This window comes from Kovacikia sp. CALU 1929 (genome assembly GCF_056784235.1).
Window position 1 is genome coordinate 1 of sequence record NZ_JBXBCF010000035.1, and the last position, 48,238, is coordinate 48,238.

Annotated in this window: 44 protein-coding genes and 2 pseudogenes; 27 read left to right on the top strand and 19 right to left on the bottom strand. The window is 49.0% G+C overall.

Going from position 1 to position 48,238, the window contains the following annotated elements; translation table 11 throughout:
• Positions 1–80: 80 nt before the first annotated feature.
• A complete protein-coding gene (locus AC1S52_RS02635; protein ID WP_482027492.1) occupies positions 81–944 on the bottom strand; it encodes a hypothetical protein in 864 nt (287 codons plus the stop codon).
• Between the two features lie 77 nt (positions 945–1,021).
• On the opposite strand from AC1S52_RS02635, the gene AC1S52_RS02640 reads away from it, so the two are divergent.
• Positions 1,022–1,258, top strand: coding sequence for a hypothetical protein (locus AC1S52_RS02640; protein WP_482027493.1), 237 nt, complete (start codon positions 1,022–1,024; stop codon positions 1,256–1,258).
• A gap of 7 nt (positions 1,259–1,265) precedes the next feature.
• Here the strand turns inward: AC1S52_RS02640 and bchH are convergent, their stop codons facing one another.
• Genes bchH through AC1S52_RS02655 form a run of 3 tightly spaced genes read right to left on the bottom strand, consistent with a single transcriptional unit; the run spans position 1,266 to position 6,924 of the window.
• A complete protein-coding gene (gene bchH / locus AC1S52_RS02645; RefSeq protein WP_482027494.1) occupies positions 1,266–5,138 on the bottom strand; it encodes a magnesium chelatase subunit H in 3,873 nt (1,290 codons plus the stop codon).
• 48 nt (positions 5,139–5,186) lie between these two features.
• Positions 5,187–5,390, bottom strand: coding sequence for a DUF262 domain-containing protein (locus tag AC1S52_RS02650; protein ID WP_482027495.1), 204 nt, complete (start codon positions 5,388–5,390; stop codon positions 5,187–5,189).
• Positions 5,391–5,436: 46 nt separating this feature from the next.
• On the bottom strand, positions 5,437–6,924 hold the full coding sequence (locus AC1S52_RS02655) for a hypothetical protein (protein WP_482027496.1): 1,488 nt from the start codon (positions 6,922–6,924) through the stop codon (positions 5,437–5,439).
• A 254-nt stretch (positions 6,925–7,178) separates the two neighbouring features.
• Here AC1S52_RS02655 and ccmP point away from each other — a divergent pair, with 254 nt between their 5' ends.
• The 4 genes from ccmP (at position 7,179) to AC1S52_RS02675 (ending at position 9,180) form a co-directional block, all read left to right on the top strand.
• Positions 7,179–7,817: a beta-carboxysome protein CcmP gene (ccmP, locus tag AC1S52_RS02660; RefSeq protein ID WP_482027497.1), complete on the top strand. Its 639-nt coding sequence runs from the start codon at positions 7,179–7,181 to the stop codon at positions 7,815–7,817.
• Between the two features lie 4 nt (positions 7,818–7,821).
• Positions 7,822–8,697: a pentapeptide repeat-containing protein gene (locus AC1S52_RS02665; protein ID WP_482027498.1), complete on the top strand. Its 876-nt coding sequence runs from the start codon at positions 7,822–7,824 to the stop codon at positions 8,695–8,697.
• Positions 8,698–8,768: 71 nt separating this feature from the next.
• Entirely contained in the window at positions 8,769–8,927 is a 159-nt protein-coding gene (locus tag AC1S52_RS02670; protein ID WP_482027535.1) for a BrnT family toxin, read from the top strand.
• Positions 8,905–9,180, top strand: a complete 276-nt coding sequence (locus AC1S52_RS02675) for a hypothetical protein (RefSeq protein WP_482027499.1) — start codon at positions 8,905–8,907, stop codon at positions 9,178–9,180. Before AC1S52_RS02670 ends, AC1S52_RS02675 begins: the two co-directional genes overlap by 23 nt.
• 160 nt (positions 9,181–9,340) lie before the next feature.
• Here AC1S52_RS02675 and AC1S52_RS02680 read toward each other — a convergent pair whose 3' ends face one another.
• Entirely contained in the window at positions 9,341–9,679 is a 339-nt protein-coding gene (locus AC1S52_RS02680) for a hypothetical protein (RefSeq protein ID WP_482027500.1), read from the bottom strand.
• Between the two features lie 214 nt (positions 9,680–9,893).
• Between AC1S52_RS02680 and rnhA the strand changes: the two genes are divergently transcribed.
• The gene (rnhA, locus tag AC1S52_RS02685) at positions 9,894–10,574 is read left to right on the top strand and encodes a ribonuclease HI (protein WP_482027501.1); all 681 of its coding nucleotides are present in this window, start codon (positions 9,894–9,896) and stop codon (positions 10,572–10,574) included.
• A gap of 6 nt (positions 10,575–10,580) precedes the next feature.
• Here the strand turns inward: rnhA and AC1S52_RS02690 are convergent, their stop codons facing one another.
• Together AC1S52_RS02690 and AC1S52_RS02695 are read right to left on the bottom strand one after the other, a co-directional pair.
• The gene (locus tag AC1S52_RS02690; RefSeq protein WP_482027502.1) at positions 10,581–11,099 is read right to left on the bottom strand and encodes a DUF456 domain-containing protein; all 519 of its coding nucleotides are present in this window, start codon (positions 11,097–11,099) and stop codon (positions 10,581–10,583) included.
• Positions 11,100–11,258: 159 nt separating this feature from the next.
• Positions 11,259–11,909: a cofactor assembly of complex C subunit B gene (locus AC1S52_RS02695; RefSeq protein WP_482027503.1), complete on the bottom strand. Its 651-nt coding sequence runs from the start codon at positions 11,907–11,909 to the stop codon at positions 11,259–11,261.
• 315 nt (positions 11,910–12,224) lie between these two features.
• On the opposite strand from AC1S52_RS02695, the gene AC1S52_RS02700 reads away from it, so the two are divergent.
• Complete coding sequence (locus AC1S52_RS02700; protein WP_482027504.1) at positions 12,225–13,571, top strand: D-alanyl-D-alanine carboxypeptidase; 1,347 nt, start codon at positions 12,225–12,227, stop codon at positions 13,569–13,571.
• Positions 13,572–13,658: 87 nt separating this feature from the next.
• Here AC1S52_RS02700 and AC1S52_RS02705 read toward each other — a convergent pair whose 3' ends face one another.
• Positions 13,659–14,990: a DNA double-strand break repair nuclease NurA gene (locus tag AC1S52_RS02705; protein WP_482027505.1), complete on the bottom strand. Its 1,332-nt coding sequence runs from the start codon at positions 14,988–14,990 to the stop codon at positions 13,659–13,661.
• A 565-nt stretch (positions 14,991–15,555) separates the two neighbouring features.
• Here AC1S52_RS02705 and pilM point away from each other — a divergent pair.
• The 4 genes from pilM to AC1S52_RS02725 all read left to right on the top strand — a co-directional run bounded on the left by pilM (position 15,556) and on the right by AC1S52_RS02725 (position 20,817).
• Positions 15,556–16,674, top strand: a complete 1,119-nt coding sequence (gene pilM / locus AC1S52_RS02710; RefSeq protein ID WP_482027506.1) for a type IV pilus assembly protein PilM — start codon at positions 15,556–15,558, stop codon at positions 16,672–16,674.
• 1 nt (position 16,675) lies between these two features.
• The gene (locus tag AC1S52_RS02715; protein ID WP_482027507.1) at positions 16,676–17,518 is read left to right on the top strand and encodes a PilN domain-containing protein; all 843 of its coding nucleotides are present in this window, start codon (positions 16,676–16,678) and stop codon (positions 17,516–17,518) included.
• A complete protein-coding gene (locus tag AC1S52_RS02720; protein WP_482027508.1) occupies positions 17,515–18,381 on the top strand; it encodes a hypothetical protein in 867 nt (288 codons plus the stop codon). The genes AC1S52_RS02715 and AC1S52_RS02720 overlap by 4 nt, the downstream gene beginning before the upstream one ends.
• A 189-nt stretch (positions 18,382–18,570) precedes the next feature.
• Complete coding sequence (locus AC1S52_RS02725) at positions 18,571–20,817, top strand: secretin N-terminal domain-containing protein (RefSeq protein WP_482027509.1); 2,247 nt, start codon at positions 18,571–18,573, stop codon at positions 20,815–20,817.
• A gap of 334 nt (positions 20,818–21,151) precedes the next feature.
• Here the strand turns inward: AC1S52_RS02725 and AC1S52_RS02730 are convergent.
• Positions 21,152–21,629, bottom strand: a pseudogene (locus AC1S52_RS02730) (AAC(3)-I family aminoglycoside N-acetyltransferase).
• A 383-nt stretch (positions 21,630–22,012) separates the two neighbouring features.
• On the opposite strand from AC1S52_RS02730, the gene AC1S52_RS02735 reads away from it, so the two are divergent.
• Together AC1S52_RS02735 and AC1S52_RS02740 are read left to right on the top strand one after the other, a co-directional pair.
• Positions 22,013–22,243, top strand: a complete 231-nt coding sequence (locus tag AC1S52_RS02735) for a hypothetical protein (protein WP_482027510.1) — start codon at positions 22,013–22,015, stop codon at positions 22,241–22,243.
• Positions 22,240–23,373 carry an AI-2E family transporter gene (locus AC1S52_RS02740; protein ID WP_482027511.1) on the top strand — a complete coding sequence of 378 codons (1,134 nt, stop codon included), beginning with the start codon at positions 22,240–22,242 and terminating at the stop codon, positions 23,371–23,373. Before AC1S52_RS02735 ends, AC1S52_RS02740 begins: the two co-directional genes overlap by 4 nt.
• Positions 23,374–23,528: 155 nt before the next feature.
• Here the strand turns inward: AC1S52_RS02740 and AC1S52_RS02745 are convergent, their stop codons facing one another.
• From AC1S52_RS02745 to ilvB, 6 genes are all read right to left on the bottom strand, one after another.
• Positions 23,529–24,056, bottom strand: coding sequence for a pentapeptide repeat-containing protein (locus AC1S52_RS02745; protein ID WP_482027512.1), 528 nt, complete (start codon positions 24,054–24,056; stop codon positions 23,529–23,531).
• 13 nt (positions 24,057–24,069) lie between these two features.
• Positions 24,070–24,279, bottom strand: a complete 210-nt coding sequence (locus AC1S52_RS02750) for a hypothetical protein (protein WP_482027513.1) — start codon at positions 24,277–24,279, stop codon at positions 24,070–24,072.
• A gap of 861 nt (positions 24,280–25,140) precedes the next feature.
• Positions 25,141–25,893, bottom strand: a complete 753-nt coding sequence (locus AC1S52_RS02755) for a phycobilisome rod-core linker polypeptide (RefSeq protein WP_482027514.1) — start codon at positions 25,891–25,893, stop codon at positions 25,141–25,143.
• Between the two features lie 152 nt (positions 25,894–26,045).
• A complete protein-coding gene (locus AC1S52_RS02760; RefSeq protein ID WP_482027515.1) occupies positions 26,046–26,630 on the bottom strand; it encodes a hypothetical protein in 585 nt (194 codons plus the stop codon).
• A complete protein-coding gene (locus AC1S52_RS02765; protein WP_482027516.1) occupies positions 26,627–27,274 on the bottom strand; it encodes a phycobiliprotein lyase in 648 nt (215 codons plus the stop codon). Before AC1S52_RS02765 ends, AC1S52_RS02760 begins: the two co-directional genes overlap by 4 nt.
• Before the next feature lie 415 nt (positions 27,275–27,689).
• Complete coding sequence (gene ilvB, locus AC1S52_RS02770; RefSeq protein WP_482027517.1) at positions 27,690–29,525, bottom strand: biosynthetic-type acetolactate synthase large subunit; 1,836 nt, start codon at positions 29,523–29,525, stop codon at positions 27,690–27,692.
• Between the two features lie 528 nt (positions 29,526–30,053).
• Here ilvB and AC1S52_RS02775 point away from each other — a divergent pair.
• Together AC1S52_RS02775 and AC1S52_RS02780 are read left to right on the top strand one after the other, a co-directional pair.
• Positions 30,054–31,565 (top strand): glycosyl hydrolase family 57, encoded by a 1,512-nt coding sequence (locus tag AC1S52_RS02775; RefSeq protein WP_482027518.1) that lies wholly within the window; start codon positions 30,054–30,056, stop codon positions 31,563–31,565.
• Between the two features lie 360 nt (positions 31,566–31,925).
• Positions 31,926–33,119 (top strand): hypothetical protein, encoded by a 1,194-nt coding sequence (locus tag AC1S52_RS02780; protein WP_482027519.1) that lies wholly within the window; start codon positions 31,926–31,928, stop codon positions 33,117–33,119.
• Positions 33,120–33,125: 6 nt separating this feature from the next.
• Here AC1S52_RS02780 and AC1S52_RS02785 read toward each other — a convergent pair whose 3' ends face one another.
• Complete coding sequence (locus tag AC1S52_RS02785) at positions 33,126–34,307, bottom strand: homocysteine biosynthesis protein (protein ID WP_482027520.1); 1,182 nt, start codon at positions 34,305–34,307, stop codon at positions 33,126–33,128.
• 361 nt (positions 34,308–34,668) lie between these two features.
• On the opposite strand from AC1S52_RS02785, the gene AC1S52_RS02790 reads away from it, so the two are divergent.
• Together AC1S52_RS02790 and AC1S52_RS02795 are read left to right on the top strand one after the other, a co-directional pair.
• Positions 34,669–35,466, top strand: coding sequence for a 3'-5' exonuclease (locus AC1S52_RS02790; protein WP_482027521.1), 798 nt, complete (start codon positions 34,669–34,671; stop codon positions 35,464–35,466).
• A 56-nt stretch (positions 35,467–35,522) separates the two neighbouring features.
• Positions 35,523–35,903: a C6orf136 family protein gene (locus tag AC1S52_RS02795; protein ID WP_482027522.1), complete on the top strand. Its 381-nt coding sequence runs from the start codon at positions 35,523–35,525 to the stop codon at positions 35,901–35,903.
• Positions 35,904–36,064: 161 nt separating this feature from the next.
• Here AC1S52_RS02795 and AC1S52_RS02800 read toward each other — a convergent pair whose 3' ends face one another.
• Positions 36,065–36,580 carry a WD40 repeat domain-containing protein gene (locus tag AC1S52_RS02800; protein WP_482027523.1) on the bottom strand — a complete coding sequence of 172 codons (516 nt, stop codon included), beginning with the start codon at positions 36,578–36,580 and terminating at the stop codon, positions 36,065–36,067.
• Positions 36,553–38,223, bottom strand: a complete 1,671-nt coding sequence (locus tag AC1S52_RS02805; protein WP_482027524.1) for a helix-turn-helix domain-containing protein — start codon at positions 38,221–38,223, stop codon at positions 36,553–36,555. The genes AC1S52_RS02800 and AC1S52_RS02805 overlap by 28 nt, the downstream gene beginning before the upstream one ends.
• A gap of 443 nt (positions 38,224–38,666) precedes the next feature.
• Here AC1S52_RS02805 and AC1S52_RS02810 point away from each other — a divergent pair, with 443 nt between their 5' ends.
• From AC1S52_RS02810 to AC1S52_RS02855, 10 genes are all read left to right on the top strand, one after another.
• On the top strand, positions 38,667–39,500 hold the full coding sequence (locus tag AC1S52_RS02810; protein WP_482027525.1) for a peptidoglycan-binding protein: 834 nt from the start codon (positions 38,667–38,669) through the stop codon (positions 39,498–39,500).
• A 59-nt stretch (positions 39,501–39,559) separates the two neighbouring features.
• Entirely contained in the window at positions 39,560–40,426 is an 867-nt protein-coding gene (locus AC1S52_RS02815) for a peptidoglycan-binding protein (RefSeq protein WP_482027526.1), read from the top strand.
• A 36-nt stretch (positions 40,427–40,462) separates the two neighbouring features.
• Positions 40,463–41,281: a peptidoglycan recognition protein family protein gene (locus tag AC1S52_RS02820; protein WP_482027527.1), complete on the top strand. Its 819-nt coding sequence runs from the start codon at positions 40,463–40,465 to the stop codon at positions 41,279–41,281.
• Between the two features lie 246 nt (positions 41,282–41,527).
• On the top strand, positions 41,528–42,010 hold the full coding sequence (locus AC1S52_RS02825; protein WP_482027528.1) for a hypothetical protein: 483 nt from the start codon (positions 41,528–41,530) through the stop codon (positions 42,008–42,010).
• A gap of 166 nt (positions 42,011–42,176) precedes the next feature.
• Positions 42,177–42,620, top strand: a complete 444-nt coding sequence (locus tag AC1S52_RS02830) for a hypothetical protein (RefSeq protein WP_482027529.1) — start codon at positions 42,177–42,179, stop codon at positions 42,618–42,620.
• Positions 42,621–42,824: 204 nt separating this feature from the next.
• On the top strand, positions 42,825–43,877 hold the full coding sequence (locus tag AC1S52_RS02835) for a hypothetical protein (protein ID WP_482027530.1): 1,053 nt from the start codon (positions 42,825–42,827) through the stop codon (positions 43,875–43,877).
• A 205-nt stretch (positions 43,878–44,082) separates the two neighbouring features.
• Positions 44,083–44,898, top strand: coding sequence for a hypothetical protein (locus tag AC1S52_RS02840; RefSeq protein ID WP_482027531.1), 816 nt, complete (start codon positions 44,083–44,085; stop codon positions 44,896–44,898).
• Between the two features lie 40 nt (positions 44,899–44,938).
• Positions 44,939–45,319, top strand: a complete 381-nt coding sequence (locus AC1S52_RS02845; RefSeq protein WP_482027532.1) for a DUF1304 domain-containing protein — start codon at positions 44,939–44,941, stop codon at positions 45,317–45,319.
• A gap of 122 nt (positions 45,320–45,441) precedes the next feature.
• On the top strand, positions 45,442–46,557 hold the full coding sequence (locus AC1S52_RS02850) for a catalase family protein (protein ID WP_482027533.1): 1,116 nt from the start codon (positions 45,442–45,444) through the stop codon (positions 46,555–46,557).
• Between the two features lie 119 nt (positions 46,558–46,676).
• Positions 46,677–47,726 carry a hypothetical protein gene (locus tag AC1S52_RS02855; RefSeq protein WP_482027534.1) on the top strand — a complete coding sequence of 350 codons (1,050 nt, stop codon included), beginning with the start codon at positions 46,677–46,679 and terminating at the stop codon, positions 47,724–47,726.
• Between the two features lie 406 nt (positions 47,727–48,132).
• Here the strand turns inward: AC1S52_RS02855 and AC1S52_RS02860 are convergent.
• Positions 48,133–48,238, bottom strand: a pseudogene (locus AC1S52_RS02860) (IS1 family transposase); the annotation flags it as partial.

The window sequence follows — 48,238 nt, forward strand, 5'->3', positions numbered from 1 at the left end:
GGCGACAGTCGCTTGACTACCGATTTGACAATATTGGGAAACGACGATAGCATCAGACAGAATTTTTTATTTGATAGGGGTCAGAATACTATTTTCTGACCCCTTTTTTCTTGTCTTAAGCTTTCTTTCAACACTTCTGCATCCTTACGATTGCGATCGATCGCAATCAACTGAGTTAGTTTCTGCTGTTCAAGCCACTCACATTGACTATTTTCAAGGTCTTGTTTTTCTTTTAGTTTCTTTAAAATGGCATAGAGTGGACTAGAAATAGATGCGTCTGGAAAAGAATCAACGTTATATTTTGCTTTCAAATCTGAAAACTCAGCTATGACTTTCCTTTCATCCTCCTGTTGCCAATGAATTTTCAGTGTTTCCTCAAAATCCTGCGCCAAGAGCCAATCAGCCTCGAAGTCAGACAATGGCTCTTTCGCATCAAGCTTTTTCAGAATTGAGTAGAGAGGCTCTTCAGGGAAATGTTCTAGATACCTGGTTGCTTTATAGCTAGTTTTCAATTTTGAAAAATTCAGGATAGCTTGAATCAAGCTAGTTGTTTCTATAAGGTCGTAACTATTTAGCAAATCAAGTTCTGAGTCCGTGGGAAAATCTCCAGCCTCTAATTTCCAAAGTATTGAATAAACTGGGCTAGAAATTGAAAGCTCTAAGTTTCCTGGAATTTTGTATTTAGGTCGTAGGTTCAAAAATTCAACTTCTAGTCTTTTCAAATCCTCTGTCTGATATTGCTGTAAGGAAATGATTTCAATGGGTCTGAAAAGACGATGTCCTGCCAACCATTGAATCTCCAAGCTTGTGATTTGAATGCCCAGTTCAGCTTTTCTTAGTATTAGATATAAAAAAGCGTCAGACGCAGCACTTTTATGCTGACTTACCTGATATTTCTCTCTAAGAGCAGCAAAGTGCCTTTTCTGTAGCTCACTATTATCCATGTCTGCGTAATATTTCAGTCCAGATTATCTGAAATCCATCTTACCCACTTTGCAATCAAGCCAGTACAGCCTGCCAGTTGGGGAGTATTAAACCCTTTAACGGTGAAGCTCAACAGCGGCAGGCAATCTCAAATGCTCAACCGACACCTTTTGGAGTAGGGGATGTGTACCCGATCGCCCCAAAAGCCACCGTTCTGGAATGGTTGGATGGCTTGTATGAGGTGCAGGTTTACCAGGATGATGCAGTCATTGTCCCTTCCCTGGTTTCATCCGTAAGTTTGACTGCTGCTAAAGTGCTAACAGCAGAATGTTAAAAGTCAGTTAATTAACCCCTTCCAGTTCCAGGTCGGTTTCTTCGTAGAGTTGCTGGAGTTTTTTCAGGGTGTCTTCGTCTGGTTGCCAGAAATTGCGTCCGTGAGCTTCTAGCATTCTGCCAACGACGTTACGAAATGCCTCCGGGTTGGACTGGCGCAGTTTATTTGCCATCTCTGGGTCAAGGGCATAGGTGGCGGCTGCCTGATCATAGACCCAGGATTCCTGAAAGCCGGTTGTGCCACTCCAGCCAATTAGGGCGGTCATCCGTTGGGAAACTTCATAAGCTCCTCCCGATCCCTGGGCGACCATTGCCTCTGCCCACCTGGGATTCAGCAGTTTAGAACGGTATTCCAACCGCAGCAGTTCTTCCAGCTTACGGGGCGTGGTGTCTTTCGAGAAACTTTCGACAAAACTGGTTTGAACGGGCTTGGGATGATTGTTTTCTGTGAAGCGTTGCTGTTCGGCGGCTTGTTTTAACCCACCCGTATTGGCGTAGTATTCCTGGATATCGGTGAGTCCATATTCTACAGAGTCGATTTCTTGAATGATGCGATCGCAACTCCCCAACAAAGTCTTTAAAACTTCTGGGCGAGATTGTCCTTTGTCCTGTCTGCCATAGCTAAACCCATTGCGGCTTTGCCAGGTCTGCCCCAGTTCATCGCTCGACTCCCAGTTGGAGGCAACCACCTGGTCATTCACCAGAGAGCCAAAGTCTCCGGCAGGGTTGGAGAAGAGGCGGGCAGACACGTTTTCCACTCCCTGGGATTTAAGTGCCAGGGCATGTTTGCGAATAAAGTTCTGTTCCTCTGGTTCAGCCGCTTCAGCCGCACGGCAGAACAGGTCATCCAGCAATTCAATGATGTTCACAAAGCTATCCCGAAAAATACCGGAAAGGTTTGCCAGCACATCAATTCGGGGATGATCCAGATCTGCCAGGGGTTTTAACTCGTAACGCACAATCCGTCCGGTGCCTTCCTTGACGGGTTCTGCTCCCACCAGTTCCAGTAGAATGCCCAGGGACTCCCCCTTCGTCTTAATCGCATCCAGTCCCCAGAGCATGACTGCAACGGTTTCCGGGTATGCGCCCCCATGTTCTGTCTGATGCTGGGCGATGATCTTGCGGGCAATTTCCCGTCCCCGTTCGTAGGCAGCAGGGGAGGGCATCCGGTAAGGATCGAGGGCATGAATGTTTCGCCCCGTCGGCAGCACACCGGGACCATCGCGCAGGAGATCACCTCCGGGAGCCGGGGGGATGTATTCCCCATTCAAGCCTCGCAGCAGATTCGTGAGTTCGTCACTATTTTGCAGGAGCAGGTCGCGGATTTGGATGGCGCTATCGATTTTAGTGCGATCGCCCCCAGTTAAGCGATCCACATCTGGTATTGTTTCTCCACGGGCAATGGTGGCGAGCGCCGCTTCAGACAGATCCTCGCCAAAATAGGCTTGCAGATAGTGTTCTAGCTCTTCTGTCGTGGGGGGATTACCGAGGGTATGCAGTCCAGCAGAAAAGAGGCGATTTTCCAGGACTTGCAGATACTCATACAGTTTCACCAGATAGCGGTTGAAGGCATCGCTGCTAAACAGGCGAGCGTTTTCTGGAATCAGGGCAATCCCCAGCTTGCGGGCATCCTCAAACGGACAGTCTGCCTCCAAACCCGTATCTGCCAGCTTTTTGCAAATTGCTTCCTTGAGGACACTGTTTTTCTGCGGGTCTTCCCGATACTCCGCCATCAGATCTCTTAGCGTTACCAGTTCCTTATACAGTCCAGCCCGACCGTAGGGTGGGACATTGTGGGAAATCAACACCCCATAGCCTCTGCGCTTTGCCAGGATGGATTCCGAAGGGTTATTGGCAGCGTAGATGTAGAGATTGGGTAAGGCTCCCAGCAGAATGTCAGACCAGGAATAGCCTGTATTGCCGAGGGGAGAACCGGGCAACCATTCAACCGTGCCATGCATGCCAAAGTGAACCACCGCATGGGCACGAAATTCCTTCTGCAACCACTGGTAAAAGGCGGCGTACTGGGGATGGGGAGTCAGATCCCGTTCAAACATCAGTCGCATGGGGTCGCCGGAAATCCCCAGAGGCGGCTGTACCCCGATCCAGATGTTACCCAACTGCACCCCCCCCAATAAAAACTCATCCCCCAGGGTTTTGATGCCGGTATCGGTTAGGGACTTCCAGTTTTTCTCCACCCAGGAGGTGCGGAGGTAGCCGAGCCAGGATGCGAGGGAACGGGCGGGAACCGTGGTGGGGAGTGGGAAGTGGGTGCCGGAAGGGGAGTTGTTAGTTATTTGTTGGTTGTTAGTTGTTGGCTGCTGGGTCTCCTGCTGTACATCTGGCACTCCGTACCCTGTACCCCGTACCCCGTACCCTGTACCTTGCCCCATTGCTTCATCGGCATCTTTGACCCACTGGATCAGGGTTTCGCCGTCGTGAGGTAAATCTCCAACGGTGTAGCCCTGGGCTTGGAGGGCTTGGAGAAGATTGAGCAGAGATCGCGGCACATTCAATAATGCCGCTGTTCCAACTGCGCCATAGCCAGGGGGGAACCCGTAGAGGATGATGGCAATCCGGCGTTCCGCTGGGGGCGTGCGGCGAAGTTCAATCCACTGTTTCAACCGATCGGTGAGGCGTTGGACGCGATCGGGCACCAGGTAAATCTCTTCGCCAACCAGTCCGCCCAGGGGAATGGTATCAATTGCCCCATCCAGTTCCGGTAAGGCATAGAGAACCACACTCTGCAACCCCCCAATTCCCTGCCGTGTCCAGGAGTGAATATCCTGAATTAGCAAAGGAGCCGCCACCAGGTAGGGGACATTCTTAGCACCCAAAATGCGTTTGGCAACTTCCACCTGCCGTCCTGCCTCCATTGAACCCGCCGGACCCCCGACCAGCGGAAAGCCAATCGTGGAAACAACCGCATCCACTTGCACTGCTTCACTCGATAGGGACAGAGTTTCAACCGTTCCTTGCTGGCGCTGCTGCTGTTCGTAGTCAGTGGTGATCAGGTCACGCACTGCAACATGCCCTTCCACCCCATTAATGAAAATAGGCAATGGCACCAAACCCGCTGCCTCAAAAGCACGAATCAATTTTGGAATGTAGGGCTGTTTGGTAATGACGTGCTTACGGTAAAGGAGAAGGGCAACTGTGGGAGGAGAGGGGTTTGAAGCCTGTACCCCGTCTCCTGTCCCCTGTCCCCTACTCAAATACCATTCGAGATACTTCCTGGGAGATTCAAAATAGCCGCTGTAGTCAGGATGAAGTAGCCCAATGTTGGGAGTTTCAATCGGAGTGGGGATCTCACCAACTTTCAGATCGAGGTACTTGTCTGCTAATGTCCAAAACAGGGCTGCTACGTTTTCAGAACCACCTGCATTCCAGTAGCCGTAGATAATCAGCCAGTTGCGGAGATCCTGAACTTTTTGGACAGGAACGAATTTGAGCAGTTTGGGTCCGGTTTTGAGGAAGCTGATGTATCCAGCCAGTTTGTCCTCTTCCCGTCCGCTGCTGAATTTGCTGAGGATAAACTGAATCGGTTTGGGCATTCCCTTGGGCTTGTCGCCGATCGCAAATTTGCCCAGGCGAGTCAGGCTCATCAGTTCCAGGGCAGACTCAAACACCAGGCGGATGGGAATATCCTGCACCCGTTCCCGCAACCAGAGAACCTGATCGTAGTCAAACAGGAGGCTACCAAAGAACACCTGAGCACCCTGGAGTGCCGCTTCAACTGTGGTGGGCTGGGCGATGAGATCGCGATCGCTAAACACCCGTATATCTAGCTCTGGACAGCGTTTTTGCGCCAGTTGGGCTGCCTGCCGGTAAAGGTTGGCATTGAAGGACTCAAACCCGGCAATCAACACAATCCTTTGCATAGAGAAATCACTGAGAATGCCCAGCTAGAAATGTTTATCCTCTCTATCTTAAGAATAGACAGCCAACGCTCCCATATAATGGCTGGAATCCGGGTTAGAGCAAAGCAACAGGATGTCTTGCCACAGATCTTCCCAATTTTCTTCGCTCCACGAGTAGTCGCACTGAAAAGGTGGCACTCGATAAATCTTGCCATTACCGATTAAGTCCCCGAAGCTAGTAGTGCGCGTATCTAGCAGATTAATTCGAGCCATAAATATAAGATGAGTTAACTAGCCTTCGCCCCTAACCCACCCTGCATCAACTCTGACCTCTTTTCAAGAAACGGATCAACCAGTTCCAGACAATACCCATCCATTTTTCTAGCCAGAGTAAGAAACGGTCTACCCATCTGAGAACGAGTTCCAGCGGACTCAGGACATAATCTATTGAAATGACATCGGTTTCCAGATAATCTGGAACCGCATTTTCCAATGAGAATGGTGACGATGGGGAATTTACCAGAGATGGGCTGTCAGGTTGAACGGGGGAGACAACAGAAGTTAAAAAAGCTGATTGAATCAGTTCTGAGTCTGCTGAGACAGATGATTGGGACATCAGACTGTCAGCACTGCGAAGACTTAAACCTGAATAGCTTGCCCGTAGGGATTGAACTGTGGAGGTTAGTAAATTCCTGATTCTCTGAGCCGTGTTGGAAATGGATACAGCAGAGAAAGGATGAGAGGGCAGGGCAAGAGTTGGTACGGTACCTGATCGCTCTCCAGAAAAAACCGTCTTCAGCATCTGCGCCAGAGGATTTTGAGCCGGTAAAAGCGGTAAGGGGAGGGCAGGCAGATGAAAGCTTGCTGGTAGAGAAGTAAGTGGCTGTGTTCCTGCAATGGCTGGCAGGGAGGATTCCTGGAAAAGATTGGCTGCGATCGCCAGGGGACTGGTCTGCACCCATCCCATCAACCTGCGAAAAAGGCGAACAGGCAGCAGTAGATGGGGATTCTCAGATGCGAGACGGGAACGCAATGCCTGTTGGGTTGCCTGTCGCAACCGGAGATAACGCCCATAGTGGGCAGTTTCCCAGGAAATTCGCTGACGTAACTGGATTTGTTGCTCTGAGGTGAGAACATCGAGTACCTGATTTTGATTGGTGACCAGCACCAGGGTTTTGGTTTCCACCAGGCTGGCAATCCCCCGCACGAAACCCTTGGCAGAGCTAATCTGACCAGTCTGAGTTTGGGACAATTGCCCCGCAGCGGTGGTGACGAGTTCAGAAGAATCTCCTGTTAAACCGCTTACCTGCTCTGCTGACTGGGGTTTCCTGACCAGACCTTGCACCCAGGAGCGCAGGGTCGAAACCACCAGCCCCCTGAAGGAACGAAGCGTGAATTCAGGAGAGGATGGGTCTGATGGATGACTTTCTTCTGAGGGTGCCGCCTGCTCCAACAAAACTGGTAAATCCATCGGCAGCGAAAAGCTCTGGACCGTGAGCAAAGCCTGCTGAATTGGGGTATTCGCCGTCAGGGATGAGGCTGTGTCTGACGGTGCTCGTTTAATATCCTGGGCGATCGCCTTTAATTCCGGCAACCCCAACCCCACCGCCTGCCGTAACTGTGCCCCCGCCAACCCGGCTGTCTGAAACACCACATAAATCGGATACAGTACCAACTGCGCCGCCCAGTCCGTCGTGTTCTTCAACCGCCGTAGAGCAATATTGACCTGGTCAGCCCAGCGCCTTGCTTGCCGTACAGCACCACTGAGGACTCGACTTTGATACGGACCCGGTTGTGAAACAGACATGGCAGTTCGGGGGATAAAAGAGGATCTGGAATTATTTTACAGGGACTAGGGAATCGATGGTACGAGATAGGGTAAGGGGAGCAGCAGGGCAAAGGAGATGGGGAGAGCCAAGACTCAAGCAATAAGCATTTCTAACTTACACCTCACACCTCACACCTCACACCTCACACCTTCCCCATCTCTTCCCTCCGTTCCTAGCCACTGCCCCCTGTGAAAGCGTATACTGTTAAAGCTTTTCAGCAGAAACATTCATCTTGGGTATTGATCTTCGTAGTTACGTATACATCGATCGGCTTCAGCCACAACACGCTGCCTATCTGGGTACTGTGGCGATCGGTTTTTTGCCGTTACCGGGGGATGCTTCGCTTTGGGTAGAAGTTTCTCCTGGCATTGAGATTAACCGCATTACCGATGTTGCTTTGAAATCCGCCGTAGTGCGTCCAGGGGTTCTGGTGGTAGAGCGGCTTTATGGCTTGCTCGAAATTCATTCCAGCAATCAGGGTGAAACGCAGGCAGCCGGGAAGGCGATTTTGGCAGCTTTGGGAGTGCGGCGGCAGGACTGTCGTAAGCCGAGAGTCCTCTCCAGCCAGATTATCCGCAATATTGATCCCCACCACACCCAGATGATTAATCGTAATCGTCGGGGGCAGATGATTTTGTCAGGACAGAGTCTCTACGTGTTTGAAGTAGAGCCTGCTGCCTATGCTTCCCTGGCAGCCAACGAGGCAGAAAAAGCCGCTCTCATTAATATTCTCCAGGTTTCGGCAGTCGGTAGTTTTGGGCGGCTTTACCTGGGTGGGGAAGAACGGGATATCCTTGCTGCATCCAAAGCGGTACTGGAAACAATGGAGATGGCACCCGGTCGAGAACATACTGATCTCCGGAAGGAGTAGGGCAATGGCAAACCCAGAGCATCTTGCATGGCTTCAGCAGGGTGCCCTTCGTTGGAAAGAATGGCGCTCCTTAAATCTGCATACGACACCTGACCTGAGCGCAGCGGATCTCAGTCGATTTGACCTGACAGGTTTTGATTTAACCAATACCCATTTGCAAGGGACCAACCTTTGGGAAGCCAGACTGGATAGCGCAGACCTGACCGGGGCAATTCTTCACAAAGCCAATCTCAGTCATGCGTATTTATCCAACACAATTCTCAACCAGGCAGAACTTGCCCATGTAACGTTGACTTGGGCTGACCTGACCGAGGCGGAACTCTGTGATGCCAACTTGTTGGGAGCAGATCTACGCTGTGCCAATTTGCGTGGGACAAATCTTTGTCGTGCTAATTTAATTGGCACCGAATGTTTGGGGGTGAATTTGCAAGCGGCTAATCTATGTGGAGTGAATTTGCAGCGAACCAACCTGACTGGAGTGATGCTGATCGGTGCCAATTTGAACGATGCCAACCTCGATCGCGTCAACCTTACCCAGGCAGAACTCAGTCAGGCTCACCTTTATCGCACCAATTTGCGTGGTGCTAATTTGCAGGAAGCCATCCTTACCGGAGCTTACCTGTTAAATGCTGACCTGAGTCAAGCAGTCCTATCCCAGGCAACGCTGACCTGGACAAACCTCAGTCTGGCTAACCTTGCCCAGGCAGACTTAAGCGGCACCAACCTGCGCGGCGCAAAACTGAACCGGGCAAATCTTAGCCATGCCAATCTCAGCCATGCCAATTTGCGGGGGGCAGACCTGAGCAAAGCTAACCTGACTGGAGTTAATCTTTCCGGTGCAGAGTTGAGTGAGGCAAATTTAAGACACGCGATTGTCTGAGGCGCTGCTGGAAATAAACTGAGTCTGCTTCAATTCCTGGTAGGAAGAGGTTATTTGAGACACAGCGATTCATTATAGGCGAGCAGAGAGAAATTATTATCGGGCACTCTCAGAAAGGTCGGTTAATTTTGGTTTCTTTCACTGAACGTTATAACTCTATTCGTATCATCAGTGCCCGTTCAGTTAATCGAAATGAGCGTGAAGACTATGAACAAAACACCTTTCGGTGAATCTTTAAACTCTGATGATGAGATGTTATCTGAATACCACTTTGACTATCAGAAGGCAAAGCCCAATCGTTTTACCGCCCAAAGTGGAAAGAGGATGACTGTTGTTGTGCTAGATGAAGATGTTGCTCAAGTTTTCACGACATCAGAAGCCGTTAATAAAGCATTAAAGGCGTTGATTGAAGTTGTGCCACAAATTCCATTAGGGACAGATGATTCGCAAGGTAGTAATAGTTTTTACGAAGAACCTAAGTAACCTCAGAAAAACTAAATTCGTAAGCAGTAGGTGGGCACTGCCCACAAACCTTGATGCCTGAAAGAGGGTGGGCACTGCCCACCCTACTAAAAATTGCTGCTAGCTATACACAGTCGCGGCTTCATATCCTGCGTTTCCGTGTTTGTTCAAACCTCGCTATTTACCAGCGGTATTCATGGCGAGCGGGAATCCAATAACCCTCAACCCATCTGCGATTGCCGCGAACAGTTTCCCAACGACCGGGAACCCATCGCCTTTGAGTCCACCCACGCTGCTGCTGTTGCTTCTGGATTCCCGCTGCGGGGCGACGTGCCCCTGGGTAAACCGCTGGAGCGCGGTTTGTGGGTCTGGGTTGAATAACGCCTCTTTGATAGACTGTAGGACGGCTTCTCCCAGGACCAATTTGCAAGATGATATTAGCCGCCGATGCAGGTTTCGGTAGCAGAAACACAACGCCTAGCGGGAGTGCCATGATCGCTGCGATGAGTGCGCGTTTCATAAATCGCATCTCCATTGCTATGGTTTACATTTCTTAGACCATGAGGGTTGTCGAAGGGTTTAATCTCTCAGGATTCTCATACTTAAGTAGTAGTAAGGGGAGAGGGGAGAAGGAAAAGTTTTGAGTTGAGAGTTGAGAGTTGAAAGAGGTTAATGATGCGATGTTGGGGAACATTTGTTACCATGCCAGCACAAACAGGAATATGGAAGAAGCTTTGACATTAAAAGAGCAGGTAGAACAGGCAGAAAAGCGTTTGGCTGAGGCGCTCCAACAGTTGGAGCAGGAGCGTCAGCGTGCCAATGCAATGGAAGCAAAATTGCGGGAATTAAATGTTTCGCTTGATTTTTTACAGCCAGGGCAATCTGCGATCGCCGAAGTCGCTGACAACCTCAATCTCCCATCACCTCAAAACCCGTCCTCTCAGGAAACCGCAGGAATCCAACGTATCTACACGGATGGTGCTTGTTCCGGCAATCCTGGACCGGGCGGGTGGGGAGTGGTTATCTACTGCACCAATGGTTCCATCCATGAATTGGGTGGATATGATTCCAGAACCACCAACAACCGAATGGAGATGGAAGCGGCAATCAATGCGCTCAAGTTCTTCAACGAGTCTGAACAAACTGAGCCAATTGAGCTTTACACCGATAGTGAATACGTTTTGAAAGGAATTACGGAATGGATTAAAGGCTGGAAACGGAAAGGATGGAAGAATTCCAAAGGGAAACCTGTGGAAAATCAGGATCTCTGGCAGGTGTTAGATTTGCTCAACTCTCCAGCCATCAAATGGGTTTACGTGCGGGGACATTCAGGGAACGAAGGCAACGATCGCTGCGACGAAATCGCCCGTGCATTTTCCTTGAGAAAAACACCCCAACTCAGGCAGTGCCGTTAGTCCATCTCACGTTTGGTAGGGCCAGGTGGTTGCCAGGAAAACCACCACACTGGCGATCGCAAAAATTCCCTGAATCAAGTTCCCTACAATCGAACCTACCAGGATACCAACGGCAGCCTTTGCCGCTAGCCCCAAATCTCTGCGGTAGAGAAATTCTCCAATCAGTGCGCCCAGCAAGGGACCAAGAATGATGCCTAAAATTGGACCCCCAACGGGCAGGGCAGGTAATAGCCCAAACAACCCAACGACTAAACCAACCAGGGCACCGATCTGACCCCATTTACTGGCTCCCGCCTGCTTTGCCCCCAGGTAGGTCGCCAGAAAGTCGATTCCCACACTCACCAGCAGCAGCACAATCGAAACCGCCAGGGCAAGACTGACACTGGCAAATCCTTTTACCAGTCCCCAAACCACAATCGCCCCCACAATCACACTAATTCCAGGAATGGCTGGCACAACCGAACCAACCACGCCAAATACCATAACAGCAACGAGAACCCAGTAAAGCCAGAAGTAATCGGTCATAGGAGAAGGAGGAGAAGTGTGGGTAGGGGTGAAGGGGTGGATCGGAAAATAAGGAATATACGGAATCCTTTTTGCGTCTATCCCATCTTACTTCGCTCTTCTGTCTCTCTGCCCGCGTTCACTCATCCCCCCATCTCCCCATCCCCTTCCCTTATCCCCCTACTCCCCCATCTCCTGCCCCAAGGTGTTCTCCAGCTTGTCTGCGATCGCGGCAATCCAGTTTTCATCCTGGCGGGTATAGCTACGGGGAGCATTGGCTCCCAGGATTAATGCCCCCCGATTGCCAATGGGCTGGCAAATCAGTCCCTGGGTGTTTTCTGGCAAATAATTAAACTCCACCTTGCCTGGGTAAAGCTTCAATGCAACCAGGTAAACAGGCTTTTGCTTCTCCAAAACCCGCTGCAAAATCGGTCCTGGTGTTACGTCTCGCGTTTCAGGCAAAATACCGCGACGCAGTAATACTTTGCCGTCATACCAGACCAAGAGCGATCGCGTGACTGTAGTCGTCAACAGCAAGTGAGATGCCCAGGCAAGTTCTGTTTTCACAACATCGGATAATTCTGGCAGCAGTTCAAATCCCTCCTGCCCAATCAGTTCCACACTTTCCGGCAGGCGGGGTTGAACCTGTTGCCACAGCAAACCCGTTAGAATCAAGACGGCACTTAGGATAACCCCCAGTGCATCCGATCTTGCCTGAGAATCCGTCAGGTCTGGTGTAAGCAACCGATTGGCAAATAACAAGGTCCCCGCCAATCCTCCCACCACGAATGGCAGCATCCGTAACGCTTGATTTTGACCAGACTGACCCATAACCAAAATAGAAATCGAAATAGTACAAATGAGCTATGATAAGCCGAGATGGCATTATATATAGGGTACTGGGTGCCGGGTATCGGTTGTCAGGTGGGATGAGTGGTTATTAATTGTTTACTGGGGAGTTGTATTGCCACAACACGTTCGCTTTGATTCTTAGTGCCTGACGCTGACCCTTTAGCGCAGCCATGACCATCCGGCTATACAGCAACTACTTAACACCTAACACCTGCCCCCTATCACCCGATTCACCCCCAACCTGTTGTATAACATTCATGTCTACTCTATCTGGCACAATCACAGGAGGCAGAATTGCTGGAACTGTTTAGCTCTGGGCTGTTTTCTCTCTGGCTGACGATGGCAGGCGTGCCAGACCCCGTGCGTTCGGTCAATTTAGTGACGGCTACGGATACACCCTGGATGGTTGTTCCTGGTGAACCGGATACCACGGTTCAACTGACGTTACAGCAATATCTTCAGCAACTTTCCAAAACAGGTCTGCTTTCCTCGTCTCAGGGAGTTTGGCTGCAAACGGGTTCTGTTTTTCTTGCCAGTAACCAGGGGACTACTCCCCTTCCGGCGGCTTCGCTGACAAAGGTTGCCACATCCCTGGTTTCCCTTCAAAACTGGGGACCCGATTATCAGTTTGAAACGCTGGTCAGTGCGACGGGTCCAATTGAGAATGGAATTTTGCAGGGCGATCTGGTGATTCAGGGGGGTGGCGATCCGCTCATGGTGTGGGAAGAGGCGATCGCCCTGGGAAATGATCTCAATCGCCTGGGTATCCGTAAAGTGACGGGTAATCTGATCATTACCGGCAACTTTTTGATGAATTTTGAAACCAATCCTCAAAAGGCAGGCGCATTACTGAAGCAGGCATTAAACTCAACCACCTGGACTGAAGAAGCCCAGTTCCAGTACAACGCCATGCCCAAGGGAACGCTTCGCCCTCAGGTGGCGATCGCTGGTCCCGTCCAGGTTGTTACCTATGGCACTAATCTGCTGCCACCCCAAACCCAACTGTTGCGTCATGATTCGCTGCCTATGACGCAAATCCTGAAGTTGATGAATGTCTACAGCAACAATGTAATTGCAGAGGTGTTAGCCAATTCTCTAGGAGGGGCGCAGTATGTGGCGCAACAATCAGCGCTAATTGCGGGATTTCCTCAAACAGAAATTTTATTGAAGAATGGCTCTGGTTTGGGAGTAGGAAATCGGATTTCTCCCAGGGCTGTTTGTGCCATGTTCGCAGCACTTCAGCGCTATTTGCAACCCCGTAACTTGACCGTGGCAGACCTGTTTCCCGTCTCTGGCGTTGACCACGGTGGCACGATTGACTACCGCAAAATTCCCACTGCGGCGGTTGTAAAAACTGGAACGCTGAACGATGTCAGTGCCCTGGCTGGCGTTTTGCCGACCCGCGATCGCGGTTTAGTCTGGTTTACGATCATCAACCGGGGAACCAACCTGGATGGCTTACGAGACCAGCAAGATGGGCTGTTGCAAGCCCTGATCAATCAATGGGGACTGGTTCCATCGGTGCCATTAGCGATCGCTCCCACCACGTCTGCCCGTGCTGCGGCTGCCAGTTTAGGCGCTACCAATCGTACCCATTCCGTGCGATCGGCGGTTGAGGTGAATACTTATCAGGGGGATTAGGGGGGATGAGTAGTTGTTAGTTGTTATTCTTACAGCGGTTATTCATTGATTTCGCCACACCCCTTACCCCTCACCTTCTCCACCAGGCTACGCAATACTTCCGCGCTTGCGGGCTTCTTTGTAAGAGATCCCGACGTTGCGCAGTCCGGCACGGATCATTTGCTGTTCCAGAAGGGCGAAAAAGCGGGCGCGATCGCCTCCTCTGACGACTGCCTGATTATGGGCTTCCGCCAGGGCTACCGGATAGCCGTAGCCCTTCTGGACCTGAGCCAGAGTCAGACTAAGGGCAACATCCAATAAAGCGGCATCCTCTGCGACCCACTCCGGAAACTCGACGCGGGCAATCTCGGTCCCTACGTGAACGTAGCAAAAGTAGATTCGGTGGTCGCCATAAGCATCCAAAATGCGGGCAGAACTACGCCAGAGAGGGCTACGCTGTCCCGGTTCTAAATGAATTCCCCAAAGAGCCGTGTCTTTTAACGGATCGAGTACCTGACAGGGAGCGCGATTTTGCCCAGGAGATGCCTCGCGCATCCCCTGTCCAGGACAATGGGCAACACAATCTGGTTCACCGTAAGGGCAGGACTGAAGCCGAAGGAAATTAATCGATTCCCCACTCCGAGACGCACTGAGATAGCCCACCAGCGGAATTTTATCTGCCCGCAACCGATCCCAGGATTCCAGGATGGGGGGGAGGATGCGATCGCGCGCTTCCCCCGGTAATGGCTCTAAAAACCAGTAGATGAGCGAGCCATCGACGAGAGCGAGGGTGGGAGGGAGGGAGGAGGGAGGAGGGTTCGCCTTTAGCGTTCCCGCAGGGTGGAGTGAGGAGTGAGGAGTGATCTGATCTCCTTCCTCTCTGCTGCCCTTCCCCTCTGCTCCCCTGCTCCCTTGCTCCCCTCCCCCTGTGCTCCCCTTTACCTCTGTTCCCAACTCTGCCAGCACCACTGCCTCCGATACGGTTCGCCGGTAACCCATCCACTCTTCTGTCCGAATTCCCCACTGGCGGGAAATGTAGAGATCTTCAGGGCGATAGAAAATTTCAGGTTGGCTATCCAGCAGGGGCAGCCGGTTTTGTCCGTAAAAAAGCAGGATGCGACCCACGTTGATCAGGTAGCAATAGGCGATCTCATGGTGGCTGGGCGCAATCTGAGAGCCGTCGGTTGCCAGAACGGTGTGAATTGCAGGTGCAACGGGAATGCTAGAACGAAGATTTAAAGGTTCAATCGGTTCGGCAGCGGTAAAACTGAGGCGATCGCGCCAGGTTTGTTGGTTTGCAGTAAGTGCCGCCTGATTCCGATAGGACTGTGCCAGCAACTCCTGGGCACGTTCAAGCCGTTGACGGGTTGCGGTTGCCTCCAGGGATAACTGTTGACTAATGCCCTGCATTTGTTGAGCGAGTTTTGTAAGGTCAAGCATTGGATCGGTGGGGTTGGTTTGGGATAGGTAATGGGAGTTATAGATTTTGAATGGTGAACTTTAGTTAGGTTAAGAAAAAAGCAGTCACTCCAGGGGTTTGCCAGGTTTTTCGGGTCAATTCTGCTTCACCCGCCCCATCTCCCAGTTTCACCCTTTCTCTGCTTTTTCTAATTTTTTTTGCTCAACTCTCGAAATTGTGTGTAACATCACTGATGAGCAAGCATATTCAAGCCCAAAGGAATGGTTTTTGCTCTCGCGATCGCGACCAGTCATAGCAGTTTGAAAAAAGTGTTCATGACCATCCATTGGGTTAAAACAGGTCAATAAAAGTTCAGGTGCATCGTTTAGTCATCGCGCTTTTTAAGAACGAGACAAATTTAATCAAAGCCCTTGTCAGCCTTCCTTTACGGCAGAAATTTTTTCTTGTCGTATCTGTTTAAGGTTTGTATCTTTCTCTTAAAGATTATCGATCTCACTTAGATTGAGTACCATGTATTAACAACATATTTGACCTGTTTTTCGAATACCTTCTATACCTTTAAGCAAGTAGTGAGCAGGCGGGATTGTGGTTAACTCTCTAAAAGGCTTGTTTTCTGGAAAATCAAAAGGCATCGGTATTGAACTCGCTGCTGATCGGATCAACATCTCCCAACTGAAAAAGCAGGGTCAGGGGTTTAAGCTGGCGACACTGGGTTCTGCTCCCGTTCCTGAGGGGTTGTTTCAGGAAGGGCAGATCATGGATGCGCCTAGTATGGCAGAACTGATTCAGGCGTTGATGGCAGAAAATAAGATCAAAGCCAAGCGGGTGGCAACGGCGGTTACTGGGGGCAGGGATACGGTCACCCGGATTATTCCGATTCCGGCAGAGTTGAATGATCAGGAACTGCGGGAAATGGTGCTCAATCAGGAAGCCGGACTATATCTTCCATTTCCGCGGGAAGAGGCGGACGTTGACTATCAGAAACTTGGTCTATTTGTTGATGAAGATGGCATCGAAAAGTTTCAAGTTTTACTGGTTGCAACCCGCAAAGAAATTACTGATTCCTATATTCAAACTTTCCAACAAGCTGGGTTGCAAGTAGATGTTTTAGAGATTAGCAGTTTTGCCTTAATTCGCACGATTCGGGATCAACTGCGTCAGTTTTCGCCCCAGGAAGCCGTGGCACTGGTGGATATTGAGTTTGAAAGTACCGAGATTTCAATCGCGGTGGATGGAGTGCCCCAGTTTTCGCGGACGGTTCCGATTGGAACGTATCAAATTCAAAGTGCGCTGTCGCGGGCGATGAATTTGCCCCCGTCTCGCAGTACGGATTTGCTGCAAAGTATGACGATCCCGGTCAGCCCTGCCGACACTACGATGGGTGGTCCAGGCAAGATGGGTGGTACGAATCCGGGAGCGGCGGCGATGCTGCGAATTATTGGGGAATTGGCAGACGAATTACGGCGCTCCATCGATTTTTACCTGAACCAGGGAGACAACCTGGAAGTAGCACAACTGTTGCTGGCAGGTCCAGGTGGGGCGATCGGTCAGTTGGATGAGTTTTTTACCCAACGGCTGAGTTTGCCCAGCAGTCAGATTGACCCAATCGCGGCTCTGGGTTTGGAAGTCACTCAAGAGATTCCTCAAACGCAGCGTCCGGGGTTGGGGGTAGTGCTGGGTCTAGGTTTGCGGGAGGCAATGTGACATGTATAGTCTGGACGTTAATTTTTTGAATGACCGCCCGGAGTATAAGCCGGATAGTGCGGCTGCCCGGGCAAGAGGAGTAAAAGCGGTTCCAAGCGATAGTCGCCAACCCCTGATTTTGGGATTGTTGGCGGCAATCCTTTTGCCATTATTGGCAGGTGGTCTGCTGCTCTTTTTACAGTCCAGAAATGGCGAACTAGAGCAGCAACAGGCAGCTCTGGATACGCAACTGGGGGATATTCAGGCGAAGCAAAAGCAAATTGAGAGTATCCGGACTGAGGTAACCCAGGTCAGGGATGAAACCAATGCGCTGGCAAGCGTATTCAACACGATTAAACCCTGGTCTGCGGTGATGCAAGACTTTCGCGATCGCATTCCGCCTGGAGTGCAAATCCTGCGTGTCAAGCAACAGGCTCCAAACCCCCAGGCACAAGCCCCCGCTCCCAGCCCCAGCCCTGGTGAGCCTGCCCCTCCACCCACTCCCCCCATCATCGGCAAAGTTGAAATCAGTGGGATTGCCAACTCCTTTAATGACGTGAATGACTTTATGTTGGTGCTGCAAAGGTCAGCCTTATTAGATCCAAAGCAGACCCGCCTGGTTTCATCAGAGTTGCAAAAACAGGCTCCCTCACTCAGTAATCTCCAACTCCGGAATGCGCCCACAACCAGTTCGGTGGATTCCAATGCGCTGCCTACGCTTCCCAGGCAGGTCGAGTTTACGGTTGAAACGGCATTTAACGATATCCCGGCATCCGATTTACTGCAAGAGCTAGAGCGGAAGACTGCCGTTGGACTGGTAACCCGAATTGAAGCATTACAGCGCAAGGGGGTGATTCAAAAATGACTATGACCGATGATTTTGCTCCCCCCGATCTGGATACGGCACCGGCTTATCCAGTGGTTTTTGGGATTCCTATGACCCCAACTTTGAGTGGTATTCTCCTGGCTTTATTAGGTTTAGGCGGAGCCGCTTACATTCTGCTCAATCTGGTGCAGCCTGAGTGGCAAAGATACCAGGATTTGGAAGCTCAGGTTGCCCAAAAGCAGGCTCAGATTCAGCAAACGGAGGAAATTAACAAGCAAATTGAGGAAGCCCAGAAGGATCTGGGAGCGGCAAAGCAACAACGACAGGATGTGCTAGCCCTGTTTGCCAACGAGTCCGTACTGGATACCCTGCTGTTGGATATCAACCGCCAAATTGATGCTCGCAACGCGGGATTGCAAAAGCTGAGACAGGATAAGTTGGCAAGTTGTCCTGCCTGGGTTAGAAACAATATTCAACAGATTGAAGAGTCAGCCGGTGATCTGGTTGTTCGATCGCAGTTGCGGCAGTTTACGCCTGACCCCAAGCTATCTGGACCGGTGACTGACGGCTCCTACGGTTCCCTGGTTAACGACAAGCTAAGTCGAGAGGTGATTAATGTCACGGTGGAAGGAAACTTCACCCAAACTCAGTCGATTTTGCGGAGTATTGAACGGCTGCAACCTCTGCTGGTATTGAAAAATGTTGAGTTTGTGGTTGGAGATGGGACACCGGGGAGAGTGGCGACCAGTCGTTTGTATGAAATCCAGGGGAATACAGTTCGCTTTTTAGCGAACTGTCAGCCTGAGCCTAAGATTACAAGCACGTTTCGACTGGAAGCGTTGTTGCCCGCAAGTCAGGCAGGGGCAGCACAGGCGAATTTGACTATAGTGCCAAAGCGATGAGGTAAAGAACTGGTATGTCAGCCCTGGCGCGATCGCTCGTAAACCCTGGTGTGCGTTCTAGTGGTCTGTCAAGCGTTGTTTGATGGGTTCAAAACCCTAGAATAATAGCCCCCTACTTATCCCAGGCTCACAAAATCAAACCTGACAAACGACTAGTTCAAATGATTATTTTTGAGTGAGGAAGGAACCGTGAAACAGTCTCAGGGATTCAGTCGGATTCTGCTTGGTGGAGCAGCCGCACTGGTAGCAATACAGCCCGCCCTTGCGTCACCGTCAGCGCAAATAACGGCTGTTCAACTCAATCCCACCCAGCAAGGAGTGAACGTTTTTTTGCAAACAAAGCCGGGTCAGCGTCCCCATGTGTTTGCAGTCAATCGGAATGATAGCTGGACTGCCGATATTACTGGCACCCAGCTTAGTCTACCGAATGGCAAGAGTTACAGTCAGGAAAACCCGGCACCGGGAATCTCGCGGGTCACGGTCAACCAACTGGATGCCAACAGCGTTCGAGTCACGGCGATCGGTCAAAAGGGGTCACTCATGGGCGAAGTGGTTCGCCCAGACAGCGGTGGGGTGATGCTAAACCTGAGCCGTTCGACCGGGAAACAACCAGCCTCCAGTGTTCCAGCAACGCTGCCCCTGGCTCGTTCAACCCCAGCAGCTTCTACTGCCCCCCCTCGTTCCCAATCCCCATCCCAACCTCAAGTTGCTCAGGCACCCCCCCCGGCTACCCGTCCTGGACCACCCCCGACCCTCAATCTCAATAGCCCCACTCCACCCCTGGTTCCCAATCCAAATATTACGATTCAAGGGGGACCTCCAGGCACTGCTAACCCGGTTACATTGCCTGCCCTGCCACGGGCGGTTCCCCCTCCAACTGGGGATATTGCCGTTTCTCAATTTAATCCAGCAACCAGCAGTGTTGACTTGGGGACAGCCGAGCGAGTACCCCGTCTGGTGTTGCGGGATGCCCCGGCAAGGGAAGTGCTTGCCCTGCTGGCACGCGCTGCTGGACTCAACCTCGCCTATGCCCCACCGAGAGCTATCCCAGGGCAACAGCAGGCACAACCAGCACAACAACCAGGGGCAGGACCCGACGAAGGACCCAGAGTCACCCTCGACATTGAAAATGAATCTGTTCAGGATGTGTTTAACACCATTCTGCAAATTACTGGCTTGGAAGCCAATCGAGTTGCCTCGACGATTTATGTGGGCCCCCGATTGCCGGATGATGCTCGTAACGTGGCAACCCGGACCTTGAGGTTAAACCAGGCAAGTGCAACGGAAGCTGCAAACTACCTTGTTTCTCAGGGTGCAGAATTTCAACTACCCATTACCAGAGTCACGGTGGTGCCTATTGGTACGGCAGGACCAAACCAGGTCTTAACTCGGATTGAAGAACCAGACATCAAACTGATCCGTGCCCAAAGAGGGGATGCACCGCTGACCCTCTCTGGACTGGCAGTGAGTGTAGATGCCCGGTTAAATACGGTCGTTGTCAGTGGTGCCCCCCGCAAGGTTGAAATTGCATCTGCGCTGTTAAGCCAACTAGATGCCCGCCGCCGCCAGGTAACGATGAATGTCAAGGTGATTGATGTCAATTTAAGTAACCTTGAACAGGCTGGTTTTAGCTTCTCCTTTGGCGTAGGTCAAAACCGCTTTATCAACCAGGGTGGCTTGGGGATTATTAACCTGGGTACGTTTATTCCAGGTACAGTCAGTCCCCCCACCCAGGTTGGGGTCTCCCCCATTGGGGCTATTCCTCCAATTCCGTTCTATGACTTTGCCAGTAACTTTTTTGCTCAATTGCAACTTCAAGTCACTTCTGGTAACGCCAAGATTTTGACCGATCCGACATTAGTTGTGCAGGAAGGACAACAGGCAACGGTTAACTTAACCCAGGAAATCATCTCCAATGTGGAGGTTCAAACTACGGGTAGTGGGGACTCTGCCACGGTGACTGTGACGACTCAGAAGGCAAATGCTGGGGTAACGCTCAACGTTCAGGTGGACCGGATTGATGATAATGGCTTTGTTACGTTAGCCGTCAACCCAGTAGTTTCTACCCCAACCGGAAACTTTAACATCAATATTCCCGGTTTTGGTGGTAGTTCTGCCACAACTCAACAAATTACGCTATTGCAGGAGCGATCGCTGGCTTCGGGACGGATCCGCCTGCGGGATGGTCAAACCCTGGTAGCCGCTGGTATTATCCAGGATGCTGACCGGGCAGAGGTGACCAAAATCCCAATTCTGGGAGACATCCCCATCCTGGGTGCATTGTTTAGACGGACGGCGCGAAACAATGAGCGGCGAGAGGTAATCATTGTGTTGACCCCGCGCATTCTGGATGATAGCGATCGCGCGACCTTTGGTTATGACTATACACCGGGTCCAGGGGTGCGTCAGACACTCGATCAAGTGCCACCGCGATAAATTGTTAATTGTTCGTTGGTCGGTGTTGCCGATGCCAGGGATATATTAAGGCTTAAATGAGTTGGAACGAAGTTTCAACTCATTTTGCTGTGGGCGTTGCTGAATCGAGATATGAACCGGAAAATCTGCCCTCACCCTCGCCATCTCCCAAAGGGCGATGGAACAAGATTTCTAGCTCCATCTGGTATTTCAGTAACTCATTAGACTTCTTCGGAAATAAGAAAAGAGATCAATTCTTTACGTAAAGCCGTCAATTCCTACAGTTTTATCGTCTATTCTCATCGCAGGCGGTTTATTTCCGGTAATGTCTATTAATTAAGCGCATTGTCATGCATTATCCATCGCTGACCGCAACAGCAATATCGAAATGAAGCACATCTTCGCGTGTCCCAAGCTTCGTATAGAGTGCAATTGCAGGATCATCCCCGATATCCGCCTGTACGAAAATAACATAAGCTGCTCTTGCTACAGCGATCTCCTTTAATTTTTGGATTAATGCGGTGGCAATGCCCTCGCGTCGATGCGCTGCGGCTACAGCCAGATCGTAAATATAAATTTCACTTCGCTCCTGCTCAAACTTCTGGAGTTCGTAAGCAGCAATACCTCCGACGACTGATTCATTTTTTTAATGCTGCCAGCGCGATGAAATAATCGCTGCTTAGCAGCCGCTTGAGATAGGCATTGCTTGGGCGAGACGAGCTGTAGATATCAACTTCGTCGAAAGCCTCACCGAAAGTAGCCAATAAGTCCTCCATCAGTGCCAGGTCTTTGGCGGAAAGCTGACGAATGCTAATTGGCTCGGAGGATGACATTTTCTACCTCTTAGTTATTAACGCATCGCCTCGAAGGATTGGTGCGTTGTGGCTATCGCCTTTAGTGAAGCCATGCCGCAGGCTTTACACACCCTACAAAATTCGGTTTTGTTAAATTCTCATTCCTAAGCGCATTGTCATGCATTATCATCGCTGACTGCAACAGCAATATCGAAATGAAGGGTAGTGTTCCAGATCTGTTGTTTGCGTTCTGTAGGGGCACTGCAATGCAATGCACTACCAGACACCGACCTCCAGCTCAAATCAGCTCTAGCCCGTTAAAACGAATTCATCCCAGCGGTAGATCTCGCAATTCAGGGATTTGAACGATAACAGGAATACTTTGCAAAGCGGAAACGTGCAGATACATCTGGAGTCAGTTCATGCAGGAAGCCATCGATTCAAATACTTTTTTCACCACTTATCAGACTGATAAAGATATTATTCTTCGATCGGGTTGCAAAGACTATCCCAACTGGCGGGCAATCCATAGCTCCAAGTCTTACAATTGTGCGTACCAATTTGCTCAAACGGCTGCCGCTCAACGGGGTAGTCAATTTTACGATCAAGCCTCCCCTGCCCAGACTAAGCCGCTCGGAACGGAACTGAGATGACAGAACTTTTTGCAGGATCTAATCAATCGATCAAAGCATGGCTACTGCTGCCTGCGATCGCCCTGAATGGTTGGGTGTTAATTCAACTGCTGCATTACTTTGAGCCACTGGTCACTATTTTTATAGTGGCGGCAGTGCTTGCGTTTATCTTGAACTATCCGGTTGAGTTTCTTCAACGGCACAAAGTCAACCGGATCTTTGCCGTTTTTATGGTGCTGCTGCTCAGTCTGGTTGGGTTAGGGGCGCTGGGTATCACTCTGCTGCCTGCCTTACTGGAACAAGTTTCTGGAATTGTAGAGCACATGCCTGACTGGTTGGGGATTGCCAGTCAAAAACTCCAGGTCCTGCAAAATTGGGCATCTGCCCATCGGTTGCCGATTAATTTGAGCCGATTGATTCGTCAATCTACCGAACGGCTGCCAGAAAAGTTAGATGGCTTAGGGGACGAAACGGTTTTGCTGACGCTGAATGCAGTTGGTGGCATCTCTTCGGCATTGTTAACACTGGTTCTAACGCTTTATCTACTGCTGGATGGCAACCGCGTTTGGAATGCTCTTTTTCAATTATTGCCAGCAAACCGACGTGTATCGATTCAGCGATCGCTCCACAACGATTTTCATAGTTACTTTATTGGTCAGGCAACGTTGGGTTTAGTGATGGCTGTGTTGATTTCAGTCGCGCTTTTTGTCCTCAAAGTACCCTACAGCTTGTTGTTAGGCTCCACGATTGGAATCATGACATTGGTTCCTTTTGGAGATACGCTTGGTTTTGGCTTGGCTTCTCTGCTGGTGGCAGCACAGTCGCCTGGATTAGCCCTGACCACCTTAATAGTTTGCATTGTCATTGACCAGGTGGTTGATCAGGCGATCGCCCCTCGCATCTTAGGCGGTTTTACCGGACTTAAGCCAATTTGGGTCATTATTGCTCTGGTGTTGGGCACTAAGCTATTCGGGCTTCCGGGACTGTTGATTGCAGTGCCCGTTGCCAGCTTCATTAATCGATTGTTAGAAGATCCGAGTTTACCTGAAAAGGATGCAAAAGAGGATGCAAAGGTGGAGGAAATAGTTGCCCGTGATTCTGGTAATTCACTCGGAGTCCATGCTGAAATTCCCGCAACGCCCTTAAACTAAAACATTCCTGTAAAGATTCCTGTAAAGGATTTCAGGCTTTTGGCTGCCAATTACTGTAAGCTGTGTGGTTCAGACCTCCGAGGTTTTTAAAAACCTCGGAGATCTTGAGTGGTTTGAAAATAAAGTTCGGGATCTGGGAGGATTGTGGCTAAAAATCAACCTTCGTCAAGAATGGTGCCTTCTAAATTGACCTCTTCTAGATTGGCACCGGTCAAATTTGTGTTCTCCAAGTCGGCATGGCTCATGTCTGTTTTTTCCAAATCGGCATATCCCAGATCAGCTCGACTAAGATCGGCTTCCCTCAAATTAGCTGCCTTTAGATTAGACTCATTCAGATCTGCTCGATTAAGACTTGCCTGGGTTAGTTTTGCGATCGTTAAATCTGCCTGATTGAGGTTTGCATTATCTAAAATCGCTCCTTCCAAATTGGCACCGTCCAGGATCGCTCCACTTAAATTTGCGCCACTTAGATCCGCATTGCTTAGATTGGCTCCATTTAAGTCTGCTTCAATCAAGCTTGCCCGACTCAAGTTAACACCACTCAAATTTGCCCCATCTAAAACAGCTTCATCAAATACAGATTCCTGCAAATTCTCTCCCGATAGGTCAGCCTCACTGAGTTTTACTGCCGTAAAGTCACGATTGCCTGCGGCATATTGCGCCAAAAGTTCACTTGCGTTCATAGTCCTCAAGGGTTTATGGGTTAGTTAAATTAAGGTCGCCTAGCAATAGCTTGATATCTTCGGGGAAGACACGGGCATGGAGAGCTTCACTGCCTTGAATGGGAAATTTAACGTCAAAGCAGTTCTCGTAACATTGGGTCACCATTCCAACTAAACCCTCAGATAGGTGATCACCCAAATCGCGGGTTAAACCCACCAAATCGTTTTTTTGAATTGTTCTCATGATTAAACCTCCGTTCGACTTGATTCAAAGCCAATCCAAAACCAGCTCAGGTGGAATACCGGCAACTGAAGTCGCGGTTTTAACCTTCGGATTGGCTGTGAAAAGTTACTTATTTAATAGAGATTCTGTGAATTTTGCCTGAATTTAAGCTCGAAAAACTCTGGCTAAAGGTTCAGGTTCCGCGATCGCAATGGGTCAGAAGGAGTATTTCTAAAGTTTGCATGGCAACAACTCGATGCAGCGGCTCAAAGGCAAGGATGCTCACGATCCAAGCTAATCGAGCAATACGCGCAGAAGGTAGCATCAGCCCGCAAGACGTTAATCCGGCACAGGGAGGAACCGAACCATTCCGGCGATCGCCCTGACCGCCTGCGCTGGAGAAGCCAGCCAGCAACAAGCTCTGGCAGCGGGATTCCAGTCATACATTACTAAACCCTCTGATCCGGGAACACTAGCCAACGCAATTTCCAGCCTGGTTTCCGAGTCCAACAAAAACAAAGAGCCAAAATTCAATCATTAAGATTCAGATCATTGGTTTCTGAACCCTAACCTTTGAATTCCGGCTCTCTAATATTCAAGAAATTGAATCAGCCATGAAATTGCTTATAGCAATTGCTCAGCTTTTTGAAGTACATTTTTGGTCGTTCTTGGTCATTGGTCATTGGTCGCCCACAAAGGACTAATGACTAATGACTCATAACAAACCACTAGCTTGTATCACATCAGCATGAGAACCGCTGTATCGCAGAGGGTAAGAAAAATGCCTACCCATCATGGTGGTGCTGAATAGCCGTATGAATTGAAAGTCTTCAATTCATCCAACGCTCAATTCATATCCAAAATCAGCAACGCTACCCATCATTAACGCTGGCGATAGGGCACCTTGCGTTCGTAGTCGATGTTGAGGGCAGAAACCCGCTGCGGCACACCGGCTACGGGGCTGATGCTTTGAGCCATGCCAAGGAATTGAGCCGGGTTGCCTGCCTGGGATTTTTGATCTGAGACACTGTAGCGGCGCACAGGCGTTTGCCAGATGTTTTGGGGAAAACCGAGTTTTGCCCGGTAGTACCCGTCATAGCGGGGAGACTTGATGTTGAAAGGCACCTCGCTGGCTCCCGATGCCAGAACCCGACGGCGCTGGTAGGGAACAATATTGTCCCCAAAGGCTTCCAGATACTCGTCGCTACTCAGCAAATCATTGATGAAGCCTGCCCGACCTTTCGTTGCTACCACAATAGACCAGGCAATTTTTTCCCGCTCGCTGTAAACATCACGTCCCAAAATCCGCTGAACGCACTGCTCAACAAAACGGTAGTTGCTGTTAAGGTCATAGAAACTGCGGGTAAAGGTGTTGGACAGGGTCAGCCCCCGGATAAATTCACGCACAGTAATCTGTCCATTGCGAAGCTGGGACTCCAGAATAGGCTCGCGGTCAGCAGCAAATGCATGGAAAAAGATCTGACGGTAAGCCGCATCAATCAAATTGCCGAGATCAGACGGAGATAGCAAGTTATCAGTTGAATAAATCCTGGGCTGTTCATCGCCCGCCACTTCATAGCTAGAAACGCGCACATTCTGACTCAAAGGAGCATACTCAAGCAGGGGGATAGCCACGTTTTAAAAACTCCCTTCTTACGAAACTTTACAAATTTCCCTGATCATAAGGGTAAAGGAGACACGCATCCTCAACACCCTCATGAATTTTTACACTCCTTAATATTCCAGAAAGCCTGAATCTATAGGAGTTACACCTATTTGCTATTACATCACTTTGGCACACTTTCTGCACACTCATGGGGATGGAGAGCCATCGTTTCCCCTCTCCAGAACGCTAACGGATCATAGGTTGGCATGTAGGGTGGGTGGCTGCGTAGGCTTTCTTCTGTTTGTACCCTGGGCGGTTCTAGCCCTAACCCCAAGCAGAGATGGGAGAGGATGGCGGCAAATTTTTGATGGTGACCAGGGCTACCTAAATGGGCATGGGCGTACTCATGGGCAACAAGGCTCAACCAGTGCTCAGGGGCGACCCGCCCCGCATCAATCAGGATTGTGGTGGGTGTCGTTGCAATATTGCAGAGACCATCTAACCTGTAAGCCTGGGCGATTGGTACCGCATAAATAGTAATGCAGCGTCGTTGTTCAAGGTGAAAACATTCATGGCAGGCTAAGAGACTCTGCTGGAGTGCTTCATTCACAGCCCAGATGTGGGTTCCAATCCAGGTACAGATGGTCGTGCGATCGCGCAGGTTATCCATCACATCCACCATCGCCGGATTGGGCAACAGAGTTTGCATCACCCGCAGATATTCAACTCCACGGGTGTAGGAATCGTTGTTGGTAAGATGGATCACCAACCGAAGAGCGACAGAGAGGATTCAGAACCACGCTGTCCAGGTTGAACAGCCGTTTGCACTTGGGCAACCGCTACCTCAACCGCTTTGCCCAAGCCAGATTCAGGTTCGACGAGCGAATCTGTTCCAATCCGGGTTTCCGTGCAGAAGGAAGCCGTACTGAATCCTCCGAATCGCTTCACAGTGCTGCTTCGTAAGCGCAAATCAGGACTGGCAAACCAGAACCGTTCCACCGAACTCATGGTTTCATAGTCGGTGACCAGATTCAGCCCACCATCCTCATCCATATGGTAAAAGCCGACCACCGGCATAATTTCAGCATAGCCTCTATCTCGCAGCAGCCTTCCCTGGCAAGAATTATCTGCATCCGGTACCAGGGCAAACACGGTATTGCCTTCGTGATTTTCACCTTCCTGATCCCAACCCATGGAGCCGCCCCAGTTCACACGACAACCGCCCGCCGCTATCCCTGGGTCAATTTGATGAAACTCACAGAGGGCAATAATTTCTGGATCGTCAGCGACCAGCGCATCTACTCGAATTTCAGAATTGCCCCCTTCCGATCGCTTGAAGGCGAGGTGATGAGTGGTGCGCTGCGATCGCCACCTGCCAGCACTCCGTTGAAAAAACTCCATTGCATCCATCAAACTGACTCCACGCCTTCAGACTAATTTTTGTTACGGGCAGTGTTCCGTAGCTTAAAGAAATTCCATACCCTGGTTAAACGATATGAAACACTTTGATTTTTCATCATAGAGCTTCTTTTACCCGGATGGCTGAACCGTGTCTATCTTCAAATCCATTTAGGCAATACAAAACATCCAGGGAATGGACATTGATCAAGGTCTCGCATAAATAGTAAGGTCGTGCGATCGCCATCACAAAGCCCATTCAACCGTTACAAGGTCTGTTCCCATGTAGAACGGGTTAGAACGGGTAAGCTAAAACTCGCTTCAATCTAGTAGAGCTTAGCGTAAATCTGGCTACCGTTCCTAACACCTAACATCTTTACAAGGGTTGCCAAACTTACGCCGCAGTCTACTAGTCCTATGCCCTAGCTCATAACTTCGTGCCGCACTCTGGGCAAAATCGGTTAGAGGGTGCGTTTTTGGCACCACAGCTACTACAGTTTAAGAGTTCCGCCGCCCGTTCCAGGAGTTTACGTTCGGGTAACCCCACCATTTGAGCATTGCTCTTACCAGGGGGCACCATTGGGTAGCAGTTCTCATTCCGCTTCACCCGGACATCCATGAGAACCGGACCTTTGTGGTTCAACATCTCGGTGATTGCTCCCTTCAGTTCGTCATGGGAACGGACAATCATACCCTTAATGCCAAAAGCATCTGCCAACTTGACGAAATCGGGCATTCCTGGCTGCATATTGGAAGCAGAATAGCGCTCATCGTAGAAGGCTTCTTGCCACTGGCGTACCATACCCTGCCAGCCGTTGTTGATAATCACGGTCTTGACATTGATGCGATACTGCGCCAGAGTTGCCAACTCCTGCAAATTCATCTGGAAACTGGCATCTCCACTGATGCAAATGACTTCTTCATCCGGTATTGCCACCTTGGCACCCATAGCCGCAGGCATTCCATACCCCATCGTGCCCAGACCCGCGCTGGAGATCCAACGACGGGGACCATTTTTAAGGAACTGGGCTGCCCACATCTGGTGCTGACCCACATCCGTGGTGTAGATAGCATTGGGTGCTTGCAGAGTCAGTTCTGTAATCACCTCCTGGGGCGCAATGCTACCGGGATAATGGGGCACCTCTAGCGGATAGTCTTCCTGCCAGCGGGCAATCCGATTTAACCAGGAGCGGTTCCGGTCTGGGTCGCGCCCGTCCCCCTCCTCCTGGCTACGGCGCAACAGATCAAGCAACACCTGTCGCACATCCCCCACAATGGGCACCTCCGGAGCGCGGTTTTTACCCACCTCCGCTGGGTCAATGTCAATATGAATCACCTTAGCGCGGGTGGCAAACTCATCTAGTTTGCCTGTGACCCGGTCATCAAAGCGGGCACCCACTGCAATCAGCAGGTCACACTCGGTAACGGCAAAGTTGGCGTAGGCGGTGCCATGCATCCCTAGCATTCCTACGGCAAGCGGATGCCGTTCATCAAATACGCCCAGTCCCATCAGGGTTGTTGTTACGGGCAGATTGAAGCGTTCTGCCAGTTCCTTCACTTCAGCATGGGCATTGGAGGCGATCGCCCCTCCTCCCACGTATAACAAGGGCTGCTTCGCCTGCCGAATCAGCTTCAAAGCCTGGGCAATTTGACGAGGGTTGCCCTTCACCGTTGGACGGTAACCAGGTAACCTGATTTCACCGGGATCAATGGGTTCATAGTCGAATACGCTTTGTCCCACATCTTTGGGCACATCAATTAACACAGGACCCGGTCGCCCTGTACTGGCGATGTAAAATGCCTCTGCCACGATGCGCGACATGTCCCTGGGATCTCGCACAACGTAGGAATGCTTCACAATCGGCAGGGTAATGCCATAAATATCCGTTTCCTGGAACGCATCACTCCCAATCGCATGGCTGGGAACCTGACCCGTGACAACCACCATCGGAATCGAGTCCATGTGGGCTGTGGCAATGCCCGTCACCAGATTAGTGGCACCAGGACCCGAAGTCCCAAAGCAAACACCGACCTGACCTGTAGCACGGGCGTACCCATCGGCAGCATGAGCCGCTCCCTGTTCGTGCCGTACCAGGATATGTTGGATGCCCCCTTCTACCTCTGCCTTATACAGCTCATCGTAGATAGGCAGAATGGCACCACCTGGATATCCAAAAATATGCTTGACCCCGTGACGCTTAAGGCTATCAATCAATGCATAAGCGCCCGTGACCCGCTTTACAGCCACATGTTGTAGTTGCACAGGGACCTCACCTAAACCTTAGTAATGATGAATCTGTATCGAATGATGCAACAGACTTGAGACTTCAGTCTAGAGCCAAGTTGCGATCCCTGTCGAGTGAATGTTAACTCAGGATCAAGTTGCCACAAGTTTAACTCTGCCGTAGCTTCCAGCCAGTTAAGCCTTTGCTCAAACATGAGTATTTCATGACATGTTACATCGTCAGGACACAGCTTAACATTTAGTTAAATTGAGCAGGGGGAGAGTTGAGAATTGAGAGTTCAGAGCTGAGAATTGAGAAGACTAAATCAACTACTGATCCCTAATGACTAACAGGGTGCGTCCCCAAACAATGCCGTGCCCTATTAACTCTCTCGACTCCCCTTGTCAGAATCCCACAAAAAATTTAACCCCACCTGGCACCTGACACCTCCCCCCTAATTCCGTTCTCTCCCAAACTTCTGATCTATGATGCGGGGGTGGTTCGCCGCAGGTGTGGCGGAGCGACTGTCGAAATAGTCAGCATCTCAGCATTGAAGGTAAAGCCTCATGATTGCAACAGCACCATCTCCGAATCTGCCTGTCCTGGAAGAAATCAAGGCAGGGTTACCAAACATTTGTGGTTGGGAAGCAGAGGTTCAATCAGTGGTTAACCACCAGGAACCGATTTTTCTGCCTCAAACATCTCTGCGCCTGGAGCATATTTCAGCGGGGTTTGCCTGTGCGCTTCACATGCATCAACCCACCATCCCAGCAGGGACAAACGGTGAATTGATTTGCAACCTCCAGCACATGTTTGAGCATTCTGGGGAAGGGGATAACCACAATGCGGGCGTTTTTGCCTGGTGCTACTCGCGCATGGGAGATTTCATTCCTGAACTGGTGGGTAACGGCTGTAATCCGCGTATCATGCTGGACTATTCTGGGAACCTGCTGTGGGGGCTGCGCCAGATGGGTCGAGATGATATTCTCAATAACCTTAAGCGTCTCGCCTGTGATCCTCTCTATCAACCCCATGTGGAATGGTTAGGAACGATGTGGAGCCATGCAGTTGTGCCCTCAACCCCCATTCCCGACATCAAACTGCACATTCAGGCATGGCAGCAGCATTTTGCTGCCCTCTTTGGCTACGAAGCATTGAAACGGGTCAAGGGCTTTTCGCCACCAGAAATGCATATGCCCAACCACCCCGATACTCTTTACGAGTACATCAAGGCATTAAAAGACTGTGGCTATCGCTGGCTGATGGTGCAAGAGCATTCAGTTGAGCGGTTGGACGGTTCCAGTTTGTCCCAGGATCAGAAGTACATTCCCAATCGGCTGGTTGCTTGCAACTCCAAAGGCGAAACAGTCAGAATTACTGCTCTGATTAAAACTCAGGGATCGGATACTAAGTTGGTTGCCCAGATGCAGCCCTATCACGAAGCGAAAGGTCGGGGCAGACAGTCGATTGGAGAGCAATCAGTTCCTGCTTGCGTCACTCAGATTGCCGATGGGGAAAACGGTGGCGTGATGATGAATGAATTTCCCCGTGATTTTCAGCCCGTCTGGCACGCCATTAAAGAAAACGGTCATAGTGCGACAGGCGTGGTTGGTCTGAACGGAACTGAGTATATTGAATTGATTGAAGCGGCGGGGGTTACACCAGAGGATTACCCTGAAATCCAGGCTGTGCAGCAGCATAAGATCTGGCAGCGGGTTGACCCAGGGAATGCTGCGCCGGAAGCCGTGGAGCAAGCGATCGCCGAACTCAAGGCAACGGACCACCAGTTCCACATGGATGGCGCATCCTGGACAAACGATTTGAGTTGGGTCAGGGGCTACGAAAACGTCCTGGGACCCATGAACCAACTCAGTGCAGCCTTTCATCAAAAGTTTGACTCTCTGGTACAGGCAGATCCGTCTGTCACCCAAAGGGAAGACTACCAGCAGGCACTGCTGTACAATCTACTGCTGCAAACTAGCTGCTTCCGCTACTGGGGGCAGGGCACCTGGACAGAGTATGCCCGTGAGCTTTATCGCCGAGGAGAAGCGGTGATGGGGCGATGGAGTATGGGGTAGGAACGAACTCTGAACCACGAACTCCAAGCCACAAACTATTTGCTTACCAGATCCCAATACCCGCCTCATCAACCCTGCTATAACCCTTTCTTCTACTGCCATTTAAACGCTTTTGGGTATGATGGGGGTAATCAGAAACTTGCTGCTTGGCGAGCGCGAATGTTAAGAATGAATTCGGCAAACCAGTCTGTTTTGAACACAGATACTGTTGATTCCGATTTGTCAAAACAGCGTGGGGTTTTCTGCAAATAAATTTGTTTGTAAAAATTCCACGAACTTTTCTGATGGAGATGTCGTTCGCTTGCATTCAGTACAATAAGCTGACTGATGCAATCGCGCATTTAGCCTGAGCTAAAGCCTATGAGTCCCTTGCCTGATCGTTCTTTTCAGCCCCCTGAGTCCCCCTTGTCTAAGCCCATTCCCTCAGATGAGCAACTTTCTGCTACGTCTGATTCCACAAAAGGTGTGCCATTGAGCAACTCTTCTGATGGTGAGTCCCCCAACCCGACTCCGGACAGTGAGGCAGATTCCACCCCACTGGTACCCAAGCGCCCATTGATGCGTCCTGTAAGCCGTCCCCAACCGCCTGCTCAACCGGCAAGTCCGCCGAAGTCTGCGGTATCACCTGTAGCCAGCCAGAAAGCTGAACTCTCTAAACCAGTAGAGCCAGTGGCAACACCCGCTGCCGAACTTTTAGACGAGCAGGCATCTCTGAGGCAGCAGCCAATTCCGCCGCCTAGTGAACCAAAGCAATACCGGGCGATCGGCTTGGTCAGGGGACAGTATTCTCCGTCAGAGGAACAGTTTACTCGTGGAGAGATGAAAACTGCTGACGGTACTGCGATTGAGGCTGTCCTGTTGGGTCGAGTCATGAGCCTGGTGCGCAACCATTTGGATCTGGCAGAAGATCACCTCTGGGTTGTATACCCCCGGACCCGCGAAATGCAGGATAACTTGCATGTGCAAATCGTTGGGGTCTGGGAGCCAGAAAAACTGAGTAAAGGCAAGGAGCAGGATGACGACACTGAATCGGGTGATACCGAATCGAGTGATACCGAATCGGGTGATGCTGATGCTCCTGTCGATACGGCTCAACCTGAAGCTGAAACCTCTGAAGCAGACCTTTCTCCTGGTTATGAGGATGATTACTTCTCAATTCGGGGTGAGGTTGTGTTTTACGCTCCTGATGAGAAGCAGGTCGTGGTCAAGATTCAGCAGGCTGCTCGAAAGAGTTCCAGTAAGGCAAAGGCATTCAAGCTTCAATTAGAAGGGGTTTTACCCAGTTCCAAAACTCTGGGCTATTTCTGGGATTTGCAGGTGAAGCGGATTGGGGCTGTCCTGGTGATTACGGAAGGGACGGCGATCGGTCTGGTTCCACCCAGGAAGAAACCCAAGTCTGAGTTCAGGAAAGACCGGCGACCGTTCAAGCCAAGAGAACACCGTCCGGGTGGTCCTCCCAGTCCCAGGGGAGCGGGTGCTTCTGCGCCTCCCCCCAGTCGGCGTGAACCGCCGCCAAAACCAGTAAAGCGGAGCGATCAGGGGAGTGAGAGTTGATTTAGCTCAGTCGATCGCGATTTGAGATCCCCAGGCATCCTGAGACAGGAATGGTTGGTCTGCCGGAATGGCAGCCACTGGCTCAGTCAACAGAAACTTGCCAGCTTCTATCCATTGCTTGAGCACCTGGGCAACCTGGCGCGATAGATAGATACTGGCAAGGGGTGCCACTCGCACGGTTTTGCCATCAATCACAATTCGTCCTGATTTAAGTTGGGCATAGCTGACCAATCCAAAGGTTGGGCGAACCCGTCGGGGAATGGAAAAGTCTACGATGGGTGCCGCCAGTTCAGAATCCTGAACAGCACACTTCGCCACAACATCCTCATGGAGAACGGGTAAGGGAATGCCAACACCCAGCATCACTGAAGGTCCATAACTTCTGAAGTAGCAGCCCCGCACCCACTGAGCATCCATTTGTTTGGCATCGCCAATCAGGGCAAGGGTCGCCGCAGGTCCGATCGGGGTGCGGTTGGGCAGACGTTTTTGCAGAGGAAAGTGTTGAGTGCCTTCCCAGGCAATGTAACCGATACCGCCACCTAAAAAAATGCGGGTGCCGATGCCGATCAGTTGCAGGTCTGGGTCATTAAACAAGGGCGAAATTGCTCCTGGGTTAGAATAAACCGCATTTCCCAACCGGGGTTGAAGGGGACCCAGGTATGTGAACAGGGGGCGATCGCCACCATTGACCCCGACAATAAAGTTTTGGTAGAGGTTGCGTGGGTTAAACAGGTAAAACTGGTTAATCGTGTCGCGGGTAATTGTAGTTTCAAACGAAGCGCGGGGGTAACAGTCTGTTGCCTGCCCTAACGCCCTCAGGTGCACGGGTTTCCCTGCAATCAGATTCTCAATCACATAGCCGCCGCCCCGTTCCCGCACCTCTTCGCCATCGCTACTTTCTGCGACCTGAGTGGCTCCCAGATACAGGTCTACAGCTCCAAACCCAGAGTATGCCGGAACCCCATCTAGCCAGCACTGGCGAATTTTGATCGGGGGATCGGTATGCCCCAGGTTGATGATCGCCCCCGAGGATTCCATCGGCTCAAAGGTACCAGTGGTGATGACATCGACTTCTTTTGCCGCCTGGGTCACACCCACCTCGGCGACTCGTGCCTTCAGTTCCTCAACCGTCCAGACAATGGCAGATTGACGGTTAATTTTGTGGTTGATGTCGGCAATGGTTCGCATTGAAGCTTAGGGGTAGAGGGAGTAAGGGGGAAAAACAGGGGTGAGAAGGCAAGAGTCAGGAATCAAGGAGCAAAGCTTTTCATGCCTGCTGGGCTTGTGGAATGCAACGCTTTGAAAGAAAACTTTGAGGGAAGCTTTGCAATGGGTTGCTGATAACTACCATGAACTGACTAAAATTTGAAGCATAGGGTAGGGAGTGCGGCGTATGGAGTTAGGTCAGGCTATCCAGATTTCCGTCTGTAGGCATTCGAGCGATCGCGTAATCCATGCAGGGTATTGCGGTATCGTGCGAGAAGCAAGCTATTGACCTCATGCCCTTTACACCCTATACCCAACTCCCTGTTCTATAAAAATCTATAAAGTGCTTTCTACTGATTTACTTTCCCACTACCGCCAGCTTAGCCAGCAAGTTTTGACCGTAGTTGATGTAGAAACGACGGGTCACACCCCCACAACTAGCCGGGTGATTGAGGTTTCCGTTTTGCAGGCGACTCTGGCAGACGGTATCCAATCTCAGCGGAGCCATTTAATCAACCCGAACGTCGAGGTGCCATCCCAAATCACACGATTCACCGGCATTTCTCAATCAATGGTGGACGGAGCAGCCCTTGCAGCCGAGGTCTGGCATCAATATTTGCCACTGCTCAGTACAGGAATTTTGACTGCCCATAATTTGTCGTTTGACTATTCCTTTCTCAGCGCAGAATTTGCTCAGCTAGGGATTGATTTTGCCCGTTCTGCTGAGGAACAGCTTTGTACCGTCATTTTGGCACGGCAAATGTTGCCCGACCTGCCTTCCCGTAGCCTGCCGAACCTGGTCAAACAGTTTGGTTTTGCAGTTGGTCAATCCCATCGGGCAGAAGCAGACACGATCGCCTGCTGGCTCCTGGCAGAACGACTGTTGACCGAGATTTTGAATGAGGCAGATGAGGTGTTGCTGCCTCGCTTTGCAAAACAGTGGTTGTCACTGGCAGAAGCAGCAGCAATCTTGCAGTGTTCCACCAAACGGGTGCGATCGCACCTCAGCAAAGCGGGAATTGAACCACGCCTGGTTGGTCGCTACCAAACACCCCTGTATCGACGAGGCGAGGTTGAGCGCGTCTATTGGGAAGACCGTTCAAGTCCGACCCAACTCTCACTTCTATACCCTGACACCTAACACCTAACACCTAACACCTAGCACCTGACACTTGACACCTGCCCCCTTAACCCTACATGAACATTCTGCAAACTCTCAAGCAAGACTACCAGCGATTCCCCGCCAACCAAACTTACAGCATCTACGCTGAAGATGTTTATTTCAAAGACCCGATGACCGAGTTCCGGGGAATTCGCCGCTACCAGACCATGATCGGTTTCATTCAGACTTTCTTTCTCAACTGCAAGATGGATTTGCACGACATTCAGCAAAACGGTAACACCATCCGCACCGACTGGACCCTAAGCTGGAACACGCCCCTGCCATGGAAACCACCCATTTCCATTAGTGGTTGGAGCGAACTCACCCTCAACGATGAGAGCATGATTGCCTCTCACATTGATTACTGGCACTGTTCTCGCCTGGATGTCCTCAAACAGCACTTTGGACTAAAGTAGGGAATATGTAGATCCGTGAGAGGCGATCGCCCGCCGTCCTGCCACCAGTCAGATTGAACTAAAAGTATCTCCCGATCAATTCACGCTTTGGTACTCCGGACAGAAGGTTGACCATATCATTTGGGGTGGTGTGTGAGTAAAGTCCCGCTCCAGAGAACACTTCACCGAGATTTATCACCAGCAGTTCCCAAAGCTTTCAGAGTCATTCTTTGAGCTTCATTGAGTCCTTCTGTACAGCTAATGTTCATTCCTTCGTAGGGGCGAACAACTCTTATGGTTGATTGGCACGATCGCGTTTTAAGACTCCAACGCTTGATTGTCTCGTCAAAACTGCCGCTAAAAATGGTGGGTATGGCTTGAGGCGAGAGAAGTTCTGGAGAACTTTCATTTATTTGGCTGACATTGACAGACGGAAGATCAGCAGATTGACATGTCAGGCTTGAAATCGGTCCGGTATGTCCCTTTAATACTTGAATGCATTGACCTGTCGTAATGTCCCAGAGTCGAATTGTTTGATCTAATCCACCGCTGATTAGCTGTTTTCCATCCAGGCTGTAGATGACCGTTGCAATTGGTGCCGTATGTCCCTCAAATGTTCGGAGGCATTCACCAGTTTGCACATCCCACAAAAGTTGAAGACAGGTATCGACTACGCCGAAACGACTGGAAGCATCCACTTCAGATAGGAAAAGTCGCGGTCGTGAACCGTGCGCTCTGCATTCTCGCTCAAATTACTCTGCAATTGCCAGAACAAATTCAACAGATTACCCGCCGCATATCCTTCTTTATATAGAGATTTGTTGCGAAGCTTCGTGATCAACCCATTGCATTGGGTTTCCAGGTTTTGCCTGGTTTCAAAGGCTGCTAAAAGCTTGTCTCGAACAGGTTGCAAGACCAATCGAATTTGGGCTTCCCGAATGTAGTCTTTTGTTTGGGCTTTAATCAACGCATATTGGTTAAGGAAACCTAATTCCTGCGCTGAAATAGCATAGTAAAACTGCTTAACCAACTGCTGAGTCATATATTCCATCACAACAGGCTGTTGAGAAAAGCCAATTCCGCTCGACTCAATTAAAGAACGCCCTTGCAGTGATGCCAGCGTTTCTAACAATTCCGATTGGGAAACGGTGGGTACTATATCTGCTTGCAACTCCTCCAGGGTGATCCACTCGCGGGCGATCGCCAACCAGTACATTACCTGTTGCTCCAGGGCTGAAAGGCGGTTGAACTGTTGATCGAGGAGTTCAGAAATATCGCCAAACACCACAGTTCCCTGATTCAGGAAGGCGACGATGTTGCCGCTAAACAGCGATCGAATGGTTACCGCTGCAATCTTCAACGCCAGAGGATTACCACTGTAATGATCAATCAAGTGCCCACAGGCGGCTTCGGATTCGACCAGTCCTTTTTCATGCAGAATTTTCTCACCTGCGGAGGCTTGTAGCCCAGCTAATTGGAGCGATCTCACGGGCAACGTTTCCCCCTCCCGGATCAGGATCTCTCCTGGTTTTTCCCGACTGGTCAAGATCAAACAACTTTGATGCCGCTCATCACTAACACGGGAAATCAACTGTCCATACCCCTCATAGCCCGGACGGTAACACCCCGTCTGCTGACCACTTTGCAAAACTGATTCCAGGTTGTCTAAAACCAATAGACATCGAGATTGACGCATGTATTTGATCAACTCAGAAATTTGACCATCGACGGTCTCCGGTAGCTTCACTTCCTGCTGATTCGACAGCACCAGCATCACATCCGTTAATAGTTCCGGTAAAGCAGGAGCATGGCGCAAACTCCGCCAGATCAGATAGTCAAACCCATCCTGAACCTGTTCCGCCAGCTTCACCGAGAGGGTGGTTTTGCCCATCCCCCCCATGCCCAGGATCGTCACCGTGCGGCATCGATCCTGTTCCACCCATTGCTCTAAAGTTGCCAGTTCAAGGGTGCGGTTGTAGAAAATGGAAACATCGATCGCAGTTCCCCAGTCTTGCTGGGGGGTGGGGTATGGGGTGGGGGGTGGGGGGAAATGATTCTCCCGACTCCCGACGCCTGACTCCCGACTCCCCTCCCTCAGCGCCCGCTTCAGCACAACCTGAAAGTTGCGCCGTGTCACATCCTCTCCCAAAGCATCCGAGAGCAGTTTCCAGAGTCCAGCACCCGTGTCTTTGATGTAACCGAGGGTGTAATCAAACTGTTCGGCAATTTCCTTATAGGACTGCCCCTCCCACGCCTGCCGAAACACAATAGTCTGAACTTTGCTTAACTGCCCCTGCGGCAAAATCTGCTCAATTAACTCCAGTCCTTCTTCAACAATCACGACCCTAAACTCCCAGGTGAATGGTTCGATGCAGTATTAGAACAAGCACCCTGCCTGATTTCCAGTCCTGGTAGAGCAACCACTCAATTCTTCCGGTCAAGCTACCAGTCTCTACAGCCAGAAATTTTCCTTGTACAGATATTCCGCTTCAGAAACCCACTTTCCGGTCGTTTCTTCAGTAATTTTCCTGATCCGTAATTAAATTTATTTAATCAGCCTTCTGGGTAGATTGGCTAACCTTCACCCGACCTTCATCCGACTTTCATCCGACCTTTGCCCGACTGACGAGGGGCGATCGCAGCAGATAGCTTAGACAGAGAATAAATTCCAGCAAGGCAAATCTAGAAATACAAGTTTCTAAAACCGATTAGGAATGCTCTCATGCTGGTGATTCTCAAGTTTCAGTGTTTAGGAAAGTTAGTTGAATTAAGCGGAGATTACTCATGGCAACAGTGGGAGAAATGGTTAGAACTCATTCAAACGGTACGTGCAGTACAGCAACTGTCAGAGGGTTAAGCCTTCAGATCGTCGATGAAATGAATCTGCTAATTCCAAATGTTTTAGTTAGCATTGATGATTTGGATGTGTCAGGTGATAACGCAACTGTTAATCTCTTTATGCAGCCGAAGGCAAAAGAGGCATTGCGGCGTGCGATTCGTAGGCGAGGAAAAACACTGAGACTGAATTCTGCCTATCGTACTGTTGTTCAACAACATCTTCTATTTAGCTGGCAAGGGTCATCCTGTGTTGGTATCGCTGCGAAACCTGGAAAGAGTAACCATGAAGACGGCTTTGCCATTGATACTCCAGACTGGATGGAATGGAGAGGCGCTCTGGAAGCAGAAGGTTGGGAGCATTTTGGTCCTGGTGATGAGGTGCATTTCACCTACGATGACAGCGGAGTTCGAGATGATGTCGGTGACATTGGAGTCAAAGCGTTTCAGATTCTTTGGGATAAGCATAATCCCAATGATCGATTTGACCTGGTAGATGGTCAGTATGGACCTGAAACTGCTGCAAAGCTTGATCGATCGCCCGCCAATGGTTTCTCTAGAGCCAGAATTCTCAAACTCCTTGCTCCACCAATGGATGGGGAAGATGTCCGGAAAGTACAACAGGCTTTGCTGGCTTTAGATCTACTGGAAGCTGATCAGGTAACGGGAATTTACGACGCAGCCACTAAACTTGCGGTTGAAATCTTCCAGAGAAAGGAAGGCTTATCAGTTGATGGGCAAGTAGGACCGCAAACTCGCAAAGCATTAAAGATTCCAGCGTAAGTTGTGCAAACCGCTAACGCAAGTACAGAGACAACACTATTAATGTTGGAGAACTCAATATGGCAATTGAAAGAGTTAAGTTAAAACTCAATGACGGCATCATTGATACACCTCATCTGGTCGATGATGTAGAAATTCTGCAAAAGCACTTAAGAGACTGGGGCGTTTTGCCCAGAGATGCGAAAATTGACGGCTTATTTGGATCTGCTACCCAAGCAGCCGTTGAGCAATTTCAACGAATGCGTCCTGCTGGAAGCCGATTTGTCTCTCAAGGGCTAGAGATGACTGGAGTGGTCGATCAGAACACTTGGGCAGAATTGATGAAGGTTGATCCAGGCGAAATCGTGATGATTGACCCTAAAACTTCTTCTTCCACAGTTATGCCATCTGGTTTTCACAGTGTTAATGAGATCCTAGACATAGCAAAGACCCCTTCAGACATCCGTCCTTTTGCCCTGAGGAATCTGCCCCTGATTCTCAATCAATGCCTCAGTGATGGTGTGACTAACAGGAAGCAAATTGCCTATGTGTTTGCTACTGCCGAACATGAATCCCATTTTGGAAGATTCATGATGGAATTGTCTGATGGCACACAGTACGAAGGTCGCCTAGATCTGGGAAATACTCAACCGGGGGATGGTCCTCGCTTCAAAGGAAGAGGCTTTGTCCAAATCACAGGTCGGTTCAACTATACAGACTGGAGCCGGAAACTCGGTATTGATTTGGTAAGCCGTCCAGAAAAGGCAGCTTCTCCTGATTTCGCCGCCATTATTCTGGTGCGGGGCATGCGGGATGCCAGCTTTACGGGTGTGGGGTTGAACAATTTTATTGGAAACGACTTCATAGAAGCCAGAAGAATCATAAACGGATTGGATCGGGCTCCTCAAATTGCAAAAATTGCTGAGGCTTATCTCCAAGCTCTTTAATCTCAACTAATTCAGCCAAGTAGGAGCCATTTGTTTATGCCATTCACCGCAAAAGTCGTTACAACCGCTGAGTGGGGAGCTAGATCAGCAAGAGCAACTTTCTCAAGAACAGTTCCCCGTTATGTCATTGTTCATCACACGGATAACCAGAATCCTCCTGACGACCCATCTAAAGGCACGATCGAAGGTGCAATTCGATTTGCCAGAAATATTCAAAAGTTTCATATGGATGGCAATGGTTGGTCAGACTCAGGACATAACTTTTTGAACACAACCGGAGGTTTTATTCTGGAGGGTCGGCATGGTTCGCTGGACGCTGTTAAACAAGGGTTTTGTATCGCATCCGCTCATGCAGCCCAAGATCCAGGCAAATTAGCCAACGGAAATCAATCTCCTGGCATTGAAAATGAAGGAAACTTCATGACCTTCCAAATGGGTCAGAAACAATGGGAAAGCCTTGTGGAACTCTGTGCTTCATTGTGTGATTCTTGTAATGTTAATCCAATCAATATCAAAGGGCACAGAGACTTCAGTAATACTGATTGTCCGGGTGACTGGTTGTATAATCAATTACCTCGCTTGAGAAAACAAGTTGCGGATAAGTTAGGTCTAAGATTTGCGGCAGAGGAACTAGAAAACAATTCTCGAGTTGTGGATTTGAAGTTTGGTTCAACAGGTGCAGAAATCATTAAGCTACAGCAACGGTTGCGTGACAAGGGATTTAATCCAGGTGCGATTGATGGTGCCTTTGGTGAGAATACAGAAGTCGCTGTAAAAGCTTTCCAGCGTTCTGTCGGACTCCAGGATGATGGAATCGTGGGAATAAACACTCGCAGTGCATTGGGGCTGAACTAACGGCTTGTTGAAGAGTCGAAGTAAGTTGTATCAGGGGCATTTTGCATACGGTTGGTGTTATTCTGCGCTGACCTTATGCATCGTAACGCACTACTTCCCAGTGACTCAGCTAAGGAAAATGCGCGATCGCTCTTTATCAATTGAGGAGTTGAGAAGTAATCGCCAATCACTCATAGGATGAGTTTAGATCTCACCGATCACATCTCAGGGATAAGGTCTTTGTGATCGATAAGTACGACGAAAATCTTGTTTTCGAGAAGAATTCAAGGAGTTTTTTATAAAAATATTGGAGCTATTGTAGTGGTGAGCGCACAAAAAATTAGATTGTTATGTCTGTTTCTGTTTCTGGTTTTGGGGCAAGTTCTCATATTTCCAAATAGTGCTTATGCACAGAATCAAAGTGGTGATTACTTTAGGGGAACACTTCCATTTTACCCATCTGAGCCAGATTACGTTATTAGCCAATGGCGTGTTATAACTTCTAGCGGTCTTAACTGTCGAAGTGATGCTGGAACAGAATTTGATGTAGTTAAGGTTTTGACATCCGGGAAGACTTTTCAAGTGAAAACATCTGAAGGTAGAGATCAGCATAATAATCCTACCAAATTAGATAGTCGAGGCTTGCCATGGTTTATGGTTACTGACTCTTCTAGATCTTTCATAGGTAAATGTTTTGTCAGAGCAAATAGTAAGTATATTGAACCCATTATCACTGAAACTAATCGTTAGATAGTCTCAGTTGTCTATAGAGGTGAACTAGAGCGATCGCATCCTCTCGATGTAGATTGGGTTTCGCAGACTCAACTCAATCTACATCAAACCTTACAACAGCGATCGCCCCCTCTCGCATCGTTAGTTAAGTTCTCAAGGACAGAGAAATTGCAGGTTTAGAACAATGGTGAGTCTTTTTAATTGGAAACTTGACGCAGGAATTCTTCACTACAGATCTAGTTTGAATTCTCCCTGGAAGCCTGTCATTTGGGATGAGCAAGCGAATACCCGAATGGAGGGAAAAGATATTGGTGGAGCAAATATGGAAGATGGTCGCTTCATGCTGGTTGTCGTTGGAGGTGACAACAAACTGCTTTGGAGAATTGGAGAACCATCCCCTTATTTTGCACCTGCTGGTGTCAAAGCATTAGAGAAAAATGAGGATCAAAATGCTGGTAGGTTTTTCTGGAATAATGGCAGTCCGATGGAAGCAAAGAGCATTACCTCGGTCATCTTACTTGACGATGGAAAGGTGACTATTACCGTGGTAGGCGGTGACGGTGCTGGTGTGTATTCTCAACAAGAACGACCAAACAGCACTAATTTTACAAAGTGGCAACGGTTGTAGGGCAATCGCATTCCTCCCATAGCTTGAATTGAAGGATAAAACCCAACATCATCGACATTCACCATAACTTTGGTGTTGGGTTTCCTGGTGTCAACCCAATCTACAAAGCTACAAAGCTCTAAACATCCGTCCTTGCATTTCTTCAAGTAAATCTTGAGCCTTATGCAGTGACATTACAAGTAAAACAAATAAACCTTTTAGACCATGAAGCACAGAATAGGCATATTTTTAGGATTAGTTCTGTCTACGAGTTTGACTGTTACAGCGGCATCTTGCCAAAATTCTCTAGTTTCTACTCCCTCTCCTACATCAAGTCCTGATTTTAGAGAAGGAGATGTCGTTGATTACAGAAAGGATGCTACAGGAAAAGTTATACCTATCAAACGTGAAGTAGGTGTACTTAAGGGGTTAGATACACCATACATTGATGATCCAGAATTTTGGATGTCACTTGGCATAGCCTGCGCTGCCGGAATTTTGGGAGGGTTTGTTGCAGAATTAATTAGACTAAACGGCAACATTGAGCGACTCCATCAACCGAGTGATGATGAGGGGGCTGCTAATACTAGCAGTCATGATGTCAAGCGTAAAAATGAGATTGATTTAGGTATATTCGCAACGTTGAGTATTGGTGGTTTAGCCGCTCCTGCAGCGATGGTGTTCTTAAAACCTGTCAGTGTCTTTGGTTTGTTTGGTATGTCGGTAATTGCTGGTTCAGCAGGTACTGCCATTTTTATTGCTTTACAAGAGCGAGTTAGAACAGCCATTGCTGCACAACAAAACGCAGTGGCTATAGCTGTAGCTGACGAAGAGAAAAAACATGCACAAGAACCATTGAGGCAGGAGAAGTTGAAACAAAATGCTCCTTTCATGCTTAAGAAATTAAACGATGCTGCGATAAAGCTAGAAGAAATCGAGAAAGAACTGAGAGTAAATTCAGAGATTGACTCAAACAATCCCGACATTATGAAGTTTCCAAATAAAGCTAAATTACACCCAGATGATTTTGCGAAAGTATGGAAACCATTGAATGAAGTTAAAGGAATTGATGCACACATAGGAAGCAACATTACTCAGTATTTCAAAGAACTGGAGCAGGCAATACGTAACGTGTCTGAGTCCCCAGAAGGTGAAGGTGACATTATAATTAAGCCAGGTTCATCGCTCAATCTTGAAGTTTTCAACCAAGTGAAGAAGCGCTTAAATGAAGCTATGGGCGAAATTGAAGCTATTGAAGCTATAGATGCTTCAAGTTAGAGCGATCGCCCTCTCTCGCTGTAGTAGGTATCGCACCGATCAGCAGTTTGGATGAATAAGAGCGGCATCGTCCAGTTAAGTCATTCTGCTTTGTGTGATCAGCAATGTTGGGTTTCCTCTCGTCAACCTAACCTACACAGCAGACGATCGCGTCGAGAAATTGAAATCCCATGCCAAAAATAGTGATGAAACATAGCAGCAGATTATGAATCAGTTACTTCCAATTACCTCTCGCGAATATAAATTAATTCTAAACTCTTCTCGATTTAAGCAACGGGAAGAAGCCTGTGATCAATTCTGGGCGCTAGCCGAGTTTTTGATTACATCGAACAAGGGTGTAATAGAGCCGGGAGAGGTTACCGAAGCATGGAAAAAAGAAGAACGAAAAACGTGGTATCTCGACACCTCTGGACTGAGTTTAAGTGGTGAGGGCTTCTCCTTGAGAGTTCGAGAAGAAAAGAAGGATGCCAAGTACAAGATCACGCTGAAGTATCGTTCTGGCGATCGCTACCTATCGGCAATTCAAGATGTCTCTTCTAATGTAGATAAAGCCGAGCTTAAATTCGAGGAAGACATTGTTCCACCTTTTAACAGCCGATTCTCAAAGTCCTGCTCAATCGAAACGAATAGCCTGCCAAAATTAGAAGTTATGTCGGATGTGGTTCAAATTTTTCCAGATTTAGGCAAGTTTTCAATTCCTGAATCGACACCGATTGAGCGAGTTAACAACTTTACAGCTCACGAAATCTGCCTCAAAACACCTAAAAGGATTAAGTTTGCCGATAAATCTCCCAAAGTCAAAGCCTGCTTTAGTTTCTGGTACTTATTGAGCAAGGATAATGAGTACCCGTTGATTAGTGAGTTTTCTTTTGACTACGATTCACCTGAAAATGAGCCGGGTGATTTTCCATCGCCAGACGTGATTGAAGGAGCCTACTATTTCTTCAACAGTTTACAGAGGTTTCCTGATTGGCTAACGTCTGGTAATGCTACGAAAACAGCTTTTGCCTACGCGAATTGATATCGCTCTTCCTTAATGTTTTGCTAAATGGAGAATTTTAATGCTGACAGTAATCGCTCAAGGATTAGTCGGTTTGGTGGCTTTGATTCAAATAGTAATCACCATTGCTGAAATTCTTCTGTGGAAGAAGGTATACAAGCGACTAGAGCCAGAGATTGTCTTTAGACAACCGGAAGAAGCCTACAACATTACTCCGATTGTTAAAAATGTCGGGTTGTACAATGCCTTCCTTGCAGCAGGTCTAATCTGGGGGTTGGTTGCACAAACAAATGCTTCGGTCATTCAATTATTTTTTCTATCCTGTGTCCTTATAGCTGGTGTTTTTGGTGCCATAACTCTGAAGTGGACAACCTTGATACTTCAAGCGGTTCCTAGTTTAGCTGCTTTGATCGCTGTTTGGTATGTCAACAGCTTGGTTTAAGAATCTTGCATCCCAGGTGCATCCCATTGCTGATTCAAGCGCGATCGCTCCCCATCTTAGACAAGCGCGATCTCCCTTACCCCTTATCCCAACAAGTTTCTAAAAAATTGAGGACTACCTTTATGCGTTTAGCACTTTGCAAGTGGCTGGCACTTGTCAGCCTGGTGATGTTCATCGGTTTAATCCAATTGGCAGATCCTGCCTTTGCTGCAACCAGCAGTTCTGCAACAGCATTGAGTACCGATGTAGCTGCTCATAAAATTACTGAAATCAGTAAACAGCTTGCAGAGCCAGGACTACGGGGACAGCATCCGAAAGGACATGGAGTCGTCTGGGCAGAATTTACTGTTGAACCGGACTTGTCTGAAGATCTGAAAGTGGGTGTATTCAAACAACCAGGAAAAACCTTTCCTGCCTGGATTCGCTTCTCCAATGCATCTGGTAAAGACGACAGCAAATACGGTCTGCACGGCATGGCAATCAAACTCATGGGAGTAGAAGGGGAAAAGCTAGCAGAGAATGCCCCAACTCAGGACTTCATTCTGCTAGACCATCCCGTATTTTTCATTCGCAATGCTCAGGATTTCGCGAGTTTTTTTAGTGCCGTTGCTGATTCACCAGGTAAGCCGCCGCTAAAATTCTTCTTTCCAGGAGCGAATCCGCTGAAGTGGCACACCCATGAATTCCAAATTGTACGGGCAATGAGACAGAAGCCGATTGCCAGTCCCCTGGCGGCAGAGTATTGGAGCACAACGCCCTATCAGTTAGGCTCAACAGCGATCAAATTTTCTGCAAAGCCAGTTGGTGGTCGAACCGATGAACCGATTGGCAAAACAGAGAACTATTTGCATGAAGCGATGGTTGAGCAGTTGAAAAGTCAGGATGCTGTCTTTGAGTTTCTGGTTCAGCGGCAAACCGATTCCGTCAAAATGCCGATTGATGACGCAACCATTAACTGGGACGAAGAGAAGTCACCTTTCCAGAAAGTGGCAACGATTAGAATCCCCCGTCAGGTGTTTGATTCCCCTGAGCAAACCACGTTTGGAGAGAATCTGTCATTCACCCCCTGGCATTCCCTACCTGATCATGCTCCTCTGGGCAGCATCAACCAGGTTCGTCAGATGATTTATCAGTCACTCTCAGAGCAACGGCTCCAATTCAAAGGAATTGCTTCCCAAGAACCAACTGTGCAATCTTTGACTCCTGATTTATTGAGATCGGGCGATCGCCCTTCCTAATTTGAGGCGGCGAAGTGCGATCGCTTCCAAATTTGTGCTCGATCTAAGTTTCAGGATTGGTGAATGCTTCAGGTTCCACCCTTTCATATTCAGGCTTAAAAGAAACAAGGAGACTCATCGTGGTTAGAGTTGCAAGAGTTGCGATCGAACCAGAAGATCTGAAAGATATTCCCGTAAGCGGAGCAGCTTTAATTGATCCATACAAGCTTGATGAAAAAGCAGTGATTAAGGCTGCGGAAGATTTTACAGTTTCAATCAATACAATCTCTCAATCACTCTTTAAGAAGTACAAAGACTATTACAAAGCTGGTCAGTTTGGCAATGAATACTTTGTGCTATTAAGCAGTGTCGGTTTAGGGAAAGTAGAAAAACCAACCTTGAAGTTGCATCTAGTAAAAGGTATTCAAGCAATTGATTCTGACTGGAAAGATATTTGGGCAGATAATGTCGAAGTCGTTGAAGACTATGCAGCAAATGGAGAAAAGCCCAGACTATTTCTAGCTTTTCATGCTTTTTGCCAGGGACTAGGAGGAACAAGAGCCGATGACTTAAAAAAATCACTGGATGAAATTCTGAAGCTAACTGGATCAATGATTCCGGTTCTGACACCCTTTACGTCAATAGGGAGAGTAGTTATTGACGGAGTTAACAATATTTTTAACAAGCAACTAAATATTAAAGGAGAAGTTAAAGACGTAGAGTTTGCTCTATTTCCAGCCGATGGTAAATCTGCTGCAATACCGGGTGAAGCACCGCTGCAAACTGGATTGTATGTGCTGTTCTTTGAGGATGTCAATTTTGCAAGCTTGAAGCTAAAATCTGATGGCACCATTGACAATGTTAATAGTCCTTACATTGTGCTAACCATAAAAAGAGAAATCGTATTATCTGCCGACAAACTTAATACAAATGTGGCGACCAAAGTTCTAGATAATTTTCAGATCAATTATGGATATCCTCTACCAAGCAATAGAGGAACCAACACCAGATTTTTTGATGCCTTAGAAGAATTTGGACGTTCAATCAGGCTTGGAGAGCAAACCACAAGATATTTCGCATTAAAGCGTAAAGGAAAAGCAAGAACTACCGAGGAAGAACAACGATTTGCACAATTGCGCCAGATCTTGAGTGAAGTTATTCCAGAGTTTGATTCTGAGCGAGATAGCTGAGAAATCGCGATCTCTCTTAAAGGTTTGGCATATCAATCTTGGTATATACGCCAACACATCAAATAACCAAATAACTTCTTCAACCATTGTGTAACCATTGTGGCTGTCAACATCGACCCGAATGAAATTTTCAGGTTAATCAACTTTCTCAATCAGTATGGTACTTCAAATATGAGTGACTACCAGTTTGTGATGAATCCAGGGTTCAGAGGGCTCAACTTGCGGATCGACTTGAATGTTACTTATCTTCCCCAAAACAAATCAATTACGGTGACTTTTGATCCTTAAGAATTATCAGTTTAATAACCGCGCATTATTGAGTCAATCCTTACACCATTTAACGATGGGTCAAGCGGAAGGGAAGACCTCCAGAATCGCCACCGGCGTTGCTGAATAGAAATATGATTTACTGCGGGACGGGCACATCACCAAATTTGAGGTAGTGTAGTAGCAAGCGAATCGAGTGCTTCAGCATTTCTACGGACTTGGAATAGCACAAGGTCTTGCGATGC

Excerpts from the sequence above, each read along its gene's own strand:
- AC1S52_RS02830 (WP_482027529.1), top strand. The coding sequence starts at position 42,177 with ATGGTGAGTCTTTTTAATTGGAAACTTGACGCAGGAATTCTTCACTAC.
- AC1S52_RS02675 (WP_482027499.1), top strand. The coding sequence starts at position 8,905 with ATGAACAAAACACCTTTCGGTGAATCTTTAAACTCTGATGATGAGATG.
- AC1S52_RS02750 (WP_482027513.1), bottom strand. The coding sequence starts at position 24,279 with ATGAGAACAATTCAAAAAAACGATTTGGTGGGTTTAACCCGCGATTTG.
- AC1S52_RS02840 (WP_482027531.1), top strand. The coding sequence starts at position 44,083 with ATGAATCAGTTACTTCCAATTACCTCTCGCGAATATAAATTAATTCTA.
- AC1S52_RS02815 (WP_482027526.1), top strand. The coding sequence starts at position 39,560 with ATGGCAATTGAAAGAGTTAAGTTAAAACTCAATGACGGCATCATTGAT.
- AC1S52_RS02690 (WP_482027502.1), bottom strand. The coding sequence starts at position 11,099 with ATGACCGATTACTTCTGGCTTTACTGGGTTCTCGTTGCTGTTATGGTA.
- AC1S52_RS02780 (WP_482027519.1), top strand. The coding sequence starts at position 31,926 with ATGAGTCCCTTGCCTGATCGTTCTTTTCAGCCCCCTGAGTCCCCCTTG.
- AC1S52_RS02850 (WP_482027533.1), top strand. The coding sequence starts at position 45,442 with ATGCGTTTAGCACTTTGCAAGTGGCTGGCACTTGTCAGCCTGGTGATG.
- bchH (WP_482027494.1), bottom strand. The coding sequence starts at position 5,138 with ATGCAAAGGATTGTGTTGATTGCCGGGTTTGAGTCCTTCAATGCCAAC.
- AC1S52_RS02795 (WP_482027522.1), top strand. The coding sequence starts at position 35,523 with ATGAACATTCTGCAAACTCTCAAGCAAGACTACCAGCGATTCCCCGCC.
- AC1S52_RS02735 (WP_482027510.1), top strand. The coding sequence starts at position 22,013 with ATGCAGGAAGCCATCGATTCAAATACTTTTTTCACCACTTATCAGACT.
- AC1S52_RS02810 (WP_482027525.1), top strand. The coding sequence starts at position 38,667 with ATGGCAACAGTGGGAGAAATGGTTAGAACTCATTCAAACGGTACGTGC.
- AC1S52_RS02665 (WP_482027498.1), top strand. The coding sequence starts at position 7,822 with ATGGCAAACCCAGAGCATCTTGCATGGCTTCAGCAGGGTGCCCTTCGT.
- AC1S52_RS02785 (WP_482027520.1), bottom strand. The coding sequence starts at position 34,307 with ATGCGAACCATTGCCGACATCAACCACAAAATTAACCGTCAATCTGCC.
- AC1S52_RS02745 (WP_482027512.1), bottom strand. The coding sequence starts at position 24,056 with ATGAACGCAAGTGAACTTTTGGCGCAATATGCCGCAGGCAATCGTGAC.
- AC1S52_RS02740 (WP_482027511.1), top strand. The coding sequence starts at position 22,240 with ATGACAGAACTTTTTGCAGGATCTAATCAATCGATCAAAGCATGGCTA.
- AC1S52_RS02680 (WP_482027500.1), bottom strand. The coding sequence starts at position 9,679 with ATGAAACGCGCACTCATCGCAGCGATCATGGCACTCCCGCTAGGCGTT.
- AC1S52_RS02655 (WP_482027496.1), bottom strand. The coding sequence starts at position 6,924 with ATGTCTGTTTCACAACCGGGTCCGTATCAAAGTCGAGTCCTCAGTGGT.
- AC1S52_RS02835 (WP_482027530.1), top strand. The coding sequence starts at position 42,825 with ATGAAGCACAGAATAGGCATATTTTTAGGATTAGTTCTGTCTACGAGT.
- AC1S52_RS02845 (WP_482027532.1), top strand. The coding sequence starts at position 44,939 with ATGCTGACAGTAATCGCTCAAGGATTAGTCGGTTTGGTGGCTTTGATT.
- AC1S52_RS02720 (WP_482027508.1), top strand. The coding sequence starts at position 17,515 with ATGACTATGACCGATGATTTTGCTCCCCCCGATCTGGATACGGCACCG.
- AC1S52_RS02715 (WP_482027507.1), top strand. The coding sequence starts at position 16,676 with ATGTATAGTCTGGACGTTAATTTTTTGAATGACCGCCCGGAGTATAAG.
- AC1S52_RS02650 (WP_482027495.1), bottom strand. The coding sequence starts at position 5,390 with ATGGCTCGAATTAATCTGCTAGATACGCGCACTACTAGCTTCGGGGAC.
- AC1S52_RS02765 (WP_482027516.1), bottom strand. The coding sequence starts at position 27,274 with ATGGATGCAATGGAGTTTTTTCAACGGAGTGCTGGCAGGTGGCGATCG.
- AC1S52_RS02775 (WP_482027518.1), top strand. The coding sequence starts at position 30,054 with ATGATTGCAACAGCACCATCTCCGAATCTGCCTGTCCTGGAAGAAATC.
- AC1S52_RS02820 (WP_482027527.1), top strand. The coding sequence starts at position 40,463 with ATGCCATTCACCGCAAAAGTCGTTACAACCGCTGAGTGGGGAGCTAGA.
- AC1S52_RS02695 (WP_482027503.1), bottom strand. The coding sequence starts at position 11,909 with ATGGGTCAGTCTGGTCAAAATCAAGCGTTACGGATGCTGCCATTCGTG.
- AC1S52_RS02635 (WP_482027492.1), bottom strand. The coding sequence starts at position 944 with ATGGATAATAGTGAGCTACAGAAAAGGCACTTTGCTGCTCTTAGAGAG.
- AC1S52_RS02705 (WP_482027505.1), bottom strand. The coding sequence starts at position 14,990 with ATGCTTGACCTTACAAAACTCGCTCAACAAATGCAGGGCATTAGTCAA.